The organism is Mesorhizobium sp. f-mel (genome assembly GCF_053850215.1).
On the sequence record NZ_JBSPTO010000014.1, the window covers coordinates 114,226 to 155,046 of the forward strand.

A 40,821-nucleotide genomic window follows, 5' to 3' on the forward strand; every position below is an offset into this window, starting at 1 on the left:
TGCCGTCACTGCCTCGGGGCTGACGCTTTTCGGCGTCGGCGCGGCATTCTGGGGGCTGATCGCCGGTTTGGTCGTGCTTTTCCTCGAAACCCTCAAAAAGCGATAATCATTTCAGCCGCTTGTCCGGTTTTGGCCGGCACTGTCTTGAATCGCCGTTTTTCCCATCCCATTTCGATTCCACGCAGCCGGGATTGGCTGTCTCCAACTGAAGGATTGGGAGAAAATGAACACATCTGCATTGATCCGTCCGGCCTGGACGCCGGCGACCATCGCACTGATGGTGATCGGCTTCATGGTGTTCTGGCCGCTCGGCCTCGCCATGCTCGCCTACATCATCTGGGGCGACCGGCTTGACGGCTTCAAGCGCGACGTCAACCGCGCGACCGACGGCATCTTCGCCGGCTGCCGCCGCGGTTCCGACAGAGCGGCGCGCTGGGGCCACGGCTCCGCCCGCACCGGCAACGTCGCTTTCGACGACTGGCGCGAAAAAGAACTCGAGCGGCTCAAAGAAGAGCGCCGCAAGCTCGACGAGATGCTGAGCGAGTTCGACGAATATGCCAGGGAATTGCGTCGCGCCAAGGACCAGGAAGAGTTCGATCGCTTCATGGCGAACCGCAACAAGCCGACATCTCCTACAACTGGTGGATCGACCGGCGCGACGGGGACTGGCAACGGTGGCAAATCCACGCCAGGGCTACTGGACGAGTAACGCACTTGCCCCGATAAATAATCAAAAACGGCGTCGCGTCAGCGGCGCCGTTTCTTTTATGTTCTATTCGTTTTCCTCGAATCACGTATCGTCCCGCCATGTCATTCGGCTTCTTCCGCAACCTGACCAAACCCAGGGCCGCCCCCGTCGTGGAGCGGGAGCATTGTGTTGCCGGCCGCACGCTGCCGCTCAAGATCGTCGAGAGCGACCGGGCACGGCGCCTGACGCTGCGCATCGATTCCGGCGGCCGTGGTCTGCGCATCACCGTGCCGCCGGGCCTGCGGCGGGGCGAGGTGGAAAAATTTCTCGATCGCCATCAGGACTGGCTGGAGCAGCGGCTGGCCAAGGTGCCCAACCGGCCGCAGGTGCGGCCGGGCATCAAGATACCGGTGCGCGGCGTGCCGCATCGCATCGTTCATGAGCCTTCGAAACGCGGGACCGTCACGCTGTCGCGCGACGAACGCGGTCCGCTGATGATCGTGCATGGCGATCGTGTGCACCTGCCGCGCCGCATCGCCGATTTTCTCAAGCGCGAAGCCAAGCGCGAAATCGAGGCGCTGGTGGTCAAGCATACCGGGGCGGTCGGCAAGCGCGCCAAGGCAGTCCGCTTCAAGGACACGTCGAGCCGCTGGGGATCGTGCACGTCGGACGGCAACCTGTCGTTCTCCTGGCGCATCATGATGGCGCCGCGACCGGTCATAAACTACCTCGTCGCGCATGAGGTGGCGCATCTCAAGGAGATGAACCACGGCCCAAAATTCTGGAAATTGTGCGAGCAGCTCTGCCCCGACACCGAGCGCTGCAAGGATTGGCTCAAGCGCAATGGCGGCGCGCTGCAAGCGATCATGTTCGAGTAAATCGCCTGATCAGTCGTCGTTGGCAGCGTTGAGCTCTTCAGGACGCAAGCCCTCGTCGGTATGGCGCGGCCATGGCAAGAAATTCTTCTCGAAGGCATCGTTGCTGAAATAGTCGAGCGCGCGGTGTGCCTCGGCGCCGTTGAAAGCGGCCTTGTCCATCAGATGCGCGATGACCTCGCGGGCTTGCGCGAGCTTTTGCCTGAGTTGGGCGACGGTTTGGTCTGCCATGCTTGTTTGCTCCCGCCTGTGCTGTCTGAAGTAAGGTAGCGCGTTCCGCATTCTTATCTAGATAGGTAGCGCGTTCCGCGCTGGCGGCAAACAGGATGCTTTTTCTCGACTCTTTCGCCGTTTCGTGCCAATCCCCGCGTCATGGCGCTTGACATCAAGATATGCGGATTGAAGACCGACAAGGCGTTGGCCGCGGCATTGGCCGGCGGCGCCAGCCATGTCGGCTTTATTTTCTTTGCCAAAAGCCCGCGCTTTGTCGAGCCGGCGGAAGCCGGCCGCTTGCGCGAAGCGGCAATCGGCAAGGCCAAGGCGGTTGCCGTAACGGTCGACGCCGGCGATGCGTTTTTGGATGAAATCGTCGAAAAAATGCGCCCGGACATGCTGCAGCTGCATGGATCGGAGACGCCGGAGCGGGTGGCCAAGATCAAGGCCCGCTATGGCCTGCCGGTGATGAAGGCGCTGCCGGTCAGCGAAACTGCCGACCTGGAGCGGATAAGACCCCTCGTCGGCATTGCCGACCGTTTCCTGTTCGACGCCAAGCCGCCGAAGGGTTCGGAACTGCCGGGCGGCAACGGCATTGCCTTCGACTGGCGCCTTCTGGCCGGCCTTGACGCAGGCGTCGATTACATGCTTTCCGGTGGACTCAACGCCGCCAATATCGGCGATGCCCTTCGGCTTGCCAACCCGCCCGGACTAGACATTTCCTCGGGCGTGGAAAGCGCACCGGGCGTCAAGGATCCGGCGCTGATCGAACAGTTTTTCCGGGCCGTCAGGGCAGCACGCGACAACCGCGCCGCCTGACCGTGCTTCAAACCACAAGCTAGGAGATCGGCGATGAACAGGCCGGCGACACCCAATTCCTTCCGCACCGGACCCGACGAGCAGGGCATGTTCGGCATCTTCGGCGGTCGTTTCGTTGCCGAAACGTTGATGCCGCTGATCCTCGACCTGGAGCGGCACTGGAACGAGGTTAAGGACGACCCGGATTTCAAGGCCGAGCTGACGGACCTTTCGACCCACTATGCCGGGCGGCCCTCGAAGCTTTATTTCGCCGAAGGCCTGACCAGACATCTTCGCGAGGTTTCCTCGGCGAAGGGCCTGGGTGGCGGCGCGAAGGTCTACTTCAAGCGCGAGGATTTGAACCACACCGGCTCGCACAAGATCAACAACTGCCTCGGCCAGATTCTGCTGGCCAAGCGCATGGGCAAGAAGCGTATCATCGCCGAGACCGGCGCCGGCCAGCATGGCGTGGCGTCGGCCACCGTTGCGGCGCGTTTCGGCTTTCCGTGTGTCGTCTACATGGGCGCTACCGACGTCGCCCGGCAAAGCCCGAACGTCTTCCGCATGAAGCTGCTCGGCGCCGAGGTGCGGCCGGTGACCGCCGGCCACGGCACGCTCAAGGACGCCATGAACGAAGCTCTCCGGGATTGGGTGACCAATGTCGAGGACACCTATTACCTGATCGGCACCGCCGCCGGCCCGCACCCCTATCCGGAGCTGGTGCGCGACTTCCAGTCGGTGATCGGCACCGAGGCGCGCGCCCAGATCCTGGAGCAGGAAGGCCGGCTGCCGGACACGATCATAGCCGCCGTCGGCGGCGGCTCGAACGCCATCGGCTTGTTCCATCCCTTCCTCGACGACAAAGAGGTTCGCATCATCGGCATCGAGGCCGGCGGCCGCGGCCTCGAGGGCATCGAGCATTGCGCCTCGATGAGCGCCGGCGCGCCCGGCGTGCTGCACGGCAACCGCACCTACCTCCTGCAGAACGCCGACGGGCAGATCATGGACGGGCATTCGATCTCGGCCGGCCTCGATTATCCGGGCGTCGGACCGGAGCATTCCTGGCTGCGCGACAGTGGCCGCGTCGACTATGTGCCGATCCTCGATGACGAGGCGCTGGAGGCGTTCCAGCTGACGACACGTGTCGAAGGCATCATCCCGGCGCTCGAATCCGCCCATGCCATCGCGCATGCCGTGAAGATCGTACCCGCCATGGACAAGGACCAGATCGTCATCGTCAATTTGTCCGGCCGCGGCGACAAGGACGTGCATACGGTGGCCAATATGCTGGGCATGGAGATCTGATCATGACCACCCGCATCGACCGCCGCATGGCCAAGCTGAAGGCCGAGGGCCGCCCGGCGCTCGTCACCTATTTCATGAGCGGCGACCCGGACTACGACACCGCCTTGTCGATCATGAAGGCACTGCCCAAGGCAGGCGCCGACATCATCGAAATGGGCATGCCGTTTTCCGATCCGATGGCTGACGGCCCGGCGATCCAGGCCGCCGGCCTGCGCGCGCTGAAAGGCGGCCAGACCCTGGTCAAGACGTTGAAGATGGCGTCGGAATTCCGTGCCGCCGACAATGAAACGCCGATCGTATTGATGGGCTACTACAATCCGATCTACATCCACGGCGTCGACCGCTTTCTCAGGGATGCGCTGGCCAGCGGCATAGACGGGCTGATCGTCGTCGACCTGCCGCCGGAGATGGACGAGGAATTGTGCATTCCGGCGCTCAAGGCCGGCATCAATTTCATCCGGCTGGCGACGCCGACCACCGACGACAAGCGCCTGCCCAAGGTGCTGCAGAACACCTCCGGCTTCGTTTATTACGTGTCGATGACCGGCATCACCGGCTCGGCACTTGCCGACACCGGCAAGGTGGCGGCGGCGGTCACGCGCATCAAGGGGCATACCGACCTGCCGGTCTGCGTCGGCTTCGGCGTAAAGACCGCCGAGCAGGCACGCATCATCGGGGCGTCGGCCGACGGCGTCGTCGTCGGCACCGCGATCGTCAATGCGGTCGCCAATGTTCTGGGGCCGAAGGGCGAAAAGACCGCCGATCCGGCCGAGGCGGTCGCCACGCTGGTCAGCGGGCTTTCGCAAGGCGTGCGTACCGCTCGCCTTGCTGCCGCCGAATAGTCTTGATCTTCTGGTTGACCATGATCTCCACCGAAAACCGGTTGCCCCTTTTTGAGACCATGGTCTAACTCTTCGTCAGGACAGGAGCCGAAGCGATGAACTGGATCACCAACTACGTTCGCCCGAAGATCAATTCGATGCTCGGCCGACGCACCGACATGCCTGAGAACCTCTGGATCAAGGATCCGGAGACCGGCGAGATGGTCTTCCACAAGGACCTGGAGCAGAACCAGTTCGTCATCCCGTCCTCCGGCCATCACATGAAGATCTCGGCCAAGGAGCGGCTGAGATTCTTCTTCGACGACGGCAAGTACGAGATGCTCGAAAACCCCAAGGTGGTGCAGGATCCACTGAAATTCCGCGACGAGAAGCGCTACACCGACCGGCTGAAAGAGGCCAAGACCAAGACCGGGCTGGAGGACGCCATCATCAATGCGCTGGGGACCGTCGAGGGCCTGCCGGTGGTGGTGACCGTGCAGGACTTCGCCTTCATGGGCGGCTCGCTCGGCATGGCAGCCGGCGATGCCATCGTTCGTGGCTTTGAGGTCGCTGTGCAACGCAAGCGGCCGCTGATCCTGTTTGCGGCCTCCGGCGGCGCCCGCATGCAGGAAGGCATCCTGTCGCTGATGCAATTGCCGAGAACCACGATCGGCGTCGATCGGCTGAAGGAAGCCGGTCTTCCCTATATTGTCGTCCTGACCAACCCGACCACCGGCGGCGTCACCGCCTCTTACGCCATGCTGGGCGACGTGCACATCGCCGAGCCCGGCGCGCTGATCGGTTTTGCCGGGCCGCGCGTCATCGAGCAGACCATCAGGGAAAAACTGCCCGACGGCTTCCAGCGCGCCGAGTATCTGATGGAGCACGGCATGGTCGACATGGTGGTGTCGCGGCTGGAGATGCGCCAGACGATCGCGCGGCTCCTGAAAATGCTGCTCAAGCTGCCGGAAGAAGAAAAGCCGCTGGAACCGGAAATTCTGCCGCCGGTGGCGCTCCCGGCGGAAGCACGCCCGCAAGCCTGACGCGACATCCGTCGTCGCGAACCGCGATTGCGCGCCATCTGTGGCGCTGTAGCATCTTGATTCGCGCATGATCCTTTCCGAAAATCGATTTCGATTTTCGGGGTCATGCGCTAGGATTCTCCCATGACCACGCTTGCCGCCGACCGCGAAATCGAAAGCCTGATGTCGCTTCATCCGAAGGGCTTCGATCTTTCGCTCGACCGCATTTCGCGGCTGCTGGGGCGGCTGGGCAATCCGCAGGATCATCTGCCGCCGGTCATCCACATCGCCGGCACCAACGGCAAGGGCTCCTGCGCCGCGTTTTCGCGGGCGCTGCTGGAAGCATCCGGCCACCGCGTCCATGTCCACACATCGCCGCATCTGGTGAACTGGCATGAGCGCTACCGGCTGGCCGCCGACGGCGGCGGCAGGCTGGTCGAGGATAAGGTCTTCGCCGACGCCATCGCCCGCGTCGCCAAAGCCAATGAAGGCCAGAAGATCACCGTCTTCGAAATCCTCACCGCCGTCACCTTCCTGCTGTTTTCCGAATATCCGGCAGATGCCGTCATCATCGAGGTCGGCCTTGGCGGCCGCTTCGATGCCACCAATGTCATCAGCGAGCCGGCGGTGTCGGTGATCATGCCGGTCTCGCTCGACCACGAATCCTTTCTCGGCGACCGTGTCGAACTGATCGCCGCCGAAAAAGCCGGCATCATCAAGGGCGGTTGCCCGGTGGTCATCGGCGCGCAGGAAAGCGAAACGGCGCTGCAGGTGCTTATCGAAACCGCCGAGCGGCTCGACTGTCCCGCCTTCGTCTATGGCCAGGATTTCCTCGCCTTCGAGGAAAACGGCCGGATGGTCTATCAGGACGAAGACGGGCTGATGGACCTGTCGCCGCCGCGGCTGCCAGGGCGCCACCAGTTCGCCAACGCGGCGGCGGCGATTGCGGCGGTCAAGGCGGCGGGCTTCGAGATCAGCCATCGCGTTGCCGACAAGGCGATGGCCAATGTCACCTGGCCGGGGCGGATGCAGAAATTGCCGCAAGGCAGGTTGACGGAACTGGCGCCGAAGGGCGCCGACATCTGGCTCGACGGCGGCCACAATCCGGGCGCCGGCGTGGTCGTCGCCGAAGCACTTGCCGAGCAGGAGGAAAAGAACCCGCGGCCGCTGTTCCTGATTTCCGGCATGATCAACACCAAAGACCAGAGCGGCTATTTCAGCGCCTTCAAGGGGCTGGTGCGGCATGTCTACACGGTGCCGGTGAGCCTCAGCGAGGCCAGCGTGCCGAATGACGAACTGGCGATCCGCGCCGTCGAGGCCGGCCTGTCGGCCGAACCGGTGAGCTCCGTCGCCAATGCCCTGATGCTGCTGCGCGACACATGGGACGGACCGCCGCCGCGCATCCTGATCAGCGGCTCGCTCTATCTGGCCGGCGCGGTGCTGGCCGAAAACGGCACACCGCCGACCTGATCTATCCTGCCGGACCTCCGGTACCAAGAGGCCAGAACAATTCCAGGAAAAGTGTGTCGCGGTTTCCGTCCGGAATTGCGTAAAACAAATACTTAGAGCGGTTCGGTGGTTCTATCGAAAGCTGAACGCTCTCGAACGCGGGAGCGATTGCCAAGTCATTGCGCTTCTCTCGACAGTCTGCCTTCGTCGTTGATCGGCGCGAGCCGCCACGGAGGATCATCGCCATTTCCATAGAACGAGGTTGAGATCCGTCTCGACAGCGCCGGCCGCAAAGCTGCGAACAAGCATGGCTGGATAGCCCTTCGCGATCAATCGGCGCGTCAAAGCCTGCGTTCTTGATTCTCCGCTTGCCTGCATCTGATCCCGCCATGCGCTGTCGGCAAGATGTTGCGAGGGCCTGCTCCCGCGTTACTTCAGCTCGATCTCGATGAAGGCATACTCGCCCTCATTGGCATTGATGACGTCATGCTCCACGCCCTCCTTGCGGAAATAGGGCGCCCCCTTCTTCATTTCGGCGAAGGATTCGCCGTCCTTGGTCAGGAGCTTGAGCTTGCCGTCCATCAGCGGCACGATCACGTAATCATGGCCATGACGATGCCAGCCGGTGTTGTCGCCCGGCGCGAAGCGGTATTCGGTGACGATAACGCGCTCATTGTCGATGAAGACGGTGGCCTTGGCGGATCCGGTCATGTCGTTCTCCTGCTTTAAGCCAGACAAGAACATGGGGCCGCAAGTGGCGAGTGCCAGGGCGGACCAGCGCATGACCCAGAAAATCGGATTCGATTTCCGGGAGGGTCGGATCAGGCGAGATTGCCGTTGATCCAGTGCGACAGCGCCGTCTTCGGTGCGGCGCCGACCTTCATGTCGGCCATTTCGCCGCCCTTGAAAATCATCAGCGTCGGGATCGAGCGCACGCCGAACTGCGCCGCAAGCTCGGGATTCTCGTCAATGTTGAGCTTGGCGATCTTGACCTTGCTGCCGAGTTCAATGGCAATGTCTTCCAGCGCCGGCGCGATCATCTTGCAGGGGCCGCACCACTCCGCCCAGAAATCGACGACGACCGGCTCCTTGGCGTCAAGCACATCGGTCTGGAAATTGCTCTTGTCGACCTTGACGGTGGCCATGCGAAAATCCTTTCGTGAGTTATTGTCGCACCAAATGTGGTGGTGATCGCGCCCTTCTTCAAGCAGCTGTTGTGTCACGCTCCCGTGAGTCGGGCAAGAGCGTCGTCCATGACCGCCGGCGGCAGCTCGATCAATCGCGGCGCTTCAGTGAACAGCAGCGCCGCCGAGACCTCATGCTCGGGATAAAGCGGCTGGAGCAGCGCGCGATAGAGCGCGAGTTGCAGGACATAGGCCGATGGAACGTCCGCCAAGGCTGCAGGCGCCGGCCTATTGGTCTTGTAGTCGACGATCGACACCCTGCCTGGCGTGACCGCCAGCCGGTCGATCTTGCCGGAGATCGAGCGCAGCTTGCCCTTGACCTCGAGGCTGCCCATGACCGCGACTTCAGCGCGTGAATTGGGCGCAAACAGCTGATCGAAACGGCTGTCGGCGAGAATCGTCGCCACCGAGGCCAAGGCCTTGTCGCGCTCGGTTTCTGGCCACTGCGCGCCGGCGCGCTTGAGATAGCGTTCCGCGGCATCGCGGCGTTCGGCCTCCGCAATGCCCGGCAGCATCTGCAGCAACTTGTGCAGCGCGAATCCGCGCATCACGGCAAAGCCAGGCTCCGCCTCGGTGTCCAGCACCGGCGAGCCGGTGTCGATCACCGCTTGCTTGGCCTCGTCGATCAGCGCCGAGGCGCCGGACGGCGACAGCGGCCGCGGCAGATCCTCGAAGGGAGGCAAAGGCTGGAACAGGCTCTTCGGCAACGGCTCGAACTGTGTCGTCTGCCGCGCCTCTTCGGCAGCCGCATGTCCGACCGGCGGCAATTTTGTCACGTGAAACCGATGCACGGTCTCGCCGGTGGCGGGGTGCTGCCGCTCAGCACTTTCGGGGGCGCCGACCAGCGCGCGGCTGACGATCGAATGCCAGGTGCCGGCGTTTGGTGCCCGCTTGCCGTGATAGCCGCAGACGATCAGCCGGTCCTCGGCCCGGGTCATGCCGACATAGAGCAGCCGGCGGTATTCGTCGTCTGCCAGCTCGCGAGCGCGGACCGAAGCGGCCCGCGAAAATCCATTGGCGACATCGCTGGCCGAGCGCCAGAGATAGCCCTTGCCGTCCCAATGGTCGCCCGAGCCTTCGAACGGCATCAGTCGCGGCAGATGCTGGTCGCTGAACGGGGCGGAACCGCCATCGACCAGGAACACGACAGGCGCCTCCAGGCCCTTGGCGGCATGCACGGTCATGACGCGAACCTCGTCGCGGGTCTGGTCCATTTCACGCTTGATCTCGGGGCCGGCATTTTCCAGCGTCGACAGGAAGGATTCCAGTCCCGGCAGGCCGGTCCGTTCCTCGGCTAGGCAGAAGCTCAGGAACTCGTCGAGAATGTCGCCGGCCTCCGGCCCGAGCCGCGCGATCATCTTCTTGCGCAGGCCGTCGCGGGCGAGAGCCCCGGCATAGAATTCGAACACCGGCTTGAATGCGGCTTCATCGGACCAAGTCTCGAGTTGGGCAGCGATTGCGGCCAAGGCAGCGCTTTCACCGGCATGCTGCCTGAGCGAGGCGATCAACGAGAGGCCGGACGGCCGCTCGCCGGCAAGCGCGAAAAGCGTCTCTTCCGAAACATCGAAAATCGGGCTGCGCAGCACGGCTGCAAGCGACAGATCGTCCTCAGGCTGGACGAGAAAGTGGCCGAGTGCGATCAGGTCCTTTACCGCAATATGGCCGGGCAGGCTGAGCCGGTCGGCGCCGGCGACAGGGATGTCGCGGCGCTTCAGTGCGCGCGTCAGCGCATGGACGAAGCGATCGCGCTTGCGCACCAGCACCAGCACGTCGCCTGGCCGAAGCTTCTTGCCGCGGCCTTCGATGATTTCGCCGGCGCCGATCCAGCCGGCAATGGTCGCCGCGACGTTTTCGGCAACACGCACCGCCGGCGCATGGGCGTGGTCGACGGCTTGCGTCCAGTCGTCGGGCTCGTCAACGACGTCGGCACCGATCGACGGCCAGACCTCGACATAGCCCGGCGCATCGGTGCGGATCGCCTTGTGGTTCAGCGGGTCGGGATCGTGGCTGATGCCGCGCCGCACGACCGGGTCGGCAAAGACACGGTCCACCGCCGCAAGCACGTCGTCGGTCGAGCGGAACGACCAGGTCAGCTTGAGATCGGCGAAGGCCGCGTTGGCGTCGCGCACCTTTCCGGCAAACAGCAGCCTTGAGTCGGCGAAGGAGTCGGGCGCCGCACCTTGAAAGGAATAGATCGACTGTTTTTCGTCGCCGACGGCAAAGACCGTGCGGTGAACCGTGTCGCGCGCGCCGAGCCCTGCAAAGAATTCCTCGGCCAGCCGCTTCACCACCTCCCATTGGTCGGGACTGGTGTCCTGCGCCTCGTCGAGCAGGATATGGTCGATGCCTTGGTCGAGCTTGTATTGAACCCATGGACCGGCATCGGGCCGCGCCAGGAGATTGACCGTTCGGGTGATGAGGTCGTTGAAGTCGAGGAAGCCGCGCGCGCGCTTCAAATGCTCGTAGCGGGTGATCAGCCAGTCGGCGATGGTCAGCGCGGCACATGTGCCCTCGACCATCCTGAACAAGGCCAGCCGGTCGGAGATTTCGAGGATGGCATCGGCCGCCGAGAGATAGCGCTCGGCAAGATTCGGCAATCGGTCGAGCAACGCCTTCTTGAACGTCTTTGCCGGCTCATAAGGCTCGCCATCCGCCCGCAGGAAGGCTTTTGCCAGCAATTGCAGCCGGCGAACCGGATTATCCTCGGCGAAGGCTAGATGGGCGTAGGGCAGCAAATTGTTCAGCACGATGCGGGCATCGGCGGCTTCGGCAGCGCGGGCAAAGGTGACGAAATAGTCCGGCAGGAAGCCCGGCAGCGGCCAGACGGACGCCGCCAGGCCTTCGGCGGTCTGGCCGGCGCGAAACCTAAACTCGTCGAACAGCGCCCGGAAGCTATCACCGCCGGCAGCGCTGATGAAGGCGCGCAAGCCGTCGCGCTTGCGCACAATCTCGGCCAGCAAGGCGTCGAGCCCATGTTCGCCGCCGCGTTCCAGAATGGTGGCCAAAGCCTCGGCCAGCCCCGCATCGCCGGCGGCAGTGCCCGAGATCATGTCGCGGCGGGCGGCGGCGAAGAGCGACGCCTCCATCTGCGGATCAAGCATTTCGAAATGGGCCGGTATGTTGGCCTCCAGCGGAAACTGGTGCAGCACCGATTCGCAGAAGGCGTGGATGGTCTGGATCTTCAGCCCGCCCGGCGTCTCGAGCGCCTCGGCGAACAGCCGGCGCGCGCGGCGCATGGTTTCGCGATCGGCCTGGCGACCGTCCAGCGCTTCAACCCTTGCCGCCAGTTCGACGTCGCCAAGTGCCGTCCATTCCGACAGCGTCGAAAACACCCGGTTCGACATATTGGCGGCTGCGGCGCGGGTGTAGGTCAGGCACAGGATCTTCGACGGATCGGTGCCGCGCAGCAAGAGCCGGATGACCCGCTGGGCCAGCACATGGGTCTTGCCGGATCCGGCATTGGCCGAAACCCAGGCGGAATTTTGCGGGTCGGAGGCGCTGGCCTGGCTGGCGGCGGTATCGGTCGGGATTGGATAGGCCTTCTTCATGCCTCCCCTCCCTCGTCGTCGGCGTCGCCGCCGGCGGACCATTCGAGCACGCGGGCGAGATGATCGTAGTCGCCATCGGTCTCGCCCTCGCGGAACGGCAGCGCGCGCGACAGATAGCCTGTCGTCGGGTCGGCATAGTGGATCAGCAGTTTTTCGAGCCGTGCCCAGGCCTCCTCGGCGAGATCGGCGGCGGTTCGCGGCTTGCGGTTGTATTCGAGGATGGATTCCTCGAACACCTCGCCGTTCGGTTTCAGCCTGATGAAGGCTAGCTGCGACGGCTCGCGCGCACCGAGTCCCTTGAAGGCTCCGCGTCTGAGCAGCGCGCCTTCGAGCGCCAATTGCGGCGAAAGCAGCGTATGGGCCTGCGCCTTGGATGGCGAGGAGCCGGTCTTGTAGTCCAGGATGTCGGCCATGCCGCCGGCCAGGAGATCGACACGATCGGCGTAGCCGGACAGCGTCACGCCCGACTGGCCGACGCCGGTTTTCTCGGCGCGCTCTTCGGCATGTCGCATTGTCACGGCGAAGGCGCGGCCGCGTTCCCATTCGATGATGCCGGCGGCGAGCTTTTCGAAGCGCGGCCACCACACCGCCTCGACATCGGGAGGAAGGGCCGCCTCGGCAAAGCATGCGCGGCCGGCAGCGATGAGACCGTCCGCCGCCTCCGGCACAAGCGGATCGGCCACGGTGCGCGAAAAAAGATGCAGGATGGCGTGAAACAGCGTGCCGCGTTCGGCAGCGCCCGGATCGCGGATGACAGGATCGAGCGGCATCAGGCCGAGGATCCGCCTGGCATAGACCGCATAAGGGTCGCGGCGCAGCGTCTCGATCTCGGTGACCGAGAAATGTTGCGGCCGCACAGCCTGCGGCGGCTTCGGCTGCGGTCGCGGCGCGAAATCTCTCCTTTCGCCGGCATCGAGCGCACGGGCCCAGGACAGAAATTCATCACCACGCCGACGAAGCACCGCCGCGTGGTCCTTACCTATGAACGTCAGGAGGCGCTGCAGCCAGCGCGATGGCACCGCCGGCGCGTCGCCGGAGCGGGCGGAGCGCGCCAACACCACTTTCTTCGCTCCCATCGCCATCTGGAAGTCATGGGCAGCCAGGCCGATGCGCCGTTCGGGCGGTTCGAGATCGATGCCGGTCTTCATCAGTCGCGACATGAAGCGGTCGCCCTCCGGCTTGCGCGGCCATACGCCTTCGTTAAGCCCGCCGACGACCAGCGTGTCGACGCTCTGCAACCGGCCTTCCAGCGCACCCCAGATGGCGATGTTCCTGTCGGTCCCTTGAGCCGGCTTGACGGTTTCGGGCGCGATTAGCGCCTCCATCACGTCGGGCCATTCGTCCGCCGCGAAGGAGAGCGACGCCGAGGCGGCGATCAGCCCGCGCAAGAGCTCGGCGAGCTTTTCGCCGGCATCGCCGGCATAGAGCTCGCTTAGGCTGCCATCCGCGGTGCGGCCAAGACTTTCGAGCGCGACGACGCTGGCCCGGGTCAATTCGGCAAGACCGGCTTCGGCTTGACTGCGAAAGGCGGTCAGCGGCGCCAGAGCATCGGCAAGGCGAACGAGCAATTCGCGGGCGCGCTCGATGTTTCGCACAGTCAGGCGGGAAAACCAGAAGGGCGGCCGGGTGCTGCCCAGGCCGGTGAGGCGGGCCTCGAATAGCGCCGGCAGCGAGGCGACGTCGGGGCGGCCGGTGCCGCCGCGCAGCGCCACCAGTTCGACGATCTCCGCCGCGTGACGGGCGCTTGTGCGTTTCAGGCCGAGGCCAAGCAGCGGGTGCTTGAGCAGCGACAGCAGAGCGACCGGGTCGCCGGGCCGGAACGCGGCCTGAAGCGCCAGCCTGAGCAGGCCGGCGGCTGGCGTGTTGATGAGCGGGGTGCCGCCCGAATCGTCGGCGACGACACCAAACCGCAAAAGCTCGACTGAGACACGCCGCGCCAAAGCGCGGTCGCCGGTGACGAGTGCGGCGCGCTGGCCGGGCTGTTCGACGGCGCGTTTGAGCGCGACGGCGATAGCCACCGCTTCGTCGCGCTCGCCGGCGGCTTCGAGTAGCGTCACGTCGGCGAAGGCCTCGGTGATATCGCCGGCCGTAAAGCGGGCGCGCGTCTCGGCCCACAGCTCGGTGGTCTCGGCCGGCCGCAGCGCCTCGCCGACAAGTGCGGCGCGCAGCGCGAGCGGCCTTTCGGCAACGGCGATCTCCCCGACATCGCCGCGTAGCACGCCGATCTTGCCGATCAGTTTTGCCAGGCCGTATTGCGGGTGGCCAAGCAAGGCCGGCCGGGCGCCAGGTGCGGCGATCGCCGCGAAAGACGGCTCATCCAGCATCAGGTCGAGGCCGGGCAGCACGACGGCGCCGCTGGGCAGGCCGGCGATCACGGCAAGCAGTTCGGCGGTGGCGGGAATGGAACCCGTGGAGCCGGCGGCGATCACCGGTCCGGCCGGCGGATTGCGCTTCAGCCGTGCTGCTTCCAGCCTTATCAGCGCATTGCGATGCGCGGCCGGGTTGGAGCGGTTGCGTTCTTCGAGGAGATTCGGCCAGTTTTCGGTGACGATGCTCAGGAAGTCGAGCGTCACTTGCCACCAGCCGGCGAGGTTGCCGGTCACCAGATCGGCGAGCTTGGTCCAGTCCGTACCTTCCGTCTCGATCTCGTCCATCAGCCGGGCCAGATCGCGCGCCAGCCAGATGGCGTCGGCGGCGGAGGCCGGCACGACGATCTCCTCGTCGAAAAGTGCCGCGACATGCGCCGGCAGGCGGCGTTTCCAGGCGCGAACCAGCGGCGCCAGCAGCAGCAGCCGCTCGATTGCGGCGATCGGCGGCGCGAGGTCAATGGCGGCCGATGCGTCGGCCTCGAACGCGGCCTCGTCCTCGTCGAACTCGCCGAGCGGGCGGATCACCGGCAGGATCGCCGAGCGGCTGCCCAGACGGTCGACGAAAACGCCGCGCAGCGCCCGCGCGGCGCGGCGCGTCGGCACGTAGATGGTGGCGTCGGCCAGCGCCAGCGGGTCGCCGTCGAAGCGGAAACCGGGAACGAGCCGCCCTGACAGCAGGGCCTTGGCCAGCGTCGGCAGAAACGGCGCTCCGGGCGGGATCGAGAAAACGCGGCGGGAGCCGCTCATTTCAACTCAGTGATGGCGCTGGTCAACTCAGTGGTGGCGCTGGTCAACTCGGTAAAAGCGCTGGGTGACTCAGCAAGAGCGGCGGCGACGGCCGCTTCCGCAAGCGGAATGGCGTCGGGCGTGCCAACTGTGATCCAATGGCCCTGCATCACCATGCCGAACAGGCGACCGGCAGAGATGGCCGCATCGAAATAGGCGTTAAGCGAATGCGGCCCGGCCGGCGCATCCTTGAAAAGCCTGGGATGGACGATCGCCGTACCGGCATAGATCAGGCCTGTCGGGTCGCCTTTCGAACGCCGCAAGGCGCCGTCCGGCGACATCAGGAAATCGGTGCCGCCGCTGTGTCCGGTTGCTGATTGGGGATCCGCGAGCATCAACAGAATATCCATTTTCGCCGCGTCCCACGCAAGGGCGAGGCGGGCAAGGTTGGGCACGCCGCTGTCGATCCAGAAGGTGTCGGCGTTGACGATGTAAAAGGGAGCCCCTCCCAGTTCCGGCAAAGCATGGACGATGCCGCCGGCGGAATCGAGCAGTCTTTCGCTTTCATCGGAAATGACGACTTTCGGGGCGCGGCGCGCGGCGACGTGGGCGACGATCTGTTCGGGAAAATGATGGACGTTGACCATGGCCTTTTCCACGCCGGCGTGGGCCAGGCTGTCCAGGCTCCAGTCGAGCAATGTCTTGCCTGATATCTTGACCAGCGGTTTTGGGATTGTGTCGGTGATTGGCCGCATGCGCTTTCCCAGCCCGGCGGCAAGCACCATTGCGATCTTGGGGCGTGCCGTCATAGCGACCGGTCCTCCAGTAGGCCGTGGGCTGTATAGAAATCCCGCAGGGCAGCCAGTGCCGGATGCGCCAGCGCCCGCCGAAGATAGTCGCGAATGCGCGGCAGGTGCTTAAGATAATAAGGCTTGCCGTCGCGCTTTTCGAGCCGGACGAAAATGCCGAGAATCTTCGAATTGCGCTGCGCCGCCATGATCGCATAGGTTTCGACGAATTCGTCTTCGTTAAAAGCGCCGGCCTTATGGCGCGCGGCGATATAGGCATCGAGCGTCCGCTTCTCGATCTCAGGCGGGATCGTAACGCGGGCATCCATGGCAAGCGAGGCGAGGTCGTAGGCGGACGGGCCGATCAGCGCGTCCTGGACATCGACGATGCCGAGCCGATCGTGACCGGTACGCTCGCCGCGCCAGATGATGTTCGGCGAATGAAAGTCGCGCAGCATAAGCGTGTATTCGCGCCCTTCCAGCCGGTTGAGGACCGCATTCCATTCCCTGTTATAGCCGGCGCGCAAGGCATCGCTTGCCAGGCCGCCTGATATCGCCGGCACATACCAGTCGACCAGCAATTCGGCTTCGATCATCATGGCGTCGCGGTCGAAAGGCGGCACGTCGTGAAAGACGCCGGGCGCGACCTCGATGCGATCGGGCCATGCCTTGCCATGCATCATGGCGAGCAGTTCGGCCGCCGCCGCGTAGCGCTCCGCCACCGGCTGACCCTGCTGGCCGAGAAATCCCTCCGAGCCGAGATGCTCGAGCAGAAGAAAGCCCTGGTCCAGGTCCTGGGCGTGGACCTCCGGGGCGCTGACGCCACCGGCCCGCAGCGCCCGGTCAATGGCGACGAAGGCCGAGACCGATTGCGCGGTGTGGGCGATCACAGCATAGGGCCTGCCGTCGCGGACCGGCGGCCCGAGCACCAGCCGCGGCGAGTTCATCAGCACGCGGGGCGGCAGGCCGGCCAGCGAGACGATCTCATAGGAACGGGCCGAGGCGTCGCCGATAAAATACCGTCTCTGCGCTTCACCCCAGCCGGCTCTTTCCAGAAAATCGCGCATGGCCAGCGATCGCGCCGCACGCTCGAAGGCAGCGCCTTGTCCCGACAATCTCGCCAGGCGTCCGTCGTTCTGATGGACGAGTTCGATCAGCACCGAAGTCTTTGGCAAATAGGCCTCTGCCTGTTCCGGCCATTCGACCAGGGCAGCGCCTTGCGCCAGCGCCTCGTCAAAACCCAGTTCGTCCAGTTCGGATGCCGAGGACAGGCGATAGAGGTCGAAATGATGGACGGGAATACGCGCCTCATAGCTCTGGACGAGCGTGAAGGTCGGGCTCGGCACGTCGAGACCGGCATCGTCGGTCATTGCCCTGATCAGCGCCCGCGCCAAACTCGACTTGCCGGCGCCGAGATCGCCTTTGAGCGCCAGCACGTCGCTGGGGCGCAGCGACATGGCAAGATCCTCGCCCAGCCTTGCGGTCGCAGCCTCGTCGGCGAGAAAACGCTCCAGCACCACGCCTGCCATCGAGCGCGCTACTCGGCCGCCGCGCGGATGCCGGACGGCGTGTCGGGAAAGGCACAAATGACGGTTGTGCCCATGTCCTTGCCGGTCTCGATGCGGACGCTGCCACCATGCAACTCGACAAAGCTCTTGACGATCGACAGGCCGAGCCCGGCGCCGCGCCGGCGGCCGCCATTGGTGCGCGGTTCGAAACGCCGGAACACCGAATCGAGCAGGTCCGGCGGCATACCGGGACCGTCGTCGTGAACGGAGAATTCCACGCCTTCGGCGAGCGAGCGGCAGGCGAGCGTGATGGTGCTCGCCTCCGGAGCGTAGTTCGCGGCATTGCTCAGCAGATTGTAGAGGATCTGGCGGATGCGGATTTCGTCTCCGTGGAACGTCTTCGGCGCAGTGGCCGCATCGACCTTGAGCCTGATTGCATGCTCCTCCAGCCGTTCGGAGACAAGCTCGGCAGCGGCAGCGATGGTCCGATCGACGTGAACTTCGGAGATATCGAGCTCCATGATCCCGGCATCCACGGTCGCCAGGTCGAGGATGTCGTTGACGATGGTGAGCAGAACCGAGGAAGACGAGCTGACATGCTCAACATATTCGCGCTGCTTCTGGCTCAATGGCCCGGTCGACGGCAGCGAAAGAAGCTCGGTGAAGCCGATGATGTTGGTCAGCGGCGAGCGCAATTCGTAGGAGACGTGCTGCACGAACTCGTTCTTGAGCTGGTCGGATTTTTCCAGCGCCTCGTTCTTGTCCTTCAGCGCACGCTCGACATTGACGCTGTCGGTGACGTCGACGAAGGTCATCATCACCTGCCCGTTGGGCAGCGGGATCATCGCGTAGCGCAGCACGGTGCCGTTGTTCAGCTCGGTCTGGCCGTGGCGGTCGCGGCGCTCATCGTCGAAACCGGTGATGGCGGCAACGAACCCGCGCCAGGGGCTGTCGGCGGCGCGCCGGTCGCACAGATCGCGGATCGTGGAGACGTGAACGTTTGGCTTGGCGGCGTCGGCGTCCAGCCCCCAAAGTGCTGCGAATGCCGGGTTCGACAATCTCAGCCTTCCATCCGGGCCGAACACGGCCACGCCTTCGGCAAGATTGTCGAGCGTCTCGCCCTGAACCCGCACTGCGGTCTGGTAGCGGCTTTCGAGGTCCATCTTCTCGGTCAGGTTCTCGAACACCCAGGTCACGCCGCCCTTAGGCTGCGGATTGGCGACGACGCGGATGGTCTTGCCGTCCGGCAGATGCCACCAATGTTCCTGCGACTCGACCGCGCGATAGGCGCCAAGCAGGCTTTCCTTCCAGCGCCGCCATTCGGGCTGCTCGGCGATCTTGCCTTCGCTGCGCAGCCGGTCGAGCAACAAAGCGTTGTCGGGAGCGCTGTGCAGGAAGCCGCTGTCGAGACCCCATAGTTTCTGGAACGCCTGGTTGAAAAACCGCAGCTTTTCGTCGGTATCGAAAATCGCCACGGCGGTGTTGAGCTGATCGAGCGTGTCGGCGTGGCTCCGCACGGTCCGCTCATATTCGTTACGGATGGTTTCGATGGCGCTGGTGTCGCAGGCAAGACCCGCCGAACCGTCCGCGCCGGCGAAGTCGGTCACGGCGAACATGCGGCGGTCGCCTTCGATCACAGTGGAAAGCGCCTGCTCGAAGACGGGATGCGACTTGTGCTGTGCAGCGATCGCATCGCGCGCCTGGCTACCCAAGAATTCCTTCGCATCGCGAACCGCCGCTTCGGCGTTTTCCGCCTCGACCGCCTTGGCATAGGCGCGGTTGACCCATTTCAGCCGCCCGTTCGCCGTGCGCAGCCATGCTGGCATGCTGAGTGCGTTGAGCAGGCCGAGCATCGTGTCATAGTCGGCGGCGAGACGCTGGTTCTCGATTTTCAGCCTGGCCTCGCTTCGCTGCGTTTCTGAAAGCGAGACGAAACGGACGACCACGTGTGCTGCGCCCTTGCGCCCGTGCACTTCGAGCGGCGCACCGGCCTGCGATTCAAGGACGAGATCGAAAGGCTTCGCCTTTTCCCGCAGTCCCGCCACGGCATTTTCGAGCGCCGCCGCCGAGCGCGGCATCAGCCAACGGCCGAAGGCGAGGAAGGCGGCACGGTCTTCCGGGGCGCCGCTTTCAACCGGCAATGTCCCGACGAGCTCGGGCTTCTTGTTTTCCGAGGCCCAAACGACCACACGCTGGCCGCGCAGGTTGAGCAGCGCCTCGGAGCGTTGCAGCGCAGCGTTGACGTCGGCCAAGCGGGCTCTGAGTTCGATATTCTGCGCCGAGGTGCGCGCTCGTTCGCGGATCAGGAAAATGGCTGAGACAAGTGCCGCGCCCATGACGCCGACAAACATCGCGAGTTGCATGACCTCGACGGTGCTGACCGACAGCCCGGCTTTGGACGCAGCAGCGGGTCCAGCATGTGCCGAAAGGCCAAGCAGCGGACCGGCGAGCGCGGAAGAAGCAAGCAATTTTCCGACGCGGCTGCCAGCGCGCCATAAGAGGCTCCCGCCTCTGGCAGCGGGACCCGTGGTCACCGAATCGTTGTGGCCGCCGGAAACGGCCTGTCCCGCGCAAGGCGGGTAATCCCCCGGCATGTCCTGGTCCTCTTCGCCGCCTGAATGCAAGACCGCCCTGATGCGGGCGTCGGCCCTCGTCCCCCGGCCCCGCGAATCAGCACCATAGCGCTTGCGCGAATCGGCGTGAAGAATCAATCAGCGCAAAAATAAAGCCGGGCGAAAAGTCAATCGCCCGACCTCAATATCTAGTGGTAATTTCCGCTGTGGTTAATAGCGGTAGTGTTCCGGCTTGAACGGTCCCTGCGGGGTCACGCCGATATAGGCAGCCTGTTCGCCGGACAACTCGGTGAGCCGGGCGCCGAGCTTGTCGAGATGCAGGCGCGCGACCTTTTCATCGAGATGCTTCGGCAGAACATAGACCTGGTTTTGATACTGGCCGGGCTTGGTGTACAGCTCGATCTGGGCCAGCACCTGGTTGGTGAAGGACGCCGACATGACGAAGCTCGGATGGCCGGTGGCGTTGCCGAGATTGAGCAGGCGGCCTTCCGACAAGAGGATCATCCGCTTGCCGTCCGGGAAGGTGATCATGTCGACCTGCGGCTTAATGTTGGTCCACTTCAGATTGCGCAGCGACGCCACCTGGATCTCGTTGTCGAAGTGGCCGATATTGCCGACGATCACCATGTCCTTCATCGCCCGCATGTGGTCGAGGGTGACGACATCCTTGTTGCCGGTGGTGGTGATGATGATGTCGGCGGTCGGGGCGGCATCTTCGAGCGTGACGACTTCGAAACCGTCCATCGCCGCCTGCAATGCGCAGATCGGATCGACTTCGGTGACCTTGACGCGGGCGCCGGCGCCCTTGAGCGACGCCGAAGAGCCCTTGCCGACGTCGCCATAGCCGCAGACGACCGCAACCTTGCCGGCCATCATCGTGTCGGTGCCGCGGCGAATGCCGTCGACCAGCGATTCCTTGCAGCCATATTTGTTGTCGAATTTCGACTTGGTCACGCTATCGTTGACGTTGATCGCCGGGAACGGCAGCAGGCCCTTCTTCTGCAACTGATAGAGCCGGTTGACGCCGGTCGTGGTCTCTTCAGTGACGCCGCGGATCGCTTCCTTCTGCTTGGTGAAGAAACCGGGCGATGCCGCCATACGCTTCTTGATCTGGGCAAACAGGATTTCTTCCTCCTCGCTGCCCGGATTGGAGAGCACATCCTCGCCGGCTTCGGCGCGCGCGCCGATCAGGATGTACATGGTGGCGTCGCCGCCATCGTCGAGGATCATGTTGGAGGTGCCGCCATCGGCCCACTGGAAGATCTTGTCGGTGTAGACCCAGTAGTCCTCGAGCGTCTCGCCCTTGACGGCGAAGACCGGAATGCCGGCCTCGGCGATGGCCGCGGCCGCATGGTCCTGGGTCGAGAAGATGTTGCAGGAGGCCCAGCGGATATCGGCGCCGAGCGCCTTCAGCGTTTCGATCAGCACGGCCGTCTGGATGGTCATGTGCAGGGAGCCGGTGATGCGCGCGCCCTTGAGCGGCTGCGCCTTGCCGAATTCTTCGCGGCAGGCCATCAGGCCCGGCATTTCGGTTTCGGCGATCTCGATCTCCTTGCGGCCCCAGCCGGCAAGCGAGATGTCGGCGACCACATAGTCATTGCTACCCGTCATGGCAGTGCTCCGATCAAGAATTGTCTTCGGGATGCGCCCACGCCGGAAGGCGTGTCGAAGGGCGCGAGTTGCCGGCCTGACTAGCAGATCGTCGGTCGGACGACAATGGGATATAAAGAAATCTTTATCCGTGCATGTCTTCGGAGACGCCTCGGTCCGAAATCGGAATTGGTTTCCGGAAGCACGATGCGCAAATTCAAAGTGCTAAAGCGTCCTTTGCGCGTCCAAATGAGGCGCGGCGCTCTGGGCGTCAGGACTCCTCGCCGAAGCGGGAGGCGACCAGTTGCTCCAGCGCGTCGATCACCTGCTCGGCCTCCGGGCCGCTGGCGGTGACGCGGATCGAATAGCCGGGGCTCGCCGCCAGCATCATGAGGCCCATGATCGAGGTGCCGCCAACTGTGACGCCGTCCTTCTCGACCTGGACGGAGGCGTCGAAGCCGCTGGCGACCTGAACGAACTTCGCCGAGGCGCGGGCATGCAGGCCACGCTGGTTGACGATTGGAAATTCCCGGACGATGTCACTCTTCTTGGCCGACAGCGCGTTCATTTGCTGCTCAGAAGCTGGCTGGCGACATTGATGTATTTGCGGCCGGCCGCCTGCGCCTCGTCCAGCGCTGCGCTCATATTGTCGCCCTTGCGAATGCTGGACAGCTTGATCAGCATCGGCAGGTTCATGCCGGCAATGACTTCGGTACGACCGGATTCCATCACCGAAATGGCGAGATTGGAGGGCGTGCCGCCGAACATGTCCGTCAAAACGATGACGCCGGCTCCCGTGTCGACACGGGCAACGGCGTCGACGATGTCGCTGCGGCGCTGCTCCATATCGTCATCGGCGCCGATCGCCACGGTCTCGAAACTGTCTTGTGGCCCGACGACATGTTCCACGGCATGGCGGAATTCGGCGGCCAGTTGACCGTGCGTTACAAGCACGAGTCCGATCATTCTTTGGTGGCTCCCGTCATCGCCGCTTCATAGGCGTTTCATGCTCGCCGGCCATTCTAGGCGGCGGGAGCGCTATCTTGTCGACGCGAGACGCGTTGACAAGCCCAAAATTGCACAGGCCCAGGCCATTTTGACGCATTGCAGCAAAAACCGGGAACCGGATCATACGAAAGGCGCAATTGGCAGCCGCGCCATCATGGCCAGCAAGGCGGTGGAGACGTTGCGTTCTGCAAAATCGATTCGCGGCACCAGAACGCCCGCGATCGGCTCGCCGACATCTTCCTGGAAGCGGGCCATCTCGGTTGCCGGCACCAGCCGGACATGAAGATCGATCACGCCGCCGGGCTCGAACGACAATGGCCGCGGACCGAATCCGGGCACCTCGGCGAGGCCAGCGATGGGAGCGGGCACCCGACAGACCAGCCGCCCCGCGTGATCGGCAGCGAGGAGCCTGTCGTCGCCGATCAGCCGCGAAAACAATCCATGCTGGCGACAATGATCGATGAGGGCGAGCGCCAGCGTCGTCTTGCCAGAGCCGGACGGTCCCGTGATAAGGACACCACGCTCGCCGATCAGGATCGCCGTGCCGTGAATGTTCTCGGCCTGCACAGTCGGATCAGGCATGGTCTTGTCCGAAACCCGGTTCCCACTTTTCGCTGCCGCGGACCCACTTTTCGGAGTCATGCTTTTTGGTTTACGCATGATCTTGTCCGAAAACCGGTGCCACTTTTTGGGATCATGCGTCAGCCTTCGGCCGGCAGTGTCACGACGAAGCGGGCGCCCTTGATCTCGCCGGGTTTGGTGCCCGGGATGTTCTCGGCGGTCAGCGTGCCGCCATGGGCTTCGACGATCTGCCTGCTGATCGACAGGCCGAGACCTGAGTTCTGGCCGAACGCCTCGCCGGCCGGCCGGTCGGTGTAGAAGCGTTCGAAGATGCGGTCGATGTTGTCGGCCCTGATACCGGGACCATTGTCGTCGACGGTGATGATGTTGACCTTGCCGGCGCGCGCCAGAGATATGGCGATGTGACCGCGCTCTTCAGGAACGAAGGAGCGGGCATTCTCGATCAGATTGGTGATGACCTGGCCGATCCTCAGATCATGGCCGGCGACGAAATAGCCTTTGACGCCCTGCGGCAGTTTGGCGACCTTGAATTCGATGTCGACCGTCTTCTTGTTGCGCGTGGCCGTGCGCGAAACGTCGACCAGATCCGTGATGAATTTCTTGAGATCCACGGTTCCTGCGTCTTCCCGCGCGAGCTCGGCGTCAAGACGGGAGGCGTCGGAAATGTCGGTGATGAGACGGTCCAGCCGCCTGACGTCGTGCTGGATGATCTCCATCAGCCGACCGCGCGACGTGTCGTTCTTGGCCAGCGGCAGGGTCTCCACCGCGCTGCGCAGCGAGGTCAGCGGGTTCTTCAATTCGTGCGAGACGTCAGCCGCGAAACTTTCGATCGCCTCGATGCGGGCGTAGAGCGCATTGGTCATGTCGCGCACCGCGATCGACAGATTGCCGATCTCGTCCTGCCGGTCGGAGAAGTCCGGGATTTCCTCGCGATTCTTGACGCCGCGCCGGACCCTGACCGCCGCCGCCGACAGCCGGCGCAGCGGGTTGGCGATGGTCGAGGCGAGCAGCATCGACAGGATCGCGGTGACAAGGGCGGCGATGCCGAAGACGCGCAGGATCGCCTTGCGCTCGGCCGCGACGATCTTGTCGATGTCGCCGCCTTCCGTCGACAGCATCAGCACGCCGAGGACGGCGCGGAAGCGCTGGATCGGCACGGCGACCGAAACAATCTGCTCGCCCTGTTCGGAGATCCGCACGATGGTCGACGGGCTGCCGGTAAGCGCCTTGACCACCTCCGGAAATGCTGCGCCATTGCCGCCCGGCTGTTCATGGTAGACCGGCAGCGCGGTGTTGCGGAAGAAGTCGAAGACGAACTTCTGGACACGTTCCAGAAGGTCGGGCTCTTCCGCGTCGACCGGCGGCAGGTCGTAGCGAAGGATCTGGCCACGCGAATAGAGATGACGGGAATCGAGCAGCAGATTGGCGTCGCGATCATAGATGCGGGCGCGCGTCCGTGTCGGCGAAATCAAGCGCCTAAGCACCGGCGCGACGCGCTCCGGATTGATCGGAAAATCGAGATTGTCGAGCTGATCGGAGCCGGGGCCGAGGCTTTCGCCGGCCTGCAGTTCAAGCAGCTTTTCCGGATCGATGCTGATCGAATCGGTCTCGACCGTCGCCGATGCCGCGATCGCGCCGGCGATGATCTCGCCCTGGGTCATCAGGCTTTCGACGCGGGCATCGATCAGCCCGTCGCGAAACGTGTTGAGGTAGAGAATGCCGGTGACCAGGACGGCCAGGCCGGCGAGGTTGAGGAAGAGAATGCGCCGCGTCAGGCTGGAAAAGATGTGGTGGCCTAGGAAACGGCGCATTGGCACCGTGATTTTCGACAGGAATGCCGGCAGAATCCGCGACGGGCGCCGGGCGCCCGTCCGTCTCACTCGCTCTACGTCCACTGCCATCGAATAGCAGCCCCCGCTCAGTCTTTAGTTTTGGGCATGTCGTTGTCCCAAAACCGGGACCACTTTTGGGCGACATGCATCAATTCATGCTTCGCGGAACCGATATCCGACTCCGTAAAGGGTTTCGATCATCTCGAAGTCATCATCGACGGCCTTGAACTTCTTGCGAAGCCGCTTGATGTGACTGTCGATGGTGCGGTCATCGACATAGACCTGCTCATCATAGGCCGAATCCATCAGCGCATCACGGCTTTTTACCACACCGGGGCGCTGGGCCAGAGAATGCAGGATCAGGAACTCGGTGACGGTAAGTGTCACCGGCTCGCCCTTCCAGGTGCAGGTGTGACGCTCCTGGTCCATGACAAGCTGGCCGCGCTCGAGCGAACGGGCCTGCTGGCTGGGCGTCTTGGCCGACGCCTCGCGGGCGCTGGCACGGCGCAGCACGGCCCGAACCCGCTCGACCAGAAGACGCTGCGAGAAGGGTTTGCGGATGAAGTCGTCGGCGCCCATCTTGAGGCCGAAAAGCTCATCGATCTCGTCGTCCTTGGACGTCAGGAAGATCACCGGCAGGTCGGATTTCTGGCGCATCCGGCGCAGAAGCTCCATGCCGTCCATGCGCGGCATCTTGATGTCGAGGATGGCGAGATTCGGCGGGCGCGCCGCCAGACCTTCCAGCGCCGACGCCCCATCCGTGTAAGTTTCGACGCGATACCCCTCCGATTCGAGGGCGATCGACACCGAAGTCAGAATGTTGCGGTCGTCGTCGACAAGCGCGATTGTTGCCATTTCAAGTGGCTCCCTCATGAGCTGTCCCTTCTTTGGTCGAGAAGGGGCTTCTGCAGGACAAATTAGGTACAAAATGTGGCACAGGCTTCGTCCGCTGTCACGAGCGGCACTCCGGCGGCCATAATTTCACCTCAACATGGATTGGACTGTTAAAGACCGCCAATCCTTTGGGCAACCGCCTGATTTTTTGCACATATAAACGATTTAAACAACTTTCAAAATATTTAAATCGATTAATTATTTGATATCATTTGGCTTTTCTGGTTGTCACCGTTACAGTCTCCTTGGTGGGGGCTCCGGAAATTCGCCGGCCAGGATGCTGCAAATCGAAGAAGGAACCCCTCATGTCGGAAGCCGGCAAACGCAATCCCGCATGGGCGATCGATCGGATCGGCCTAAAGACCACGGCCGCGGTGCGCTATAATTTCGGCGAAGCCGCCCTTTACGAGGAAGCGGTACGCCGCGGCGAGGCCCGGCTCACCGCGCATGGCGCACTGGTCGCCGAGACCGGGCAGCACACCGGCCGCTCGCCCAAGGACAAATTCGTCGTGCGCGACGAGACCACCGGGCCGCATGTATGGTGGGACAACAACAAGGCGATGTCGTCGGCCCAGTTCGAAACGCTGCTCGCCGATTTTCGCGCCCATGCAGCAGACAAGGATCTTTATGTGCAGGACCTGGTCGGCGGCGCCGATGAGGACTTGAAGCTGACGACAAGGGTTGTCACGGAGCTTGCCTGGCACTCCTTGTTCATCCGCAATCTGCTCATTCGCCCGGAAGCCGCCGAGCTCGAGCATTTTGTGCCTGACATGACGATCATCGACCTTCCGTCGTTCCGCGCCGATCCGGTTCGCCACGGCACCCGCACCGAAACGGTGATCGCCGTCGATCTGTCGCGCATGATCGTGCTGATCGGCGGCACCTCCTATGCCGGCGAAATGAAGAAGTCGGTGTTCACCGTGCTCAACTATCTGTTGCCGGCCAAGGGCGTGATGCCGATGCATTGCTCGGCCAATGAAGGCGCCGGCGGAGATGCGGCCATCTTCTTTGGCCTCTCGGGAACCGGCAAGACGACACTGTCGGCCGATCCGTCGCGCACACTGGTCGGCGACGACGAGCACGGCTGGGGTCCGCATGGCATCTTCAATTTCGAAGGCGGCTGCTATGCCAAGACGATAAAGCTTTCGGCAGAAGCCGAGCCGGAGATCTTCGCCACCACCCAACGCTTCGGCACGGTGCTGGAGAATGTGGTGCTCGATGCGGGCCGCGTGCCGGATTTCGACGACGGCAGTCTCACCGAAAACACGCGCTGCGCCTATCCGCTCCACTTCATCCCCAACGCCAGCAAGACGGGCCGCGCCGGTCACCCGAAAAACATCATCATGCTGACCGCCGACGCATTCGGCGTGATGCCGCCGATCGCACGGCTGACCCCGGCGCAGGCGATGTACCATTTCCTCTCCGGCTACACCGCCAAGGTGGCTGGGACCGAAAAGGGCGTCACCGAACCCGAAGCGACGTTTTCGACCTGTTTCGGCGCACCGTTCATGCCGCGCCATCCGTCGGAATACGGCAATCTGCTGCGCGAACTGATCGCCCATCACGGTGTCGATTGCTGGCTGGTCAACACCGGCTGGACCGGCGGCGCGTACGGCACCGGCAAGCGGATGCCGATCAAGGCGACGCGAGCGCTGCTTGCCGCGGCACTCGACGGCTCGCTGAAGACGGCCGACTACCGCACCGACGCGAATTTTGGGTTCGATGTGCCGGTGGCGGTTGCGGGCGTCGACCGCGCCATTCTCGATCCGAGATCGACATGGGCCGATACCTCAACCTATGACCTGCAGGCGGCGAGGCTGGTGGGCATGTTCGCCATCAATTTCGAAAAATTCGAACCTCATGTCGACGCCGTCGTGCTCGGCGCCGCGCCGCGCATGCGCGAAGCCGCGGAATAATTACCTGCTGGGTATTCTGTGCCTCAAGGCCGGGACCGGGATCGGGAAGGCCCGACCCGGGGATCGGCCCTTTTCTTTTTCCGTTTGCCGCGCCATGACTGCGGCATGAACGCCGACGACAAGATCATCATCGCCGACGATGCGGTGATCCATCCGGATGACCTGCACGAGGACTTCATCCGCTCGTCGGGCCCTGGCGGCCAAAACGTCAACAAGGTGGCGACGGCGGTGCAATTGCGCTTCGATGCGGCGAATGCGCCGGGCCTGTCGGAGCGCGTCCGCGAGCGAACCATAAAGCTCGCCGGCCAGCGCGCCACCAAGGATGGCGTCATCGTCATCGAGGCCGGACGCTTCCGCACGCAAGAGCAGAACCGGGCGGACGCCCGGGCGCGGCTTGCGGAACTGGTCGCCACGGCCGCCGAACCGCCGCCGCCACCGCGCAAGAAGACGAGGCCGTCGAAAGGCGCGATCGAAAGGCGGCTGAAGACCAAGGCTGGGCGCGGCACAATCAAGAAATTGCGCGGCCGGGTGGACGACGATTAGAGCAACGTGCGTCCCCTCGGACGCACAAAATACGCCTGACATTTTGTATCCACATCGTGTTTTTCGAAAATCGATTCCACTTTTCGGGCCGATGCGGCAGGCGCGACATCGATCGCTGGTCGACGGTTTCCAATTCAAGGTTGCAGGTGGCAATTTTGGTATTCGCCACAGCAAGGGAGACACAGATGGGCATGTTTGATTTCGTCAAGGGCGTCGGCAAGAAGCTCGGCTTCGGCGACGATGAGCCGGAGCCGACCGCCGATACGCTCAAGAGGGAACTCGATTCGCACACCTCGGCACAGACAATGTCGAAGTCGTCGTCAAAGGCGATACGGCTGTCCTGAAAGGCGTGGGTCAAGGATCAATCGATCTTCGAAAAAGCGGTCATCGCCGTTGGCAACACGCTCGGCGTGGCCAAGGTGCAGGCGGATGAGTTGCAAGTCGCCGCACCCGAATCCGGCACACCCGCTGCCCCGGCCAAGGAACCGACTTCTACACGGTCAAGAAAGGCGACAACCTCTGGAAGATCGCCGAAAGAGCTACGGCAATGGCAAGGGTGCGAAGAACACGATCATTTTCGATGCCAACAAGCCGATGCTGACCCATCCGGACAAGATTTATCCGGGCAGGTCCGGCGCATACCGGATCTCGACCAGGCCTAACCAGATCGGGCCTGACCAGATCGGGCCTGACCAGATCGGCGACGGCCAATCGACAACGGCGGCTTTCGGGTCGCCGTTTTCATTTGATGGTGGCATTCTGGTTCCTTGCAGACCAACGGATCAAGCGACCATGCTCGTTCTGCCCAAAGGCGTCCGCCACATGCCCGGCTATCTGTCCCGCGCGGTGCAGGAAGCGCTGGTCGAGGATGTGAGAGGGGTCGTGCAGGAGGCTCCCTTGTTCGTGCCGGCCATGCCGCGCACCGGCAAGGAGATGAGCGTGCGCATGACCAATTGCGGTTCGCTCGGCTGGGTCACCGATAAGGAGGGCGGCTATCGCTACCAGCCGACGCACCCGGTGACCGGAATGCCCTGGCCGCCGATCCCGGACGTGCTGCTGGAGCTGTGGCGGGACGTGTCCGCCTATCCCCATCCGCCGGAGGCCTGCCTGGTCAATTTCTATTCGCCGGACGCGAAGATGGGCCTCCATCAAGACCGCGACGAGATCGATTTCTCCGCGCCGGTCGTCTCCGTTTCACTGGGCTACGATTGCCTGTTCAGGGTCGGCCAGACCACGCGCGAAGGCGGCACCAAATCGTTCAAGCTGAAAAGCGGCGATGTCGTCGTGCTTGGCGGCGAAGGCCGCCTCTGTTTTCACGGCGTCGACCGCATCTATCCATCGACCTCGGCATTGCTGAAGAACGGCGGGCGGATCAACCTGACGCTGAGACGGGTGACCTATCCTGGCTAGAGCGGCGGACTTTCAAGTCGAGGCGTATCGCCGCTCTCTCTCTTTTTCAAGTATCGGATTTCCCCAAGACCGGCACCCGCTTCGGATATCCAGGCCCGCCGCTTATCGGCCGGAAAAGATCCAGCGTTCCAGAACAACAAAGTTGACCACCGGAATGAGAATGCAGGTGAGCAGTATCGGAATCGTGACCGGCAGGCCGAACTGCCCGACGAGGAGCAGCGGAAGAAGATAGGCGATGGCAAGGCCGGATCCGGTCAGCACGGCGAAACGCGGCGCTTCGAATTGATGCGAGCCGGCCGACATGAAGGTGAAGAACTTGTGGCCGAGATAGGAGAATATTGCCGCGACCGCATAGGCGGCGACGGAGGCTGTGGCCGGCGGCAGGTATGTTGACCCGGCACTGGTGAAGAGGCTAGCACAAAGCGCGTAGAGCACTGTGGCCGCGAGCCCCACCGAGGCGAATTTGAGAAGCCGGCGCGGAGCAAGTGTTCCGCGCCGGGCGGAAATGTCAGGCCGGCGCAATGCAGGCATATTGATCACCGGCTCCCCACAAAATGCTCCGGAATTGGCAATCGAACGATAGCGGGGCACTGCCTAAGGCGCCGTTAACCGCTTCGTTACAGCTTCCTTAGCGCCACTTCCTCGACCAGATGATTGGCGCCCTTGCGCAGGATGAGATCGGCGCGGGCTCGCGTCGGCAGGATGTTCTCGCGCAAATTCTTCAGATTGATGTTGGCCCACAGGCCTTCCGCGATGGCGCGGGCCGCTGCTTGAGAAAGTTGCGAATAGCGGTGGAAGAAGGAGTCCGGATCGCGGAAGGCGGTCTCGCGCAGCCGCATGAAGCGGGCGATGTACCATTGATGGATCAGCTCCTCTTCGGCATCGATATAGATGGCGAAGTCGAAGAAATCCGACAGGAAAGGCACAATCTTGCCGTCCTTCGGCAGCTTGCCCGGCTGCAGCACGTTGATGCCTTCGAAGATCAATATATCGGGCCGGTCGATGGTCTGGAACTCGCCGGGAACGACGTCGTAGGTCAGGTGCGAATAGACCGGCGCGCGGACATTGCGCTGCGCCGATTTGATGCCCGACAGGAAACGCAGCAATGCGCCGACGTCATAGCTGTCGGGAAAGCCCTTGCGTTCCATCAGATTGTTGCGGCGCAGGATTTCGTTGGGAAGCAGGAAGCCGTCTGTGGTGATCAGATCGACCTTGGGGCTCGACGGCCAGCGCGCCAGCAATTCCTTGAGCACGCGCGCCGTGGTCGATTTGCCGACCGCGACAGAGCCGGCAATGCCGATGATGAAGGGCGTCTTGACGACATCCACCGCGTTGAAGAAGGCCTGGCGCTGCCTGAACAGAAGTTGGCTCGCCTCGACATGTGCCGACAACAGCCGGGACAGCGAAAGATAGATGCGCTTGACCTCTTCGAGGTCGACCGGGTCGTTGAGCGAACGCAGGCGACGGACCTCGTCCTCGCCGAGCGTCATCGGCGTGTCGGCGCGGAACTGCGACCATTGCTCTGCCGAGAAAAACCGAAAGGGCGAATATTTCTCGGTGGGGGCGAGCTGGTCCATCGAGTTTCCTACCCTCCGCAGCGATCAGCCCCGGTCCTGCCGAGACGCCTTTTCGGCGATGCCCGAACGACCGGTGCGGCGTTCGAGTTCGGTCAGGACATCGGCAAGCGGAATGCCGGCGACGCCCAGAACGACAAGCCAATGATAGATGAGATCGGCGCTTTCCGAAACGAGGGCTTGTCTGTCACCGCCAACGGCCGCGATCACCGTTTCGACCGCCTCTTCGCCGAGCTTCTGCGCCGCCTTGTCGATGCCCCGTGCGAACAGCTTTGCCGTCCACGAATCCGGATCGCCGGAATGCGCGCGTTCCCTGATGATTGTCTCCAGATCGGAGAGCGAAAACTCAGCCATGGCGCCATCTATCTGTTTGTTTAAGCACGTCTTTTCCGAAAACCGGTTGCCATTTTTCGCTGGCGCGGACCTTCGGTTCGGGATCATGCTTTAGAGCCGATCACCCGGGGAGTCCAGTCGCATCGGCAGGCCGGCGCGGGCCATATGCGCCTTGGCTTCGGCAATGCTGTAGGTGCCGAAATGGAAGATCGATGCCGCCAGCACCGCGCCGGCATGGCCGTCGCGAATGCCCTCGACCATGTGATCGAGCGTGCCGACGCCGCCGGAGGCGATGACCGGCGCACGCACGGCGTCGGCTACCGCGCGGGTGAGCGCGATGTCGTAGCCGGCCTTGGTGCCGTCGCGGTCCATCGACGTCAGCAGGATCTCGCCGGCGCCGCGATCGACCATCTGCTGAGCGAATTCGACCGCGTCGATGCCGGTCTTTTCGCGGCCGCCATGGGTAAAAATCTCCCAGCGGTCGGCCTCGCCTTCGCCCGATACTTTCTTGGCATCGATGGCGATGACGATGCACTGGTTGCCGAATTTGTCAGCCGCCTCGGCGACGAAATCGGGATTCTTCACCGCCGCCGTATTGATCGACACCTTGTCGGCGCCGGCCAAAAGCAGCTTTCTTATGTCGGCGACCTGTCGCAAGCCGCCGCCGACGGTCAGCGGCATGAAGCATTGTTCGGCGGTGCGGGCGACGATGTCGAAGATGGTTTCGCGATTTTCGGACGAAGCGGTGATGTCGAGGAAGCAGAGTTCGTCGGCGCCAGCGGCGTCATAGGCCTTGGCCGCCTCGACCGGATCGCCGGCATCGACCAGGTCGACGAAGTTGACGCCCTTGACGACGCGGCCGTTCTTGACGTCGAGACAGGGGATGACGCGGGCTTTCAGCATCAGATCCTCGCAAGGGCGGCAAGAAAATCGCCAAGCAATTGCCCAACGACAGGCGGAACCTCGCCCTTGGCGTCAAAGGCAGGATCGTAGGCGGACAGGGTGACGCCGACGATCGGGATCGACTTGGCCAGCCCGCAAACCAGTTGCCGCAGTTGCTCCGGATTTGGACCTCCCGGCCGTGCATAGCGGTTCACTTGCAGCACATCGGGATCGTGAACATCCAGATCCAGATGCAAATGCACTTGGGCCGCGCCGGCCGCCTTGAGCTTTCCGACATTGTCGAGTGCATCGGGCCATTGGGCGCGAATGATTGGCAACGTCTCCAGAAGCCGCCTTTCATCGGGATCGAGGTCGCGTGCATCGACCAGCATGCACCGCGACGGGTCGATCGCCTGGAAGCCGGGAATCGCTGACGTCATAGGGCGCCAGCAGAGCCCCAGCGTCGTCGCCAGCGCCATGCCGTCGAGAAAGCCGTAGGCGGACGTCTCGGGCGTGTTGAGATCGCCATGCTGATCGATCCAGATGATCGAATCAGCGGTATCGCCAGCCACCGCACCGGCGGCGGTCAGGCAATTTCCGGTGAGCACAATGGGAAAACGCTCATCGTCGCGCGCCATGTCGACCTTGGTGGCGACTGCCCGACAAACCGCGAAACCTGTCGCGATTTCGCGTTTCTGGGCATCGCCGACTTCGCCGATGTCCTCGACGACGACATCGTGGCCGCGAAAGGCAAGTTCATCGACGAGGCCGCCGGCAATGATGGCGTCGGGGCCCTGGCCACAGCCGGCATGATAAAGGCCGCTGTCATAGGGTGCGAGGATGACCGAGAGTTTCATCGCGCCCTCGCCTTCTCCGGTCCTGCCGCCAGGATCGCCAGTGCCTCGGCCGGATCGATACGCCCGTCATAAAGCGCGCGGCCGGAGATGGCACCTTCGAGTTTTTGCGCATCGGGCATGGTCATGCGCACGATGTCGGCGATCGAGGCAAGCCCCCCGGAGGCGATGACCGGGATTGAAACTGCTTCGGCGAGATCGATGGTGGCATCCCAGTTTATGCCGGTCAGCACACCGTCGCGGTCGATGTCGGTGTAGATGATGGCGGCGACGCCGGCGCCCTCGAACTTCCTCGCCAGTTCGATGACGCCGAGGCTCGAGGCCTCGGCCCAGCCCTCGACCGCCACCTTGCCGCCCTTGGCGTCGATGCCGACGGCGATCTTGCCCGGGAACGCCTTGCAGGCCTGCCGGACCAGATCCGGATCGCGCACGGCCACCGTGCCGAGAATGATCCGGGCCAGCCCGCGATCGAGCCAGTCCTCGACCTGCGCCAGGGTGCGGATGCCGCCGCCGAGCTGCAGCGGGTTTTTCGTCGCCTTGAGGATGGCGCCGACCGCCGCGCTGTTGACGCTCTGGCCCTTGAAGGCGCCGTTGAGGTCAACGACATGCAGCCATTCAAAGCCCTGTTGCTCGAAGGCCCTGGCCTGCGCGGCCGGGTCGTCATTGTAGATCGTCGCAGTCGCCATATCGCCGTGCTTCAGGCGCACGCACTTGCCGTCCTTGAGGTCGATGGCCGGGAACAGGATCACTTTCAGGCGCCCTCGACGATCGCGAAATGGCCGGTCGAAGCCGCCAGTCGATTCCGTAGTGCGGTCTGATAGGCCGGCGACTGGTAACAGTTCAGCGCTGTCTGATAAGAGTCGAACTCGACCACAACATGCCTGTCAAATTCCGATCCTTCTGGGTTTGTGACCTGTCCGCCGCGCACGAGATAGCGGCCGTCATAGCGCGAAATGGCGTCACCGATGGCGTCACGGTAGCACTGATAACCGTCGGGGTCAGTCACCGTGAGCATGACCACCCAGTAGCCTTTCTTACTCATGATCCTAGGGCCTCCAGCGCAGAAAATTGGTGATCAGCGCCAGGCCAAGCTCCTGGCTCTTTTCGGGATGAAACTGCGTGCCGGCGAGATTGCCGCTGACAACAGCGGCCGTCACCGGACCACCGTAGTCGGCAATCGCCAGCACCTCCTCCGGCTTCTGCGCGTCGAGATGGTAGGAATGAACGAAATAGGCATGCAGTCCCTTGGCGCCGGTCGGAATGCCGGAAAACAGCGGATGCTTGCGCGTGAGCTCGATCGTATTCCAGCCGATCTGCGGGATCTTCAGCGCAGGATCGGCCGGGGTGATCTCCTTGACGTCGCCGGCGATCCAGCCAAAACCTTTTGTAACGGTCTTTTCCAGGCCCCGCTCCGACATCAGCTGCATGCCGACGCAGATGCCGAGGAATGGCCGCCCCTTGGCGATCGCGACCTCCTCGACCGCTTCCCACATGCCGGCCACAGCGCGCAGCCCGGCCGCGCAATCGGCATATGCGCCGACGCCGGGCAGGACGATGCGATCGGCGGTCCTGACACGCTCGGCATCGGCGGTCAGGTCGATCGCTGCGGCGATACCGGCTTCATGCGCGGCGCGCTCGAAGGCCTTGGTGGCCGAGCGCAGGTTGCCCGAGCCGTAGTCGATGATCGCGGCGCGCATGTCAGGGTCTTCCGGGAGTGTGGTTCAACCCTAGCGCGATGCCCATATGTTTCGGCCGGGCATGGGCGGCGTCCGGAACGATGCGCGGCACTGGCGCTTGCTCGTCCGCTTGCGCTTCGGCTTCCAGCACATAGCGCGTATCGGCATCGTCGAGCCTGTTGGCCTCGACGACGCCCCATTCATGCCAGCCACGACGGCGCAGTGCGGCGATCCGCAAGGCCTGACCCTCCAGCCCGACATAGAGCGATACAAGCAGCGACAGCAGCGGGCCGGCCAGCCCAAGCCTCAGCCCTTCGGCAAGCATCGAAAGGAGAGCCATGGCGACAAACGCCAGTGCTGCCTCGATCCACAACCGGTGCCAGAGCAACCACAGCGGCGACACGAGGAAGCCGAGCCAGGAAAACCCATCCCGGACAAAGGTTACATCAGGCTTTTCGCCGCGGCCCGGCGGTTCCATCACGACATAGACGGCCATGGCCTATCCCTTCAGAGATCCCTTGGTGGACGGAACCGCATCCCGCTGGCGCGGGTCGCTTTCAAGCGCGAAACGCAGCGCGCGCGCCACCGCCTTGAAGCAGGTCTCGGCGATGTGATGATTGTTTGCGCCGTAGTGGTTGGCTACATGCAGCGTGATGCCGGCATTCTGCGCCAGGGCCTGGAAGAATTCGCGCACCAGTTCGGTGTCGAACGTGCCGATCTTCGGCGACGAGAACGCAACGTTCCAGACAAGGAAAGGACGGCCGGAAACGTCGATCGCCGCGCGCGTCAGCGTCTCGTCCATGGCGAGATCGACCGAGGCATAGCGCATGATGCCGCGCCGCTCGCCCAACGCCTTGGCCAGCGCCTGGCCGAGCGCGATGCCGGTGTCCTCGACCGTGTGGTGGTCGTCTATGTGCAGATCGCCCTTGGCCTTGACTGTCATGTCGATCAGCGAATGGCGCGACAGCTGGTCCAGCATGTGGTCGAAGAAACCGACGCCCGTCGAAATATCGGATTTTCCCGAGCCGTCGACCTGGACCGACACGGAGATGTCGGTCTCCCCAGTCTTGCGGCTGGCGTTGGCGGAACGGGGCGGCATGACCTCATCCTTGTCCAGAGTTCAGACGTTCCAAGCGTCCACGTGCTTGAAAACGAGAGCCTTCTAGCAGCATGATCCGGCGATTGCCAGTTGCCATGCCAGGGGATATCGAGCCTGGCGGGTGGCTGGTTTGCAATCATCGGACCTATGCATACATATGGCCGATCAAGTCACTCGTAACGCGCCAATCGCCTTTTCGGGACCGGTGCTGATCGGAGCAGAAGATGTCGAATGAACTGACCATGCACGCCACGACCATCGTGACGGTGCGCAAGGGCGGCAAGGTGGTGATTGCCGGCGACGGCCAGGTCAGTCTCGGCCAGACCATCATGAAGGGCAATGCCAAGAAGGTGCGCCGCATCGGCAAAAGCGGCAATGTCATTGCCGGTTTCGCCGGCGCCACCGCTGACGCCTTCACCCTTCTGGAGCGGCTGGAAGCCAAGCTCGAACAATATCCGGAGCAATTGACGCGGGCCTGCGTCGAACTCGCCAAGGACTGGCGCACCGACCGCTATCTGCGCCGGCTTGAAGCGATGATGCTGGTTGCCGACAGATCGGTTTCGCTGGCGCTGACCGGCACCGGCGACGTGCTCGAACCCGAACATGGCGTCATGGCCATCGGTTCGGGCGGCAATTACGCGCTAGCCGCGGCGCGCGCACTGATGGACACCGACAAAGATGCCGAGGAGATCGCGCGCAAGGCGATGCAGATCGCATCCGACATTTGCGTCTACACCAACAACAACTTCGTCATCGAAACGCTCGATGCCGGCTGAACCGGCCGCTGGCCATGATCCAGAAAAGTGGAAACCGGTTTTTGCTCCGCTGACCTTCGGTTCGGAGAAGATCATGGCCAAACAAGAAAATAGATACGATTTTCGGCCGGTGACGGAGTCGGACCTGCCGATGATTGCGGCATGGCTGGCCGAGCCGCATGTCGCGGAGTGGTGGGATGATCCCGAGACGGAGATCGCCCAGATCCGCCAACACATCGACAGCATTTCCGTCGAACCGCTGATCATCGAGCTCGATGGCGAGCCGATCGGCTACATGCAGAGCTACGACCCGCATCTGGAAGACGGCCATCCCTATAGCGACCAGCCGTTCGGTACGCTCGGCATAGATTTGTCGATCGGCAGGCCTGAGCTTATCGGACGCGGCCACGGCTCGGCAATTGTCCGGCAGTTCGTGGAACAGCTGTTCGAGGAAGGGGCGCCGCGTGTCATCATCGACCCGGATCCATCCAACGGACGAGCGATCCGCGCCTATGAAAAGGCCGGTTTCAGAGCTATCGATCGAAGGCAATCGGAATATGGCGACGCCGTGCTGATGGCAATCGACGCCGAAGAGGACGATATCGAATAAGGCGACGCCGAATAAAGCCGAAGAGGGGCAGTAACAGCATGAGCACAACCGGCGCCGACAAACCCGTCTCGGCCTATGAAGACAGCTGGCGGATGGGACTTCTGCTGGTCCTCGGCCTGATCATATTCCAGGCCGGAGTCCTTTACGGCATGGGCCGAACCCCGATCTGCACATGCGGCTATGTCAAGCTGTGGCACGGCATCGTGCAGAGTTCGGAGAATTCCCAGCATATTTCCGACTGGTACACATTCTCGCACCTCATCCACGGCTTCCTGTTCTATGCGCTGGCGTGGGCTCTGTTCCCGCGCTCGCCGATCGGGCTCAGGCTGGCATTTGCGGTCGTCATTGAGGGCGGGTGGGAACTTCTCGAGAACAGCCCGTTGATCATCGAGCGCTATCGCGCCGGCACGATCTCCCTCGACTACTATGGCGACAGCATCATCAATTCGGTGGCGGACACGCTGGCGATGGTGCTGGGATTTGTGATGGCGCGCAGGCTTCCTATATGGGTGATCGTGACCCTGGCCGTCATCTTCGAATTCGGTGTCGGCTACCTCATCCGGGACAATCTGACGCTCAACGTGATCATGCTGCTGCATCCGTTCGAGTCCATCCGGCAGTGGCAAAGTGGAATTTAGGAATATGAGCACATTCTCGCCCCGTGAAATCGTTTCGGAACTCGATCGCTTCATCATCGGCCAGAAGGACGCCAAGCGCGCCGTGGCCATCGCCCTGCGCAACCGCTGGCGCCGCCAGCAGCTCGAAGGCCAGATGCGTGAAGAGGTGATGCCGAAGAACATCCTGATGATCGGCCCGACCGGCGTCGGCAAGACCGAGATCTCGCGCCGCCTGGCACGCCTTGCCGGTGCGCCGTTCGTCAAGGTCGAGGCGACCAAGTTCACCGAAGTCGGCTATGTCGGCCGCGACGTCGAGCAGATCATCCGCGACCTGGTCGAGATCGCCATCGGCCTGGTGCGCGAGAAGATGCGCGAGGATGTCAAAGCGCGCGCCCATATCAATGCCGAGGAACGTGTGCTGGAAGCGCTCGTCGGCAAGACGGCGAGCCCGGGCACACGTGACAATTTCCGCAAGAAGCTGCGCGACGGCGAGCTCGACAACAGGGAGATCGAGATCGAAGTAAGCGACACCGGCACTGGCGGCATGCCCGGCTTCGAGATTCCCGGCATGCCGGGCGCAAATATCGGCGTGTTGAACATTAACGACATGCTGTCGAAAGCGATGGGCGGCCAGAAGACCAAGACGCGCAAGACGACGGTGAAGGAATCGTACACGGTGCTGGTCGGCGACGAGTCCGACAAGCTGCTCGACCAGGACGAGGTGGTGCGCAGGGCGCTCGAATCGACCGAAAACGACGGCATCGTCTTCCTCGACGAGATCGACAAGATCGCCTCGCGGGAAGGCGGCATGGGCGCCGGTGTTTCCCGCGAAGGCGTGCAGCGCGACCTGCTGCCGCTTGTCGAAGGCACAACGGTGGCGACCAAATACGGACCGGTGAAGACCGACCATATCCTGTTCATCGCATCGGGTGCGTTTCACGTCGCCAAGCCGTCGGACCTGCTGCCGGAACTGCAGGGCCGACTGCCGATCCGCGTCGAGCTGCGTGCACTGGAGAAGGACGATTTCGTCCGCATCCTGACCGAGACCGAGGCCAGCCTGATCAAGCAGTACATCGCGCTGATGAAGACCGAGGGCGTTGATCTCGTCTTCACCGACGACGCCATCGATTCGCTGGCCGGCATTGCGGTCGATCTCAACGCCAGCGTCGAGAACATCGGCGCCAGGCGGCTGCAGACGGTCATGGAGCGGGTTCTGGACGAGATCTCCTATGACGCGCCGGACCGGCACGGCACGGCGGTGACCATCGACGCAGCCTATGTGCAAAAGCATGTCGGCGACCTGTCCAGAAACACGGATTTGTCGCGTTTCATCCTGTAGCAGGCAATCCATCCCACAAGAAATGGGCCGGGGGAGCCGGCAGGTTCTGAAACGTGTGGCCAAATGGAAGCATCTGGCCAGCTTTTGTCTTGCCCGGCGCAGGGGCCCTCGACTCCACTTCCAGCTTTACCTAGTTTGCCCGGCAACTACAGCGCCGCGCATCAGTTGGGCGTGCAAAGGGCGCTATACAGTTGGTTTTGCGCATGACCCCGAAAATCGATTCCGGGGGTCATGCGCTGTTGCAGGCGGCGGCGCATGAAAAAACTGATCCTCGTCATTCTCGGGCTGACGCTGGCGACAGCCATGTTCGCCGCCGAAGCGGCGACGATGGTGCCGCCGGGCAACAGTCATGCCGAGCAGCCCAACATACCGGGCGCCTCGAGCCGGCGCACCCAAGCCACCAACACCACCTTCCAGGCAAAATACCGCAAGGTCTATGCGCTGCTGCAGCACGACGCCGGTCTTCGCGGCAAGATCAGCCAAGCGGCGGCGACCTATGGCATCGACCCGATGCATATCGTCGGCGCCATCGTCGGCGAGCACACCTACAATGTCGACGCCTACGACCGGCTGCAGACCTACTACGTCAAGGCGATCTCTTATCTGTCGAGCAAGCTGTCCTTCGCCTATGAAGGCGAGGACATCACCGATTTTATGCAGCGGCCGCAATTCCAGGAATGCGCCGGCAAATCGGACAGTTATGCGCTGTGGGAATGCCGCGAGCAGGTGTGGAACCAGTCCTTTCGCGGCAAGACTGTCGGCGGTGAGAGCTTCCCCGACGACCGCTTCGGCGCCACTTTCTTCCAGCCCTATTATGCCGGCCAGACTTTTGGCCTCGGTCAGCTCAATCCGCTGACGGCGTTGCAGATGAGCGATCTCGTGCACCAGGTTTCCGGCCTGCCGAAGCTCGACGTCGGCGATCCGAACGCGGTCTACAAGACCATCATGGATCCGGACCTGACATTGGATTATGTCGCAGCGACGATCCGGAAATCGATCGATGCCTACCAGAGCATTGCCGGCTTCGACATATCGGGCAATCCCGGCATCACATCGACGCTCTACAATGTCGGCAATCCGGAACAGCGTGCCCATGCGCTGAAGGCCGAGAACGACAGGCGCCGCGACGCGGGCGAACCGGAGAAGCTGCCCGAGGAAAATTACTATGGCTGGCTGGTCAACGACAAATTGCCGGAGCTGAAGGCGCTGTTTTAGTTGTTAAATCCGACGCTTGGTACCTGATGACCACAGCCGCCCTGGGGTGGAGCCCCTGTTGGTGAGAGCCGATACAAGAGCGCAAATGCGCCAATAAGTGGACGAGGCACTCGGCCAAGGAGCCTATTGCCCTTGATGCAATGCCCTTCATCCGCACTTAGAGCGCTTCGCCTTTTGACTGAATCTGGATTCCCAAGTTTGCGCAAATCAGATTCGATGTCCTGA

At 63.1% G+C, this 40,821-nt stretch carries 40 protein-coding genes and 2 pseudogenes (1 of these 42 only partly in view); 17 read left to right on the forward strand and 25 right to left on the reverse strand.

The window, feature by feature from the left end; translation table 11 throughout:
- The 3 genes from ACWUKX_RS18420 to ACWUKX_RS18430 form a co-directional block, all read left to right on the forward strand.
- Positions 1-106, forward strand: the final stretch of a protein-coding gene (locus ACWUKX_RS18420; protein ID WP_287335537.1) for a benzoate/H(+) symporter BenE family transporter. The gene continues 1,037 nt to the left of window position 1, outside the view; 106 of the gene's 1,143 nt are visible here — the last part of the coding sequence; the start codon falls outside the window, past its left edge; the stop codon is at positions 104-106.
- Between the two features lie 117 nt (positions 107-223).
- On the forward strand, positions 224-709 hold the full coding sequence (locus tag ACWUKX_RS18425) for a DUF2852 domain-containing protein (RefSeq protein ID WP_456008290.1): 486 nt from the start codon (positions 224-226) through the stop codon (positions 707-709).
- Between the two features lie 98 nt (positions 710-807).
- On the forward strand, positions 808-1,566 hold the full coding sequence (locus tag ACWUKX_RS18430; protein WP_456008292.1) for a M48 family metallopeptidase: 759 nt from the start codon (positions 808-810) through the stop codon (positions 1,564-1,566).
- Positions 1,567-1,575: 9 nt separating this feature from the next.
- Here ACWUKX_RS18430 and ACWUKX_RS18435 read toward each other — a convergent pair whose 3' ends face one another.
- Positions 1,576-1,794 (reverse strand): hypothetical protein, encoded by a 219-nt coding sequence (locus tag ACWUKX_RS18435; RefSeq protein WP_065011512.1) that lies wholly within the window; start codon positions 1,792-1,794, stop codon positions 1,576-1,578.
- Between the two features lie 141 nt (positions 1,795-1,935).
- Between ACWUKX_RS18435 and ACWUKX_RS18440 the strand changes: the two genes are divergently transcribed.
- The 5 genes from ACWUKX_RS18440 (at position 1,936) to ACWUKX_RS18460 (ending at position 7,192) form a co-directional block, all read left to right on the forward strand.
- Positions 1,936-2,595: a phosphoribosylanthranilate isomerase gene (locus tag ACWUKX_RS18440; RefSeq protein WP_456008294.1), complete on the forward strand. Its 660-nt coding sequence runs from the start codon at positions 1,936-1,938 to the stop codon at positions 2,593-2,595.
- Positions 2,596-2,628: 33 nt separating this feature from the next.
- Complete coding sequence (gene trpB / locus ACWUKX_RS18445; protein WP_456008296.1) at positions 2,629-3,879, forward strand: tryptophan synthase subunit beta; 1,251 nt, start codon at positions 2,629-2,631, stop codon at positions 3,877-3,879.
- Positions 3,880-3,881: 2 nt separating this feature from the next.
- Positions 3,882-4,721, forward strand: a complete 840-nt coding sequence (gene trpA, locus ACWUKX_RS18450) for a tryptophan synthase subunit alpha (protein WP_127208923.1) — start codon at positions 3,882-3,884, stop codon at positions 4,719-4,721.
- Positions 4,722-4,816: 95 nt separating this feature from the next.
- Positions 4,817-5,743, forward strand: coding sequence for an acetyl-CoA carboxylase, carboxyltransferase subunit beta (gene accD / locus ACWUKX_RS18455; protein WP_455839684.1), 927 nt, complete (start codon positions 4,817-4,819; stop codon positions 5,741-5,743).
- Between the two features lie 123 nt (positions 5,744-5,866).
- Positions 5,867-7,192: a bifunctional folylpolyglutamate synthase/dihydrofolate synthase gene (locus tag ACWUKX_RS18460; RefSeq protein ID WP_456008297.1), complete on the forward strand. Its 1,326-nt coding sequence runs from the start codon at positions 5,867-5,869 to the stop codon at positions 7,190-7,192.
- 155 nt (positions 7,193-7,347) lie between these two features.
- Here ACWUKX_RS18460 and ACWUKX_RS18465 read toward each other — a convergent pair.
- The 14 genes and pseudogenes from ACWUKX_RS18465 to ACWUKX_RS18530 all read right to left on the reverse strand — a co-directional run.
- A pseudogene (locus ACWUKX_RS18465) lies at positions 7,348-7,576 on the reverse strand (RES domain-containing protein); the annotation flags it as partial.
- A 24-nt stretch (positions 7,577-7,600) separates the two neighbouring features.
- The gene (locus ACWUKX_RS18470) at positions 7,601-7,882 is read right to left on the reverse strand and encodes a cupin domain-containing protein (protein WP_065011517.1); all 282 of its coding nucleotides are present in this window, start codon (positions 7,880-7,882) and stop codon (positions 7,601-7,603) included.
- A gap of 110 nt (positions 7,883-7,992) precedes the next feature.
- Positions 7,993-8,316, reverse strand: coding sequence for a thioredoxin (gene trxA, locus ACWUKX_RS18475; RefSeq protein WP_027152031.1), 324 nt, complete (start codon positions 8,314-8,316; stop codon positions 7,993-7,995).
- A 74-nt stretch (positions 8,317-8,390) separates the two neighbouring features.
- Positions 8,391-11,903 (reverse strand): double-strand break repair helicase AddA, encoded by a 3,513-nt coding sequence (gene addA, locus ACWUKX_RS18480; RefSeq protein ID WP_456008298.1) that lies wholly within the window; start codon positions 11,901-11,903, stop codon positions 8,391-8,393.
- The gene (addB, locus tag ACWUKX_RS18485; protein WP_456008299.1) at positions 11,900-15,019 is read right to left on the reverse strand and encodes a double-strand break repair protein AddB; all 3,120 of its coding nucleotides are present in this window, start codon (positions 15,017-15,019) and stop codon (positions 11,900-11,902) included. Before addB ends, addA begins: the two co-directional genes overlap by 4 nt.
- Positions 15,016-15,807, reverse strand: a complete 792-nt coding sequence (locus tag ACWUKX_RS18490; protein WP_456008300.1) for a nucleotidyltransferase family protein — start codon at positions 15,805-15,807, stop codon at positions 15,016-15,018. The genes addB and ACWUKX_RS18490 overlap by 4 nt, the downstream gene beginning before the upstream one ends.
- A complete protein-coding gene (tsaE, locus tag ACWUKX_RS18495) occupies positions 15,804-17,315 on the reverse strand; it encodes a tRNA (adenosine(37)-N6)-threonylcarbamoyltransferase complex ATPase subunit type 1 TsaE (protein ID WP_456008301.1) in 1,512 nt (503 codons plus the stop codon). The genes ACWUKX_RS18490 and tsaE overlap by 4 nt, the downstream gene beginning before the upstream one ends.
- Before the next feature lie 8 nt (positions 17,316-17,323).
- Positions 17,324-19,888, reverse strand: coding sequence for an ATP-binding protein (locus tag ACWUKX_RS18500; protein ID WP_456008302.1), 2,565 nt, complete (start codon positions 19,886-19,888; stop codon positions 17,324-17,326).
- A gap of 189 nt (positions 19,889-20,077) precedes the next feature.
- Positions 20,078-21,478 (reverse strand): adenosylhomocysteinase, encoded by a 1,401-nt coding sequence (ahcY, locus tag ACWUKX_RS18505; RefSeq protein ID WP_029347442.1) that lies wholly within the window; start codon positions 21,476-21,478, stop codon positions 20,078-20,080.
- Between the two features lie 250 nt (positions 21,479-21,728).
- On the reverse strand, positions 21,729-22,025 hold the full coding sequence (locus ACWUKX_RS18510) for an HPr family phosphocarrier protein (protein ID WP_029347441.1): 297 nt from the start codon (positions 22,023-22,025) through the stop codon (positions 21,729-21,731).
- Positions 22,022-22,423: a PTS sugar transporter subunit IIA gene (locus ACWUKX_RS18515; protein WP_029347440.1), complete on the reverse strand. Its 402-nt coding sequence runs from the start codon at positions 22,421-22,423 to the stop codon at positions 22,022-22,024. Before ACWUKX_RS18515 ends, ACWUKX_RS18510 begins: the two co-directional genes overlap by 4 nt.
- Before the next feature lie 162 nt (positions 22,424-22,585).
- Positions 22,586-23,047, reverse strand: a complete 462-nt coding sequence (locus ACWUKX_RS18520; protein ID WP_287335526.1) for an HPr kinase/phosphorylase — start codon at positions 23,045-23,047, stop codon at positions 22,586-22,588.
- A gap of 119 nt (positions 23,048-23,166) precedes the next feature.
- Positions 23,167-24,948, reverse strand: a complete 1,782-nt coding sequence (locus ACWUKX_RS18525; protein WP_029347437.1) for a sensor histidine kinase — start codon at positions 24,946-24,948, stop codon at positions 23,167-23,169.
- Between the two features lie 84 nt (positions 24,949-25,032).
- Positions 25,033-25,734: a response regulator transcription factor gene (locus ACWUKX_RS18530; protein ID WP_065011523.1), complete on the reverse strand. Its 702-nt coding sequence runs from the start codon at positions 25,732-25,734 to the stop codon at positions 25,033-25,035.
- Between the two features lie 344 nt (positions 25,735-26,078).
- Here ACWUKX_RS18530 and ACWUKX_RS18535 point away from each other — a divergent pair, with 344 nt between their 5' ends.
- The 4 genes and pseudogenes from ACWUKX_RS18535 (at position 26,079) to ACWUKX_RS18550 (ending at position 29,642) form a co-directional block, all read left to right on the forward strand.
- On the forward strand, positions 26,079-27,689 hold the full coding sequence (locus ACWUKX_RS18535; protein ID WP_456008303.1) for a phosphoenolpyruvate carboxykinase: 1,611 nt from the start codon (positions 26,079-26,081) through the stop codon (positions 27,687-27,689).
- A gap of 105 nt (positions 27,690-27,794) precedes the next feature.
- On the forward strand, positions 27,795-28,232 hold the full coding sequence (arfB, locus tag ACWUKX_RS18540) for an alternative ribosome rescue aminoacyl-tRNA hydrolase ArfB (RefSeq protein ID WP_095517444.1): 438 nt from the start codon (positions 27,795-27,797) through the stop codon (positions 28,230-28,232).
- 185 nt (positions 28,233-28,417) lie between these two features.
- Positions 28,418-28,894: pseudogene (gene lysM / locus ACWUKX_RS18545) on the forward strand (peptidoglycan-binding protein LysM).
- 130 nt (positions 28,895-29,024) lie between these two features.
- Positions 29,025-29,642, forward strand: coding sequence for an alpha-ketoglutarate-dependent dioxygenase AlkB family protein (locus ACWUKX_RS18550; protein WP_456008304.1), 618 nt, complete (start codon positions 29,025-29,027; stop codon positions 29,640-29,642).
- A gap of 102 nt (positions 29,643-29,744) precedes the next feature.
- Here the strand turns inward: ACWUKX_RS18550 and ACWUKX_RS18555 are convergent, their stop codons facing one another.
- The 10 genes from ACWUKX_RS18555 to hisB form a co-directional block, all read right to left on the reverse strand.
- The gene (locus ACWUKX_RS18555; protein ID WP_456008305.1) at positions 29,745-30,173 is read right to left on the reverse strand and encodes a GtrA family protein; all 429 of its coding nucleotides are present in this window, start codon (positions 30,171-30,173) and stop codon (positions 29,745-29,747) included.
- Between the two features lie 86 nt (positions 30,174-30,259).
- Positions 30,260-31,219, reverse strand: coding sequence for a type I pantothenate kinase (gene coaA, locus ACWUKX_RS18560; protein ID WP_029347431.1), 960 nt, complete (start codon positions 31,217-31,219; stop codon positions 30,260-30,262).
- Positions 31,220-31,243: 24 nt separating this feature from the next.
- Positions 31,244-31,570 (reverse strand): phosphoribosyl-ATP diphosphatase, encoded by a 327-nt coding sequence (locus ACWUKX_RS18565; RefSeq protein ID WP_292179790.1) that lies wholly within the window; start codon positions 31,568-31,570, stop codon positions 31,244-31,246.
- Between the two features lie 90 nt (positions 31,571-31,660).
- Positions 31,661-32,452: an imidazole glycerol phosphate synthase subunit HisF gene (gene hisF, locus ACWUKX_RS18570; protein WP_456008306.1), complete on the reverse strand. Its 792-nt coding sequence runs from the start codon at positions 32,450-32,452 to the stop codon at positions 31,661-31,663.
- Positions 32,452-33,288: an arginase family protein gene (locus tag ACWUKX_RS18575; RefSeq protein WP_456008307.1), complete on the reverse strand. Its 837-nt coding sequence runs from the start codon at positions 33,286-33,288 to the stop codon at positions 32,452-32,454. The genes hisF and ACWUKX_RS18575 overlap by 1 nt, the downstream gene beginning before the upstream one ends.
- Complete coding sequence (hisA, locus tag ACWUKX_RS18580; RefSeq protein ID WP_456008309.1) at positions 33,285-34,034, reverse strand: 1-(5-phosphoribosyl)-5-[(5-phosphoribosylamino)methylideneamino]imidazole-4-carboxamide isomerase; 750 nt, start codon at positions 34,032-34,034, stop codon at positions 33,285-33,287. Before hisA ends, ACWUKX_RS18575 begins: the two co-directional genes overlap by 4 nt.
- 2 nt (positions 34,035-34,036) lie before the next feature.
- The gene (locus ACWUKX_RS18585) at positions 34,037-34,327 is read right to left on the reverse strand and encodes a DUF1330 domain-containing protein (protein ID WP_456008310.1); all 291 of its coding nucleotides are present in this window, start codon (positions 34,325-34,327) and stop codon (positions 34,037-34,039) included.
- Positions 34,328-34,331: 4 nt separating this feature from the next.
- Positions 34,332-34,982, reverse strand: coding sequence for an imidazole glycerol phosphate synthase subunit HisH (gene hisH, locus ACWUKX_RS18590; RefSeq protein ID WP_456008311.1), 651 nt, complete (start codon positions 34,980-34,982; stop codon positions 34,332-34,334).
- Position 34,983: 1 nt separating this feature from the next.
- The gene (locus ACWUKX_RS18595) at positions 34,984-35,457 is read right to left on the reverse strand and encodes a DUF2628 domain-containing protein (protein ID WP_456008312.1); all 474 of its coding nucleotides are present in this window, start codon (positions 35,455-35,457) and stop codon (positions 34,984-34,986) included.
- Positions 35,458-35,460: 3 nt separating this feature from the next.
- Entirely contained in the window at positions 35,461-36,060 is a 600-nt protein-coding gene (gene hisB, locus ACWUKX_RS18600) for an imidazoleglycerol-phosphate dehydratase HisB (protein WP_456008313.1), read from the reverse strand.
- Between the two features lie 224 nt (positions 36,061-36,284).
- Here hisB and hslV point away from each other — a divergent pair, with 224 nt between their 5' ends.
- The 5 genes from hslV (at position 36,285) to ACWUKX_RS18625 (ending at position 40,596) form a co-directional block, all read left to right on the forward strand.
- Positions 36,285-36,836 carry an ATP-dependent protease subunit HslV gene (gene hslV / locus ACWUKX_RS18605; RefSeq protein ID WP_065011536.1) on the forward strand — a complete coding sequence of 184 codons (552 nt, stop codon included), beginning with the start codon at positions 36,285-36,287 and terminating at the stop codon, positions 36,834-36,836.
- Positions 36,837-36,909: 73 nt separating this feature from the next.
- The gene (locus ACWUKX_RS18610; RefSeq protein WP_065011675.1) at positions 36,910-37,425 is read left to right on the forward strand and encodes a GNAT family N-acetyltransferase; all 516 of its coding nucleotides are present in this window, start codon (positions 36,910-36,912) and stop codon (positions 37,423-37,425) included.
- A 38-nt stretch (positions 37,426-37,463) separates the two neighbouring features.
- Positions 37,464-38,063, forward strand: a complete 600-nt coding sequence (locus tag ACWUKX_RS18615) for a DUF2585 domain-containing protein (protein WP_095517453.1) — start codon at positions 37,464-37,466, stop codon at positions 38,061-38,063.
- A gap of 4 nt (positions 38,064-38,067) precedes the next feature.
- Complete coding sequence (gene hslU / locus ACWUKX_RS18620; RefSeq protein ID WP_455839701.1) at positions 38,068-39,381, forward strand: ATP-dependent protease ATPase subunit HslU; 1,314 nt, start codon at positions 38,068-38,070, stop codon at positions 39,379-39,381.
- Positions 39,382-39,636: 255 nt separating this feature from the next.
- Positions 39,637-40,596 (forward strand): DUF1402 family protein, encoded by a 960-nt coding sequence (locus ACWUKX_RS18625; RefSeq protein WP_127208705.1) that lies wholly within the window; start codon positions 39,637-39,639, stop codon positions 40,594-40,596.
- Positions 40,597-40,821: the final 225 nt, after the last annotated feature.

Coding starts and splice junctions, on each gene's coding strand:
- ACWUKX_RS18425 (WP_456008290.1), top strand. CDS start 224: ATGAACACATCTGCATTGATCCGTCCGGCCTGGACGCCGGCGACCATC.
- ACWUKX_RS18430 (WP_456008292.1), top strand. CDS start 808: ATGTCATTCGGCTTCTTCCGCAACCTGACCAAACCCAGGGCCGCCCCC.
- ACWUKX_RS18435 (WP_065011512.1), bottom strand. CDS start 1,794: ATGGCAGACCAAACCGTCGCCCAACTCAGGCAAAAGCTCGCGCAAGCC.
- ACWUKX_RS18440 (WP_456008294.1), top strand. CDS start 1,936: ATGGCGCTTGACATCAAGATATGCGGATTGAAGACCGACAAGGCGTTG.
- trpB (WP_456008296.1), top strand. CDS start 2,629: ATGAACAGGCCGGCGACACCCAATTCCTTCCGCACCGGACCCGACGAG.
- trpA (WP_127208923.1), top strand. CDS start 3,882: ATGACCACCCGCATCGACCGCCGCATGGCCAAGCTGAAGGCCGAGGGC.
- accD (WP_455839684.1), top strand. CDS start 4,817: ATGAACTGGATCACCAACTACGTTCGCCCGAAGATCAATTCGATGCTC.
- ACWUKX_RS18460 (WP_456008297.1), top strand. CDS start 5,867: ATGACCACGCTTGCCGCCGACCGCGAAATCGAAAGCCTGATGTCGCTT.
- ACWUKX_RS18470 (WP_065011517.1), bottom strand. CDS start 7,882: ATGACCGGATCCGCCAAGGCCACCGTCTTCATCGACAATGAGCGCGTT.
- trxA (WP_027152031.1), bottom strand. CDS start 8,316: ATGGCCACCGTCAAGGTCGACAAGAGCAATTTCCAGACCGATGTGCTT.
- addA (WP_456008298.1), bottom strand. CDS start 11,903: ATGAAGAAGGCCTATCCAATCCCGACCGATACCGCCGCCAGCCAGGCC.
- addB (WP_456008299.1), bottom strand. CDS start 15,019: ATGAGCGGCTCCCGCCGCGTTTTCTCGATCCCGCCCGGAGCGCCGTTT.
- ACWUKX_RS18490 (WP_456008300.1), bottom strand. CDS start 15,807: ATGACGGCACGCCCCAAGATCGCAATGGTGCTTGCCGCCGGGCTGGGA.
- tsaE (WP_456008301.1), bottom strand. CDS start 17,315: ATGGCAGGCGTGGTGCTGGAGCGTTTTCTCGCCGACGAGGCTGCGACC.
- ACWUKX_RS18500 (WP_456008302.1), bottom strand. CDS start 19,888: ATGCCGGGGGATTACCCGCCTTGCGCGGGACAGGCCGTTTCCGGCGGC.
- ahcY (WP_029347442.1), bottom strand. CDS start 21,478: ATGACGGGTAGCAATGACTATGTGGTCGCCGACATCTCGCTTGCCGGC.
- ACWUKX_RS18510 (WP_029347441.1), bottom strand. CDS start 22,025: ATGAACGCGCTGTCGGCCAAGAAGAGTGACATCGTCCGGGAATTTCCA.
- ACWUKX_RS18515 (WP_029347440.1), bottom strand. CDS start 22,423: ATGATCGGACTCGTGCTTGTAACGCACGGTCAACTGGCCGCCGAATTC.
- ACWUKX_RS18520 (WP_287335526.1), bottom strand. CDS start 23,047: ATGCCTGATCCGACTGTGCAGGCCGAGAACATTCACGGCACGGCGATC.
- ACWUKX_RS18525 (WP_029347437.1), bottom strand. CDS start 24,948: ATGGCAGTGGACGTAGAGCGAGTGAGACGGACGGGCGCCCGGCGCCCG.
- ACWUKX_RS18530 (WP_065011523.1), bottom strand. CDS start 25,734: ATGGCAACAATCGCGCTTGTCGACGACGACCGCAACATTCTGACTTCG.
- ACWUKX_RS18535 (WP_456008303.1), top strand. CDS start 26,079: ATGTCGGAAGCCGGCAAACGCAATCCCGCATGGGCGATCGATCGGATC.
- arfB (WP_095517444.1), top strand. CDS start 27,795: ATGAACGCCGACGACAAGATCATCATCGCCGACGATGCGGTGATCCAT.
- ACWUKX_RS18550 (WP_456008304.1), top strand. CDS start 29,025: ATGCTCGTTCTGCCCAAAGGCGTCCGCCACATGCCCGGCTATCTGTCC.
- ACWUKX_RS18555 (WP_456008305.1), bottom strand. CDS start 30,173: ATGCCTGCATTGCGCCGGCCTGACATTTCCGCCCGGCGCGGAACACTT.
- coaA (WP_029347431.1), bottom strand. CDS start 31,219: ATGGACCAGCTCGCCCCCACCGAGAAATATTCGCCCTTTCGGTTTTTC.
- ACWUKX_RS18565 (WP_292179790.1), bottom strand. CDS start 31,570: ATGGCTGAGTTTTCGCTCTCCGATCTGGAGACAATCATCAGGGAACGC.
- hisF (WP_456008306.1), bottom strand. CDS start 32,452: ATGCTGAAAGCCCGCGTCATCCCCTGTCTCGACGTCAAGAACGGCCGC.
- ACWUKX_RS18575 (WP_456008307.1), bottom strand. CDS start 33,288: ATGAAACTCTCGGTCATCCTCGCACCCTATGACAGCGGCCTTTATCAT.
- ACWUKX_RS18585 (WP_456008310.1), bottom strand. CDS start 34,327: ATGAGTAAGAAAGGCTACTGGGTGGTCATGCTCACGGTGACTGACCCC.
- hisH (WP_456008311.1), bottom strand. CDS start 34,982: ATGCGCGCCGCGATCATCGACTACGGCTCGGGCAACCTGCGCTCGGCC.
- ACWUKX_RS18595 (WP_456008312.1), bottom strand. CDS start 35,457: ATGGCCGTCTATGTCGTGATGGAACCGCCGGGCCGCGGCGAAAAGCCT.
- hisB (WP_456008313.1), bottom strand. CDS start 36,060: ATGCCGCCCCGTTCCGCCAACGCCAGCCGCAAGACTGGGGAGACCGAC.
- hslV (WP_065011536.1), top strand. CDS start 36,285: ATGTCGAATGAACTGACCATGCACGCCACGACCATCGTGACGGTGCGC.
- ACWUKX_RS18610 (WP_065011675.1), top strand. CDS start 36,910: ATGGCCAAACAAGAAAATAGATACGATTTTCGGCCGGTGACGGAGTCG.
- ACWUKX_RS18615 (WP_095517453.1), top strand. CDS start 37,464: ATGAGCACAACCGGCGCCGACAAACCCGTCTCGGCCTATGAAGACAGC.
- hslU (WP_455839701.1), top strand. CDS start 38,068: ATGAGCACATTCTCGCCCCGTGAAATCGTTTCGGAACTCGATCGCTTC.
- ACWUKX_RS18625 (WP_127208705.1), top strand. CDS start 39,637: ATGAAAAAACTGATCCTCGTCATTCTCGGGCTGACGCTGGCGACAGCC.